General features: G+C 61.2%; 53 protein-coding genes (2 of these 53 running past the window's edge). 21 read left to right on the top strand and 32 right to left on the bottom strand.

Annotation, left to right across the window (positions count from 1 at the left end; translation table 11 throughout):
* The 3 genes from JWU58_RS02340 to JWU58_RS02330 all read left to right on the top strand — a co-directional run.
* A protein-coding gene (locus JWU58_RS02340) for a GMC family oxidoreductase (protein WP_206421435.1) crosses the window boundary here: on the top strand, positions 1–501 show its final stretch. Its footprint begins 1095 nt before the window's first position; 501 of the gene's 1596 nt are visible here — the last part of the coding sequence; its start codon lies off the left edge, out of view; its stop codon occupies positions 499–501.
* A gap of 115 nt (positions 502–616) precedes the next feature.
* On the top strand, positions 617–1096 hold the full coding sequence (gene coaD, locus JWU58_RS02335) for a pantetheine-phosphate adenylyltransferase (RefSeq protein WP_003229157.1): 480 nt from the start codon (positions 617–619) through the stop codon (positions 1094–1096).
* A 145-nt stretch (positions 1097–1241) separates the two neighbouring features.
* A complete protein-coding gene (locus JWU58_RS02330; RefSeq protein ID WP_003195146.1) occupies positions 1242–1493 on the top strand; it encodes a YfhL family 4Fe-4S dicluster ferredoxin in 252 nt (83 codons plus the stop codon).
* 151 nt (positions 1494–1644) lie between these two features.
* On the opposite strand, the gene JWU58_RS02325 is transcribed toward JWU58_RS02330, so the two are convergent.
* Genes JWU58_RS02325 through JWU58_RS02315 form a run of 3 tightly spaced genes read right to left on the bottom strand, consistent with a single transcriptional unit; the run spans position 1645 to position 3662 of the window.
* Entirely contained in the window at positions 1645–1968 is a 324-nt protein-coding gene (locus JWU58_RS02325; RefSeq protein WP_206421434.1) for a multidrug transporter, read from the bottom strand.
* Positions 1969–2024: 56 nt separating this feature from the next.
* Positions 2025–2837, bottom strand: a complete 813-nt coding sequence (gene mutM / locus JWU58_RS02320; protein WP_122698599.1) for a bifunctional DNA-formamidopyrimidine glycosylase/DNA-(apurinic or apyrimidinic site) lyase — start codon at positions 2835–2837, stop codon at positions 2025–2027.
* Between the two features lie 12 nt (positions 2838–2849).
* Entirely contained in the window at positions 2850–3662 is an 813-nt protein-coding gene (locus tag JWU58_RS02315; protein WP_161984078.1) for an HDOD domain-containing protein, read from the bottom strand.
* A 228-nt stretch (positions 3663–3890) separates the two neighbouring features.
* Here JWU58_RS02315 and JWU58_RS02310 point away from each other — a divergent pair, with 228 nt between their 5' ends.
* The 6 genes from JWU58_RS02310 to ilvD all read left to right on the top strand — a co-directional run bounded on the left by JWU58_RS02310 (position 3891) and on the right by ilvD (position 11613).
* A complete protein-coding gene (locus JWU58_RS02310; protein ID WP_125916698.1) occupies positions 3891–4430 on the top strand; it encodes a type 1 glutamine amidotransferase domain-containing protein in 540 nt (179 codons plus the stop codon).
* Positions 4431–4592: 162 nt separating this feature from the next.
* A complete protein-coding gene (locus JWU58_RS02305; protein ID WP_016772700.1) occupies positions 4593–5789 on the top strand; it encodes a class I SAM-dependent rRNA methyltransferase in 1197 nt (398 codons plus the stop codon).
* A 453-nt stretch (positions 5790–6242) separates the two neighbouring features.
* Positions 6243–7316 carry a SagB family peptide dehydrogenase gene (locus JWU58_RS02300; protein WP_206421433.1) on the top strand — a complete coding sequence of 358 codons (1074 nt, stop codon included), beginning with the start codon at positions 6243–6245 and terminating at the stop codon, positions 7314–7316.
* Positions 7313–8290, top strand: a complete 978-nt coding sequence (locus JWU58_RS02295; RefSeq protein ID WP_024014682.1) for a diiron oxygenase — start codon at positions 7313–7315, stop codon at positions 8288–8290. The genes JWU58_RS02300 and JWU58_RS02295 overlap by 4 nt, the downstream gene beginning before the upstream one ends.
* Positions 8283–9515: an MFS transporter gene (locus tag JWU58_RS02290; RefSeq protein ID WP_024014683.1), complete on the top strand. Its 1233-nt coding sequence runs from the start codon at positions 8283–8285 to the stop codon at positions 9513–9515. The genes JWU58_RS02295 and JWU58_RS02290 overlap by 8 nt, the downstream gene beginning before the upstream one ends.
* 256 nt (positions 9516–9771) lie before the next feature.
* Positions 9772–11613 carry a dihydroxy-acid dehydratase gene (gene ilvD, locus JWU58_RS02285; protein ID WP_206421432.1) on the top strand — a complete coding sequence of 614 codons (1842 nt, stop codon included), beginning with the start codon at positions 9772–9774 and terminating at the stop codon, positions 11611–11613.
* Between the two features lie 170 nt (positions 11614–11783).
* Here the strand turns inward: ilvD and JWU58_RS02280 are convergent, their stop codons facing one another.
* Positions 11784–12839 carry an HAD family hydrolase gene (locus JWU58_RS02280; RefSeq protein WP_024014685.1) on the bottom strand — a complete coding sequence of 352 codons (1056 nt, stop codon included), beginning with the start codon at positions 12837–12839 and terminating at the stop codon, positions 11784–11786.
* A gap of 239 nt (positions 12840–13078) precedes the next feature.
* Here JWU58_RS02280 and JWU58_RS02275 point away from each other — a divergent pair, with 239 nt between their 5' ends.
* Complete coding sequence (locus JWU58_RS02275) at positions 13079–14467, top strand: L-cystine transporter (protein WP_206421431.1); 1389 nt, start codon at positions 13079–13081, stop codon at positions 14465–14467.
* Between the two features lie 87 nt (positions 14468–14554).
* Here JWU58_RS02275 and JWU58_RS02270 read toward each other — a convergent pair whose 3' ends face one another.
* Positions 14555–15073, bottom strand: coding sequence for a dihydrofolate reductase (locus JWU58_RS02270; protein WP_206421430.1), 519 nt, complete (start codon positions 15071–15073; stop codon positions 14555–14557).
* A gap of 85 nt (positions 15074–15158) precedes the next feature.
* On the opposite strand from JWU58_RS02270, the gene JWU58_RS02265 reads away from it, so the two are divergent.
* Together JWU58_RS02265 and JWU58_RS02260 are read left to right on the top strand one after the other, a co-directional pair.
* A complete protein-coding gene (locus JWU58_RS02265; protein ID WP_206421429.1) occupies positions 15159–16532 on the top strand; it encodes a DUF2868 domain-containing protein in 1374 nt (457 codons plus the stop codon).
* Positions 16525–17901 (top strand): GTPase/DUF3482 domain-containing protein, encoded by a 1377-nt coding sequence (locus JWU58_RS02260; RefSeq protein ID WP_206421428.1) that lies wholly within the window; start codon positions 16525–16527, stop codon positions 17899–17901. Before JWU58_RS02265 ends, JWU58_RS02260 begins: the two co-directional genes overlap by 8 nt.
* A gap of 96 nt (positions 17902–17997) precedes the next feature.
* Here JWU58_RS02260 and JWU58_RS02255 read toward each other — a convergent pair whose 3' ends face one another.
* From JWU58_RS02255 to JWU58_RS02225, 7 genes are all read right to left on the bottom strand, one after another.
* Positions 17998–18552, bottom strand: a complete 555-nt coding sequence (locus JWU58_RS02255) for a phosphonate degradation HD-domain oxygenase (RefSeq protein ID WP_206421427.1) — start codon at positions 18550–18552, stop codon at positions 17998–18000.
* Positions 18549–19682, bottom strand: a complete 1134-nt coding sequence (locus JWU58_RS02250; RefSeq protein ID WP_206421426.1) for a TIGR03364 family FAD-dependent oxidoreductase — start codon at positions 19680–19682, stop codon at positions 18549–18551. The genes JWU58_RS02255 and JWU58_RS02250 overlap by 4 nt, the downstream gene beginning before the upstream one ends.
* Positions 19683–19808: 126 nt before the next feature.
* Positions 19809–20834, bottom strand: coding sequence for a putative 2-aminoethylphosphonate ABC transporter substrate-binding protein (locus JWU58_RS02245; RefSeq protein WP_024014691.1), 1026 nt, complete (start codon positions 20832–20834; stop codon positions 19809–19811).
* A 37-nt stretch (positions 20835–20871) separates the two neighbouring features.
* The gene (locus JWU58_RS02240; protein ID WP_206421425.1) at positions 20872–22596 is read right to left on the bottom strand and encodes a putative 2-aminoethylphosphonate ABC transporter permease subunit; all 1725 of its coding nucleotides are present in this window, start codon (positions 22594–22596) and stop codon (positions 20872–20874) included.
* The gene (locus JWU58_RS02235) at positions 22596–23672 is read right to left on the bottom strand and encodes a putative 2-aminoethylphosphonate ABC transporter ATP-binding protein (protein ID WP_206421424.1); all 1077 of its coding nucleotides are present in this window, start codon (positions 23670–23672) and stop codon (positions 22596–22598) included. Before JWU58_RS02235 ends, JWU58_RS02240 begins: the two co-directional genes overlap by 1 nt.
* A 221-nt stretch (positions 23673–23893) precedes the next feature.
* Positions 23894–24757, bottom strand: coding sequence for a LysR family transcriptional regulator (locus JWU58_RS02230; protein ID WP_038861192.1), 864 nt, complete (start codon positions 24755–24757; stop codon positions 23894–23896).
* Positions 24758–24772: 15 nt separating this feature from the next.
* Positions 24773–27028 carry a heavy metal translocating P-type ATPase gene (locus JWU58_RS02225; protein ID WP_206421423.1) on the bottom strand — a complete coding sequence of 752 codons (2256 nt, stop codon included), beginning with the start codon at positions 27026–27028 and terminating at the stop codon, positions 24773–24775.
* An 84-nt stretch (positions 27029–27112) separates the two neighbouring features.
* On the opposite strand from JWU58_RS02225, the gene cadR reads away from it, so the two are divergent.
* A complete protein-coding gene (gene cadR, locus JWU58_RS02220; protein ID WP_125916722.1) occupies positions 27113–27562 on the top strand; it encodes a Cd(II)/Pb(II)-responsive transcriptional regulator in 450 nt (149 codons plus the stop codon).
* Positions 27563–27682: 120 nt separating this feature from the next.
* On the opposite strand, the gene JWU58_RS02215 is transcribed toward cadR, so the two are convergent.
* From JWU58_RS02215 to JWU58_RS02205, 3 genes are all read right to left on the bottom strand, one after another.
* Complete coding sequence (locus JWU58_RS02215) at positions 27683–28654, bottom strand: thymidylate synthase (protein WP_041476852.1); 972 nt, start codon at positions 28652–28654, stop codon at positions 27683–27685.
* A gap of 50 nt (positions 28655–28704) precedes the next feature.
* Positions 28705–29520, bottom strand: coding sequence for a prolipoprotein diacylglyceryl transferase (gene lgt / locus JWU58_RS02210; RefSeq protein WP_016772683.1), 816 nt, complete (start codon positions 29518–29520; stop codon positions 28705–28707).
* A 79-nt stretch (positions 29521–29599) separates the two neighbouring features.
* Positions 29600–30382, bottom strand: a complete 783-nt coding sequence (locus tag JWU58_RS02205; RefSeq protein ID WP_016772682.1) for a sulfite exporter TauE/SafE family protein — start codon at positions 30380–30382, stop codon at positions 29600–29602.
* Between the two features lie 130 nt (positions 30383–30512).
* Between JWU58_RS02205 and JWU58_RS02200 the strand changes: the two genes are divergently transcribed.
* Positions 30513–31259 (top strand): NRDE family protein, encoded by a 747-nt coding sequence (locus tag JWU58_RS02200; RefSeq protein WP_206421422.1) that lies wholly within the window; start codon positions 30513–30515, stop codon positions 31257–31259.
* Between the two features lie 122 nt (positions 31260–31381).
* Here JWU58_RS02200 and ptsP read toward each other — a convergent pair whose 3' ends face one another.
* Together ptsP and JWU58_RS02190 are read right to left on the bottom strand one after the other, a co-directional pair.
* Positions 31382–33661, bottom strand: a complete 2280-nt coding sequence (gene ptsP / locus JWU58_RS02195) for a phosphoenolpyruvate--protein phosphotransferase (RefSeq protein WP_024014698.1) — start codon at positions 33659–33661, stop codon at positions 31382–31384.
* Positions 33662–33683: 22 nt separating this feature from the next.
* Complete coding sequence (locus JWU58_RS02190) at positions 33684–34163, bottom strand: RNA pyrophosphohydrolase (RefSeq protein WP_003229203.1); 480 nt, start codon at positions 34161–34163, stop codon at positions 33684–33686.
* Positions 34164–34306: 143 nt separating this feature from the next.
* Between JWU58_RS02190 and JWU58_RS02185 the strand changes: the two genes are divergently transcribed.
* Positions 34307–34963 (top strand): histidinol-phosphatase, encoded by a 657-nt coding sequence (locus JWU58_RS02185; RefSeq protein WP_073471005.1) that lies wholly within the window; start codon positions 34307–34309, stop codon positions 34961–34963.
* A 120-nt stretch (positions 34964–35083) separates the two neighbouring features.
* On the opposite strand, the gene JWU58_RS02180 is transcribed toward JWU58_RS02185, so the two are convergent.
* Both JWU58_RS02180 and ilvA read right to left on the bottom strand, forming a co-directional pair.
* Entirely contained in the window at positions 35084–35497 is a 414-nt protein-coding gene (locus JWU58_RS02180) for a DUF2269 family protein (protein ID WP_122698619.1), read from the bottom strand.
* 41 nt (positions 35498–35538) lie between these two features.
* Entirely contained in the window at positions 35539–37053 is a 1515-nt protein-coding gene (ilvA, locus tag JWU58_RS02175) for a threonine ammonia-lyase, biosynthetic (protein WP_071172186.1), read from the bottom strand.
* Positions 37054–37370: 317 nt separating this feature from the next.
* Here ilvA and rpiA point away from each other — a divergent pair, with 317 nt between their 5' ends.
* Positions 37371–38045, top strand: coding sequence for a ribose-5-phosphate isomerase RpiA (gene rpiA / locus JWU58_RS02170; RefSeq protein WP_007913886.1), 675 nt, complete (start codon positions 37371–37373; stop codon positions 38043–38045).
* Positions 38046–38186: 141 nt separating this feature from the next.
* Here rpiA and JWU58_RS02165 read toward each other — a convergent pair whose 3' ends face one another.
* From JWU58_RS02165 to JWU58_RS02150, 4 genes are all read right to left on the bottom strand, one after another.
* Positions 38187–39104, bottom strand: a complete 918-nt coding sequence (locus tag JWU58_RS02165) for an SdiA-regulated domain-containing protein (RefSeq protein WP_206421421.1) — start codon at positions 39102–39104, stop codon at positions 38187–38189.
* A 117-nt stretch (positions 39105–39221) separates the two neighbouring features.
* Positions 39222–40145, bottom strand: a complete 924-nt coding sequence (locus JWU58_RS02160) for an SdiA-regulated domain-containing protein (RefSeq protein ID WP_206421420.1) — start codon at positions 40143–40145, stop codon at positions 39222–39224.
* Positions 40146–40459: 314 nt separating this feature from the next.
* Positions 40460–41125, bottom strand: a complete 666-nt coding sequence (locus JWU58_RS02155) for a fumarylacetoacetate hydrolase family protein (RefSeq protein WP_024014705.1) — start codon at positions 41123–41125, stop codon at positions 40460–40462.
* Positions 41126–41166: 41 nt separating this feature from the next.
* On the bottom strand, positions 41167–42561 hold the full coding sequence (locus JWU58_RS02150; RefSeq protein ID WP_206422156.1) for an FAD-binding oxidoreductase: 1395 nt from the start codon (positions 42559–42561) through the stop codon (positions 41167–41169).
* Positions 42562–42766: 205 nt separating this feature from the next.
* On the opposite strand from JWU58_RS02150, the gene serA reads away from it, so the two are divergent.
* Complete coding sequence (serA, locus tag JWU58_RS02145) at positions 42767–43996, top strand: phosphoglycerate dehydrogenase (RefSeq protein ID WP_024014707.1); 1230 nt, start codon at positions 42767–42769, stop codon at positions 43994–43996.
* 126 nt (positions 43997–44122) lie between these two features.
* Here the strand turns inward: serA and JWU58_RS02140 are convergent, their stop codons facing one another.
* Positions 44123–44548 (bottom strand): DUF4399 domain-containing protein, encoded by a 426-nt coding sequence (locus JWU58_RS02140; RefSeq protein ID WP_024014708.1) that lies wholly within the window; start codon positions 44546–44548, stop codon positions 44123–44125.
* 135 nt (positions 44549–44683) lie between these two features.
* Between JWU58_RS02140 and JWU58_RS02135 the strand changes: the two genes are divergently transcribed.
* Positions 44684–45250, top strand: coding sequence for a transporter substrate-binding domain-containing protein (locus JWU58_RS02135; protein ID WP_122748329.1), 567 nt, complete (start codon positions 44684–44686; stop codon positions 45248–45250).
* A 102-nt stretch (positions 45251–45352) separates the two neighbouring features.
* On the opposite strand, the gene JWU58_RS02130 is transcribed toward JWU58_RS02135, so the two are convergent.
* Both JWU58_RS02130 and JWU58_RS02125 read right to left on the bottom strand, forming a co-directional pair.
* Positions 45353–45838 (bottom strand): 2-thiouracil desulfurase family protein, encoded by a 486-nt coding sequence (locus JWU58_RS02130; protein WP_041476864.1) that lies wholly within the window; start codon positions 45836–45838, stop codon positions 45353–45355.
* Between the two features lie 2 nt (positions 45839–45840).
* Positions 45841–46473 (bottom strand): 2OG-Fe(II) oxygenase, encoded by a 633-nt coding sequence (locus tag JWU58_RS02125; RefSeq protein ID WP_056786246.1) that lies wholly within the window; start codon positions 46471–46473, stop codon positions 45841–45843.
* Positions 46474–46581: 108 nt separating this feature from the next.
* On the opposite strand from JWU58_RS02125, the gene JWU58_RS02120 reads away from it, so the two are divergent.
* Entirely contained in the window at positions 46582–47313 is a 732-nt protein-coding gene (locus JWU58_RS02120; RefSeq protein ID WP_123441772.1) for a DUF2059 domain-containing protein, read from the top strand.
* A 104-nt stretch (positions 47314–47417) separates the two neighbouring features.
* Here the strand turns inward: JWU58_RS02120 and bipL are convergent, their stop codons facing one another.
* Complete coding sequence (gene bipL / locus JWU58_RS02115; RefSeq protein WP_206421419.1) at positions 47418–48365, bottom strand: phospholipase BipL; 948 nt, start codon at positions 48363–48365, stop codon at positions 47418–47420.
* A 99-nt stretch (positions 48366–48464) separates the two neighbouring features.
* Between bipL and JWU58_RS02110 the strand changes: the two genes are divergently transcribed.
* Positions 48465–49043: a DUF6436 domain-containing protein gene (locus tag JWU58_RS02110; RefSeq protein ID WP_206421418.1), complete on the top strand. Its 579-nt coding sequence runs from the start codon at positions 48465–48467 to the stop codon at positions 49041–49043.
* A gap of 102 nt (positions 49044–49145) precedes the next feature.
* Entirely contained in the window at positions 49146–51557 is a 2412-nt protein-coding gene (locus tag JWU58_RS02105) for a penicillin acylase family protein (RefSeq protein WP_206421417.1), read from the top strand.
* A gap of 200 nt (positions 51558–51757) precedes the next feature.
* Here the strand turns inward: JWU58_RS02105 and JWU58_RS02100 are convergent, their stop codons facing one another.
* The 5 genes from JWU58_RS02100 to JWU58_RS02080 form a co-directional block, all read right to left on the bottom strand.
* On the bottom strand, positions 51758–52648 hold the full coding sequence (locus tag JWU58_RS02100) for an ABC transporter permease subunit (protein ID WP_041476870.1): 891 nt from the start codon (positions 52646–52648) through the stop codon (positions 51758–51760).
* The gene (locus tag JWU58_RS02095) at positions 52645–53526 is read right to left on the bottom strand and encodes an ABC transporter permease subunit (protein ID WP_172834039.1); all 882 of its coding nucleotides are present in this window, start codon (positions 53524–53526) and stop codon (positions 52645–52647) included. The genes JWU58_RS02100 and JWU58_RS02095 overlap by 4 nt, the downstream gene beginning before the upstream one ends.
* Positions 53527–53561: 35 nt before the next feature.
* On the bottom strand, positions 53562–54704 hold the full coding sequence (locus tag JWU58_RS02090; RefSeq protein ID WP_016772662.1) for an ABC transporter ATP-binding protein: 1143 nt from the start codon (positions 54702–54704) through the stop codon (positions 53562–53564).
* A gap of 63 nt (positions 54705–54767) precedes the next feature.
* Positions 54768–55865, bottom strand: coding sequence for a polyamine ABC transporter substrate-binding protein (locus tag JWU58_RS02085; protein ID WP_206421416.1), 1098 nt, complete (start codon positions 55863–55865; stop codon positions 54768–54770).
* A 186-nt stretch (positions 55866–56051) separates the two neighbouring features.
* Positions 56052–56421, bottom strand: the 3' end of a protein-coding gene (locus JWU58_RS02080; RefSeq protein ID WP_016772660.1) for a polyamine ABC transporter substrate-binding protein. Its footprint extends 743 nt past the window's final position; only the last 370 of its 1113 coding nucleotides appear in the window; the start codon falls outside the window, past its right edge; the stop codon is at positions 56052–56054.

The following is a 56421-nucleotide window of genomic DNA, read 5'->3' as shown; positions in this document are numbered from 1 at the left end:
CCGCACACCCACGCGATGCTGGCGCTGCTGCGCGATGGCTTCCACCCGGACAGCAGCGGTGGCTCGGTGGAGCTGCGCGGTGATGGCTCGCCGGTGCTCGACTATCAGGTTTCGCAATACGCATGGGACGGTTTGCGCCGGGCCTTTCACGTCATGGCCGAAATCCAGTTCGCCGGCGGCGCGCAATCGGTGATGCCGATGCACGCCGACGGCCGCTATGTGAAGACCCTGGCCGAGGCGCGCTCAATGATCGATGGATTGAGCCTGGAGCTGTACCGCACGCGACTCGGTAGCGCCCATGTGATGGGTGGTTGTGCGATGGGTGAAGATCCGCAAAGCGCGGTCGCTGACAGCCTCGGTCGCCATCATCAACTGCGCAATCTGTCGATTCACGACGGCTCGCTGTTCCCCACCAGCATCGGCGCCAACCCGCAGCTGTCGGTGTATGGCCTGACCGCGCAACTGGCGACAGCCTTGGCTGATCGGCTGAAAAATCCATGAAAAAGCAGAATATTCCTATCGTCTATAGTGCTTTCTTACCCAACAGGCGACTTGGCCGACCGGGAAGGCTGCGATACCATCCGACTCCCCAACGGACTCCCGCCAGGACGACGCGATGAACCGAGTGTTGTACCCAGGTACCTTCGACCCTATTACCAAGGGCCATGGCGATCTGGTCGAACGCGCCTCGCGCCTGTTCGATCACGTGATCATTGCGGTCGCCGCCAGCCCGAAAAAGAACCCGCTGTTCCCGCTGGAACAACGGGTCGAACTGGCTCGCGAGGTCACCAAACACCTGCCTAACGTGGAAGTGGTCGGTTTCTCGACGCTGCTCGCGCATTTCGCCAAAGAGCAGAACGCCAATGTGTTCCTGCGTGGTCTGCGTGCGGTGTCGGACTTCGAATACGAATTCCAGCTGGCCAACATGAACCGCCAACTGGCGCCGGATGTGGAGAGCCTGTTTCTCACGCCGTCGGAGCGTTATTCGTTCATTTCCTCGACGCTGGTGCGGGAGATTGCCGCGCTGGGCGGCGATATCAGCAAGTTCGTCCACCCGGCCGTGGCCGACGCGCTGACCCTGCGCTTTAAAAAGTAGGAGCTGCCGCAGGCTGCGATCTTTGCTTTTGAAGATTGCAGTCTCGTGCCCTTGATCGCCCCCGCGTGCACTGCGCTCGCCAATGCGGCACAATTGCGCGCATTGATTTATAGCGCCCGGGCCTGCCGCCCCGGCTGGAGTTAGCATGTCCCTGATCATCACCGACGATTGCATCAACTGCGACGTCTGCGAACCCGAGTGCCCGAACGCCGCCATTTCCCAAGGCGAAGAGATCTACGTGATCGACCCGAACCTGTGCACCCAGTGCGTCGGCCACTACGACGAGCCGCAGTGCCAGCAGGTCTGCCCGGTGGATTGCATTCCACTGGACGAAGCCCATCCGGAGACTGAAGAACAGTTGATGGAGAAGTACCGCAAGATCACCGGCAAGGCCTGATCACTTCAGCGCCTGTACCGAAGCCATCGCGGGCAAGCCCGCTCCCACAGAGTCTGTGGTGAAACACAAATTTGTGTGAACACCTAAACCCAAGTGGGAGCGAGCCTGCTCGCGAATGGGCCATCAGCCACACCACTGAAACCCGATCAGCTCACTCGCGCTGCTCAAACCCCTCCCCTATGCACCCCAGACACCGCACAAACGCCGCTTTCGCCGGGTCGACCACCAGCGCCTGTCCCGCATCGCCAACACCGCCGCCCAGTGCGGTAAACGGCAACGACACCACAAACGCTCCCGCACCGATCACCGTGACCACCACCAGCAAAGGCCGGGCAATCAGCAGGTCGCCAAGCATGGCGTAGGCCGGGGGATTCTGGATGGTGTAACGCGGATCACCGCTGCCGGTTTCCGAGGCCTGAACGGCCAGGCTGGAACACAACAGCAGCGTGACGAAGAAGACTTGCAGGACTTTCATGGCACGATCCTTCGGGCTGAGCAGTGAGACTTCTCACTATAGACCGAAGGATTTTTTCAGGTCTGGCAGCGCGGGCAAAACACGCTGGCGCGCTGGCCCAGCTTCACTTCGCGCAGGCCGCTACCGCAGACCTTGCAGTGCTGACCACCGCGGCCGTAGACAAACAGTTCCTGCTGGAAATAGCCCGGCTGACCATCTCCGCCAATGAAATCGCGCAGCGTCGTGCCGCCACGCTCGATGGCGGCGGCGAGGATGCGCTTGATCTCGATTGCCAGTTTCAAGTAACGCCCGCGGGAGATGCCCCCGGCTTCGCGGCGCGGATCGATGCCGGCGGCGAACAGCGCTTCGGTCGCGTAGATATTGCCGACCCCGACCACCACCGCGTTATCCATGATGAACGGCTTGACCGCCATCGAGCGCCCGCGTGACAGCTGAAACAGGCGCTCGCCATCGAACAGATCGGTCAGCGGCTCCGGCCCGAGGCGAATCAGCAGTTCGTGATTGAGCGGGTCGTTGCTCCACAGCATCGCACCGAAGCGTCGCGGGTCGGTGTAGCGCAGGGCCAGTCCCGACTCCAGTTCGATATCGACGTGCTCGTGCTTCAACGCCGGCAACCCGGCCTCGACCAGACGCAGATTGCCGGACATGCCCAAATGGCTGATCAGCGTGCCGATCTCGGCGTTGATCAACAGGTACTTGGCGCGCCGCTCGACCAGCACGATGCGCTGCCCGGACAGACGCACATCGAGGTCTTCGGGGATCGGCCAGCGCAGGCGCCGGTCGCGGACGATGACCCGGCTGACCCGCTGGCCTTCCAGGTGCGGGGCGATCCCGCGACGGGTGGTTTCGACTTCCGGCAGTTCAGGCATGGTGTCCTCGGATCAATGCGCGCCGAGGTCGCGAATCGTTTGTTTGAGTGTTTCGAAGTCGTAGTCCGACAGACCGACGTAATCGAGCACCAGCGGGCCGACCGCGTTCCACTCGAAATCTTCGCTCTGGTTGCCCAGCACCCGATACGAGGCGCAGATGTGCTCGGCCATTTTCAGTATCGCCAGCAAGTTTTTCAGCTGGCTGTTCTTCGACGATTCGTCGCTGAAAATCGCCAGCGCGTTGTGGTGGTTGGCGATGGCGGCGCTGACATGCTCCGGCAGGCGCCAGGACTTGGCCGTGTAGTAACCGACCACGGCGTGGTTGGTGTTGAACACACGGTTTTCCGTATCGACCACGCGGCATTCCGGGCTGGCGCTGGCGTAGGCCTCTTCCAGCACGGTCATGTAATTGGGGAAACGCTGCAGCATCAACGGTACGCCGCAATCGTGGAACAGCCCTAACGCATAGGCTTCGTCACCGGCCTGGGTGCCGATGCGCTTGGCCAGAGTCAGGCAGGTCATCGCCACATCCTGCGCGGTGTCCCAGAAACGGTTGAGGGTGACGATGGTGTCATCGTTCATCTCGCCCTTGATCGACTGCGCGTTGATCAGGTTGATGATCGAGCGGCTGCCCAACAGGTTCACCGCACGCTGGATCGAGGTGATCTTGTTGCTCAGGCCGTAATACGGCGAGTTGACGATTTTCAGCAGCGCGCCGGACAGACCGGGGTCCTGGGAGATCAGTTTGGCGATCACCTCCAGGTCCGGGTCGGGCATGTACTGCTCCATTTGCAGATCCACCATGATCTGCGGTTGCGCCGGCACACTGATGCCTTGCAGCGATTGTTGAATCTGTTCGGTGGTCAGCTCTTGGGACATAAGTACACACTCCGGGGCAGGCGGCGATTCTAACCGCTGAAACCGCAGGGCGACACACCGATGGGCACATCGCCGGAACTTTCATCTGTGCCCAGGCTTCGGAATCTGTAGGGCGCATCGGACCTCAACGGTCCGATGCGAAGGCAAAATCTCCACAGACTCAGGAGCTTACCGATGGCAACTTCCCTCAATGGCAAACGCGTCGCTATTTTGGTTACCGATGGTTTCGAACAGGTCGAAATGACCGGCCCCAAGGATGCCCTCGAGCAGGCCGGCGTGCAGGTCGATATCCTCTCGGCCGAGTCCGGCACCGTCAAAGGCTGGAACCATGACAAACCGGCCGACGACTTCCCCGTCACCAACACTTTCCAGGCTGTGAGCGTCGATCAATACGATGCCGTGCTGCTGCCGGGTGGTGTGCAAAATTCCGACACCATCCGTATCGATCAGGATGCTCAGCATCTGGTCAAGACTGCCGCTTCGGCGGGCAAGCCGATTGCCGTGATCTGCCACGGCAGCTGGTTGCTGATCTCGGCAGGACTGGTCAATGGCAAGACCATGACCAGCTACAAAACGGTCAAGGACGATCTGGTCAATGCCGGGGTCAACTGGGTCGACCAGGAAGTGGTCAAGGACGGCAACCTGATCAGCAGCCGCCAGCCGGATGATGTGCCGGCGTTCAGTCAGGCCCTGATTGACGCACTGGCTGCATAAGAGCTGAAATCGCTTTCGCGAGCAGGCTCGCTCCCACAGGTGAATGCATTCCAAGTGTGGGAGCGAGCCTGCTCGCGAAGGGGCCCTCCGCTTTTCATCGCAGGCCAGACCGGAGCACGCGTCAACACGCTATACTCCCGCTCTTTTTTCCGGAGCGACGTCATGTCCCTGCCTAGCCTGCGCCTCAAAGCCAACGCCGACCGTCGCCTGCGCAACGGCCACTTGTGGGTCTACAGCAACGAAATCGACGTGGCCGCCACGCCTCTGCACGGCTTCAAGGCCGGCGATCAGGCGGTGCTCGAAGCCGCTGGCGGCAAGCCGCTGGGCATCGTCGCCATGAGCCCGAACAACCTGATCTGCGCGCGCCTGCTGTCGCGCGACATCAAACTGGCCCTCGACAAGTCGCTGCTGGTGCATCGCCTGAACGTCGCCCTGTCGTTGCGCGAGCGTCTGTTCGACAAGCCGTTCTATCGTCTGGTCTACGGCGACTCCGACCTGCTGCCGGGTCTGGTGGTCGATCGTTTCGGCGACATCCTCGTGGTGCAGATCGCCTCGGCGACCATGGAAGCGCACAAAGACGACGTGATCGCCGCGTTGACCCAGGTGCTCAAGCCAAGCGGCATCCTGTTCAAGAACGATTCCGCCGCCCGCGACGCCGAAGGCCTCAACCGCTACGTCGAAACCGTATTCGGTCTGGTGCCGGAATGGGTCGCGCTGGAAGAAAACGGCGTCAAGTTCGAAGCGCCGGTCATTCAAGGGCAGAAAACCGGCTGGTTCTACGATCACCGCATGAACCGCGCGCGCCTGGCACCTTACGCCAAGGGCAAACGCGTACTTGATCTCTATAGCTACATCGGTGGCTGGGGCGTGCAGGCCGCTGCGTTCGGCGCCAGCGAAGTGTTCTGCGTCGACGCCTCTGCATTCGCCCTCGACGGTGTCGAGCGCAACGCTGCACTGAACGGCTTCGCTGACAAGATGACCTGCATCGAAGGCGACGTCTTTGAAGCGCTGAAGGAACTGAAAGCCAGCGAAGAGCGCTTCGACGTGATCGTTGCCGATCCGCCGGCCTTCATCAAACGCAAGAAAGACATGAAGAACGGCGAAGGCGCCTACCGTCGTCTCAACGAGCAAGCCATGCGCCTGCTGACCAAGGACGGCATTCTGGTCAGTGCTTCGTGCTCCATGCACCTGCCGGAAGACGATCTGCAGAACATCCTGCTGACCAGCGCCCGTCATCTGGACCGCAACATCCAGATGCTCGAACGTGGCGGTCAGGGTCCGGATCATCCGGTGCATCCGGCCATCGCTGAAACCCGCTACATCAAAAGCATCACCTGCCGTCTGCTGCCCAACAGCTGATTGCGCTTGAACACCGGGGAGCCACTGAGCTCCCCGTTTTTTTTTGCGCCTCCTCCGCCCGTTTTTTTCACACTCGACATGAGTGCCCTGCTCTCTTCCTACAACTTATTTCTCGCTGCCTTGCAGGAAGTTTCGTCATGCCTGTAAATCATGGAAATTAAACCTACACAGTAAGCCTCCTGCAAAAGATCACTCCGACAAAATTACTGGAATATTCCTACTTAATATCCGCTTGCCAATATTCGATTACAAACTAATATGAAGTTGTCGCAACGAAGCGACTCCAACTACCAACGAACAAGGAGTTCACATCATGAAAACCATTTATCTCGAAACAGACAAACTCGCCAACCTGGCCTTTCTGGTTGCAGCCACCGGCCGCTAAGTAGCCTGGACGCTGGAGAGTGCCGGCACTCTGGCGTCCATCAGACTTTTCCTGAGTGATCTGAACCCATGTATATCAATCCTTTTCTTTTTATATTGCCGCGCCCGCCCGGACAAGTAGTCTGGAACTACAAGAACCATACTCAACACGAACTTGATCTTGAATACTCCCACCGCCTCGCCAGCCTTATACACAACCCTGATATATTTGACCCGAACAACATAATAGACAGACAAATTCTGGACGCAGGCATTCTAACAACTTCAAAAATAGACAGCCCGGATTGGGGCTGGGATGAACTATCGAAGATTTATCACATCGGCACACAAAATATACCTTGCGCACATACGCCTCGGAATATTCACGAGTGGTCCAGGCAATATCTGGCGCACTGCAGCGAAGTGCTGGCAAAGCCGGAACCTGCGAACACCCCGGCGCCGCGATCAGTGCAGCCCTTGATTACCCTGCCCGTACCGGGCGCCATTAATGATGACAGCCTGACTCAGGCCCTGATGAGGCGCAAAACCTGTCGTTCCTACACCGGTGCGGCGGTGACACTGAACGAGGTCGGCACGCTGCTGTATCTGACCCTCGGCTATCTTCCCCCGCGCGATGATGCCCACGCCGATCCGGTCGCGCGGGGTCTCGAGGCCCGCCGGAGCTGCCCGTCCGGCGGCGGATTGAACGCCTGTGAGGGATTTGTCCTGGCGCAAAATGTCAGCGGGCTGGAACCCGGCATCTACGCCTACCACCCTGCCGAACACGCTCTGAGTCGGATCAATGCGCTGCCGGATCCGGAACTGGGCCAATTGCTCGGCGGCCAGCACTTCATCAACAACCTGCCGCTGGGCGTGTTCATCACCGCCAGGTTTGATCGTCTCTGGTGGAAGTACGAACACTCGCGCGCCTATCGCATGGCATTCATCGAGGCCGGTCATCTCTCGCAAACCTTTCAACTGGTAGCAACAACGCTGGGGCTGAACACCTGGCTGACCGGCGCATTTGCCGACGCACAGGTTGAAACCCTGCTCGGCATCGCGGGCAGCGCCGAGCAACCGTTGTTCTTTGTCGGTTGCGGCGAAAGCGATGGTTACACCATGTGCCAGGAAATGCGTGATCTGCTCAGCGGAGCACAGTCATGATTCCCACGGCGATGGACGAGAGCGAAGCCCCGGTGTCATGGTCGCTGAAATTCACGCTTCCAGACTGGGAGAGCCGTGCATCGGTACGCAGCAGTACCCATGACTACCGGTTACCGGGGGATGTCGAGCAGCAATTGCAAACCCGCTACTGGTTGCCCCCGGCCTTCGTGCCCTATCTGGCGCATCCGGCCATCCAGGCCAAGGGTCGCGAAACCCTGCACCGCCTTACCGCCAATCATCTGGTGTATTTCCTCGATTACACCACCCTGCTCGAACACCGCATCGTCAACCGCGCGGTGGAAGTCATCGCGCACCGCGAACTGCCCATCTACATACCGCTGCCGATGAAACATGCGGCACTGCAGCTGTATACCGACGAGGGCTACCACGCGCTGTTTTCCAACCAGATTGCCGAGCAGATCGCTGCGTATTACAGCATCACCCGGCGTCCGGTCATTCCGAAGCGGATCAGCCGCATGAACGCTTTGATCGCGCGCACGCCGGAGAAAAACCGCGCTCTGGCCTGGTTCCTGCTGGGATTTGTCTCGGAAACGATCATTGCCCGCGAGTTGCTGGAGGTCTGTCGCGACACGCTGGTGTCCAGCGTGAACGACATGCTGCGTGATCACCTTGCCGACGAAGCCCGGCACAGCCGTTATTTCGCCGAAGCCTTCCATTACTTCTGGATTGCGATGAACAGTCGTCAGCGCCTGTTCGCCAGCAAGACCCTCGTGGAGATCATTTCCATTTTCTTCGAAGCAGATGAAAGCTGGCTGCAACAAAGCCTGCGTTCGGCCGGTATTGCCGAGATCGACGTGATGGAGATTGTCGGCAGCACGGTAACGGTGCAGGCCAACCGCGCTCGTGCACGCGCTGGCTGCAAACCTACCGTGGAGGCCCTGCACAAGGCCGGCTTCTTTGCATTGCCCCATAACCAGACACTCTTCGCCAAAGCAGGATTGATCGATGGATAAACACAGCCGTGCAACCACCCGCCGACAACAGCGCGGAGCAATCAGCCTGCTGCTGGCGATGATCCTGCTAGGCGTGTTTCCGCTGGATGTGCTGCTGCCTTCCTTTCCGGCATTGGCAGCCCACTTTGGCCGATCGGCAAACGACATCGCGCTGTCGATCAGTCTGTTTGCCGTGGGCATCGCATTTGCTCAGTTATTGATCGGCCCGTTGTCCGATGTGATCGGGCGCAAAGGTCTGCTGCTCGCGGGCATGAGCGTGTCCCTGCTCGGCGCACTGGGCTGCGTGCTGAGCAATGACTACACGCTGTTCCTGGTATTCCGGGTGATGCAGGCGCTGGGATGCGGTTGCTTCGTGCTGTCCCAGGCACTGGTGCAGGATCTGTTCGAAGGCAACGAGCGTGATCGCCTGCGGATCCTGATGGTCACCGCCACGGGCATCTTCATTTCGGTATCACCATTGGCGGGCACGTTTCTGCAGGCCACGCTCGGCTGGCGCGGCAGCTTCTGGGTCTTCATCGCCCTGGCCGCAGCAGTTCTGATCAAGACCTGGCGATTGCTCGATAACAGCCGTCCTCCTCATGATCCCAGCCGCCTTGGCTTCATCCAGTCCTATCAGCGCGTCCTGGGCAATTTCGAATTTGTCGGCTGCTGGCTGATTTCCGCATTCGCTTTCGCCTGCCACTTTTCCTTCATCGTCATTTCCCCGCTGATCTTCATGGAGCAGCTGCAGATGGCACCTTACGATTTTGCCTTGATCCTGCTGATCTACGGCGCCGCCTATGTCTTTGGCGGCCTGTTCGCCAGCGTGATGAATCGGCATATCAATGCGCAACAGCAGATTTTCACCGGGCTGAGTCTGATCCTGCTCTCGGGGCTGGTGATGCTCTATCTGGCGGCCAATCATGATCTGTCAGCGGCGACGGTGCTGATTCCGATGCTGATCTGCACGGTGGGCACGACCATTTCAAGACCACCGGCCACCTCACGTGCCATGAGCCTGTTCGCCGAAAATGCCGGCGCATCGGCGTCCGCCGGCAGCACCATCATCTTTATCTGTGGCGGGCTGGTCAGCGCCTTGATCAGCCTCGGCCCGGCCAACCTGCAAGCGACACTGGGTTACGGCTTCGTGGTGCTGAGCGGCGTATCGCTGTTGCTCAACAGCGTGATTGGCCGTCGCGTCAGCAACCTGCGCAGCAATCCGGTGATGCCGGGAGGCGACCACTGATCCTGCCAGTCGTCATCCCGCGTGCCTCTTCAACGGGGGAACAACGCTTTGCGCCATTCCCTCGCGACGCCAGCGGTGTAGAATCGCCTCATTCATCGCCATTCATCCCCGGCGGGTTTATGAGCTCAGGCTGAGACCAGCGGCGATCCCGCAACGTCATCGGCAGCTTCCGGACACACGGCCATTTTTCGGGTGTTTCAGAGGTCAACAGAAGCTCACTCCCCTTTAGTACGTGATTAGCCGCCCGGAGTGCTCCATGCCAGATTACCGCTCGAAAACATCCACCCACGGCCGCAACATGGCCGGCGCCCGCGCACTGTGGCGCGCCACCGGCATGAAAGATGACGACTTCAAGAAGCCGATCATTGCCATCGCCAACTCGTTCACCCAGTTCGTCCCGGGGCATGTGCACCTGAAGGACCTGGGTCAACTGGTCGCCCGCGAAATCGAACGCGCCGGTGGCGTGGCCAAGGAATTCAACACCATTGCTGTCGATGACGGCATCGCCATGGGCCACGACGGCATGCTGTATTCGCTGCCGAGCCGCGAGATCATCGCCGACTCCGTCGAGTACATGGTCAACGCCCACTGCGCCGACGCCATCGTGTGCATTTCCAACTGCGACAAGATCACCCCGGGCATGCTGATGGCCGCACTGCGCCTGAACATCCCGGTGATCTTCGTTTCCGGTGGCCCGATGGAAGCCGGCAAGACCAAACTCGCTTCCCACGGCCTCGACCTCGTCGACGCCATGGTGATCGCCGCCGACTCCAGCGCTTCTGACGAGAAAGTCGCCGAGTACGAGCGTAGCGCGTGCCCGACCTGCGGTTCGTGCTCCGGCATGTTCACCGCCAACTCGATGAACTGCCTGACCGAAGCACTGGGTCTGGCGTTGCCGGGCAACGGTTCTACTCTGGCCACCCACAGCGACCGCGAACAGCTGTTCCTCCAGGCCGGTCGCACCATCGTCGAGCTGTGCAAGCGTTACTACGGCGAGAACGATGACTCCGTGCTGCCGCGCAACATCGCCAACTTCAAGGCGTTCGAGAACGCGATGATGCTCGACATCGCCATGGGCGGTTCGACCAACACCATCCTGCACTTGCTCGCAGCTGCCCAGGAAGCCGAGATCGATTTCGACCTGCGCGACATCGACCGTCTCTCGCGCAGCGTGCCGCAGCTGTGCAAAGTCGCACCGAACATCCAGAAGTACCACATGGAAGACGTGCACCGCGCCGGCGGCATTTTCAGCATCCTCGGTTCGCTGGCCCGTGGCGGCCTGCTGCACACCGACCTGCCGACCGTGCACAGCCGCAGCATGGAAGAAGCCATCGCCAAGTGGGACATCACCCAGACCAGCGACGAAGCCGTGCATCACTTCTTCAAGGCAGGTCCTGCGGGCATTCCGACCCAGACCGCATTCAGCCAGTCGACCCGCTGGGAAACCCTCGACGACGACCGTGAAAACGGCTGCATCCGCAGCTTCGAGCACGCCTATTCGAAAGAAGGCGGCCTCGCCGTGCTGTACGGCAACATCGCGCAGGACGGTTGCGTGGTGAAAACCGCCGGGGTCGATGAGTCGATCCACGTCTTCGAAGGCAACGCGAAGATTTTCGAAAGCCAGGACAGCGCCGTGCGCGGCATCCTCGCTGACGAAGTGAAGGAAGGCGACATCGTCATCATTCGCTACGAAGGCCCGAAAGGCGGCCCGGGCATGCAGGAAATGCTCTACCCGACGTCCTACCTGAAATCCAAAGGTCTGGGCAAAGCCTGCGCGCTGCTCACCGACGGGCGTTTCTCCGGCGGCACTTCCGGCCTGTCGATCGGTCACGCTTCGCCAGAGGCTGCGGCCGGTGGCGCGATCGGTCTGGTGCAGGATGGCGACAAGGTGCTGATCGACATTCCGAACCGCTCGATCAATCTGTTGGTCAGCGACGAAGAACTGGCGGCACGCCGCGCCGAGCAGGACAGGAAAGGCTGGAAACCGGTTGAAGTGCGCCCACGCAAAGTAACCACCGCGCTCAAGGCCTACGCCCTGCTGGCGACCAGTGCCGACAAGGGCGCTGTGCGTAACAAAGCGATGCTCGACGGGATTTGAGGCAGCTACAGCTACAGCTGCAAGCTGCAAGCTGCAAGCTGCAAGCTGCAAGCAAAGGTGATCGTTCCCACGCTCTGCGTGGGAACGATCAAAAGCTTCAAGCTGCAAGCTTCAAGCAAGAGCCAAGTTGCTTTTTCTTGCCGCTTGTAGCTTGTAGCTTGCAGCTGCTTTTATTGAATTTCTTCCGGCTTGACGATCACCCAGTTCTTGTCCGCTGTCACCGGCAAGCCTTCCTTGGCCTGCGCCGCTGCGTGCTTGGCCATCATGCCGTTGATTTGCGTCATGTACTTGTCCTTGCGGTTGATCCACAAGTGAATGCCGCCCTTGGCCACGTCGACATCATGGAACAGCATGTAACCGTCGCTCGTCGGGGTATCGCCGCCGACCAGTACCGGTTTTTTCCATTCATCGATGTAGGTGAGGATCGCCGCGTGCTTGCCGGCCATCCACGTTGCCGGGGTCCACAGGTACGGCGTCAGCTCCAGGCCGAGGTTGGCCTTCTCGTCATATTTGCCGGCAGTGATCTGTTTGCGCGCGGTGGTCAGCTCGCCGGTCTTCTGATCCTTGAGCAGCAGTGAAACGCCAATGACGTTCTGCGGTTTGACGTTGTAGCCATACTTGGGATCCGCCGCGACCATACGCACCAGTTCCTCTGAAGCGGCGGTCATCACGTAGACCTCGATGCCGTTCTCCATCAGTTTGTTATAGAGCTCCTGCTGGCCGGTGAAGATCTTCGGCGGATTGACGTCGAGCTTCTTCACCACATCGCCTTCGTAATACGTCGCCGGCACCGGTTTGCCCGAAGCCATCAACTCATCAACGTAGCCCTTGAGCTCCTTGAGGGTGAAGCCGGAGAACACCTGCGCCACCCATGGGTAGCAGACCATGTCGTCGACTTCGCAGAGCCGGTAGTAATAACTGAACAGGCTTTCCTTGTGCTCGGCGGTGTCCTTGAAGGGCATCAGTTTCAGCGAGGGGTCGAGCTTGTCGCGGGTGATCAGGCCCTTGTTTTCCATGAACGGCAGCAAGGATTCTTCAAGGTCGTAGCGGTAACTGGTGTTGTCCATGTCGAACACCGCGTAATTACCCTTGTTGGCGTTGGCAGCGATCATCGCGTCCAGCGCCTTGGCCTGATCTGCCGGCCAATGCTTGAGATCCGTGGCCAATGCCTGGCCGGCGAGGCCAGCCGCCAGTGCTACAGCCAACAACGTGCGTGCAATTTTCATAGCGCTACTCCCCGATGCAAAGAGTTCGACGCTAACAAATCAGTGTGACAACCCTCGCCTGTCAGCGACCGCTTGCGTCCCCTGCGCGTCAGTTGCATTGCCGACAGCGACACGCGCTTATTCCAAAAACGACGGACGCCCTGCCATTTCGGTATTAAATCATTGCAAATCAAGCTGTTAGGCTTTCCGGTTCACAGCAGCCCCGGATGGCTGTTGGCACAGTCTTTACTGGAGTCCTCATGAATCTACCGCTGATTCTCAACCTGCTGGTGTTCCTCGCCTTGCTCTTCGGTCTGGCGCAAACCCGCCACACCACTTGGAGCCTGGCGAAAAAAGTCCTGCTTGCACTGGTCCTCGGCGTGGCGTTCGGCGTTGCCCTGCACACGATCTACGGTGCCGGCAATCCGGTGCTGAAAGCCTCGATCGGCTGGTTCGATCTGGTCGGCAACGGTTACGTGCAGTTGCTGCAGATGATCGTGATCCCGCTGGTGTTTGCTTCGATCCTCAGCGCCGTGGCACGCCTGCACAACGCTTCGTCGCTGGGCAAAATCAGTTTCCTGACCATCGGCACGCTGCTGTTCACCACCGCCATCGCGGCGTTGATCGGCATCGGCCTGACCAACCTGTTCGGCCTCAGCGCTGAAGGTCTGGTCGCCGGCACCCAGGAAATGGCGCGCCTGCAAACCATTCAGAACGACTACGCCGGCAAGGTTGCCGACCTGAATGTGCCGCAATTGCTGCTGTCGTTCATTCCGCAGAACCCGTTCGCCGACCTGGCCCGGGCCAAGCCGACCTCGATCATCAGCGTAGTGATCTTCGCCGCGTTCCTTGGGGTTGCTGCGTTGCAGTTGCTCAAGGATGACGTGCAAAAAGGTCAGAAAGTGATCAACGCCATCGACACCCTGCAAGCCTGGGTGATGCGTCTAGTGCGTCTGGTGATGAAGCTGACCCCCTACGGCGTGCTGGCGCTGATGACCAAAGTGGTCGCCGGTTCCAACCTGCAGGACATCATCAAGCTCGGCAGTTTCGTCGTGGTCTCGTATATCGGCCTGGGCCTGATGTTCGTTGTGCACGGCGTGCTGGTGTCGGCCGCCGGGATCAACCCGCTGCGCTTCTTCCGCAAGATCTGGCCGGTGCTGACGTTTGCCTTCACCAGCCGCTCCAGCGCGGCGACCATCCCGCTGAGCATTGAAGCGCAGACCCGTCGTCTGGGCATTCCGTCGTCGGTCGCCAGTTTCGCTGCCTCGTTCGGTGCGACCATCGGCCAGAACGGGTGTGCCGGCCTGTACCCGGCGATGTTGGCCGTGATGGTCGCACCAACGGTCGGCATCAACCCGCTGGATCCGTTGTGGATCGCGACGCTGGTGGCGATTGTCACGTTGAGTTCGGCCGGTGTCGCCGGAGTTGGCGGCGGCGCAACGTTCGCCGCCCTGATCGTGCTGCCGGCGATGGGCTTGCCGGTGTCACTGGTGGCGTTGCTGATTTCGGTCGAACCGCTGATCGATATGGGCCGCACCGCGTTGAACGTGAGTGGCTCGATTACCGCCGGGGCGATTACCAGTCAGGTCATGCAGCAGACGGATAAAGCGCTGCTGGATGCCGATGAACACGCCCAGCTAGTCAGCTGAAGCTGCAAGCTGCAAGCTGCAAGCTGCAAGCTGCAAGCTGCAAGCCAAGAGCCAATCAGCTTTTACTTGCAGCTTGCAGCTTGAAGCTTAAATCTGCTTTTTCTCCCAGACTTCGAAGTTGTACGCGGGTTTATCTTCAACCGCCGGGTTTTCAACATTCGACACCAGCTTCCATTCGCTCAGATCAAACTCCGGAAACCACGCATCCCCTTCCGGGCTCAGCGCCACGCGGGTCAGGTACAGCCGATCGGCATGCGCCAGTCCCTGCGCATACAACTGCGCGCCGCCAATCAGCATCAGCTCATCAACGCCCTGGGCTTTCGCCCATTCCTCGGCGCGGGCCACGGCGGCTTCCAGCGACGGATAGACCTCGGCGCCTTCGAGCTGCAGATCGGACTGACGGCTGACCACGATGTTCAAGCGCCCCGGCAACGGCCGGCCGAGCGAATCCCAGGTCTTTCGGCCCATGATGATCGGCTTGCCGAGCGTGGTCGCCTTGAAGTATTTGAAGTCCCCCGGCAGGTGCCAGGGCATGCTGTTGTCGACGCCGATCACGCGGTTTTCACCGAGGGCTGCGATCAGGCTTAGGGGCAGTGATTTAGTCATGCCGGCGAGGATACCAGAGCCGCGCTTACCCCGATAAGCGCCACAGCGGTTATGCTCAGCGCTCGATTTAGCGACGGGACGCCGCGTGACTGAACTGACTCCACTGCAAAACCTCTGGCTCACCGAAACCATCCGCCTGCGCGAAGAACACGCGGGGCCGCTGGATGACCTGGAAGCCAATCGTCTGGCCCGCGCCGCTGGCGGCGATCTGCCGAGCCGCATTGCGCGCCGGGCGCTATGGCTGGCCGAGCGCGACGGGCTGACAGCCGCGCTCAAGCACTGGCTGCAAGGCGCGCGCCTGGCGCTGGTGCTGTTGATGATTTTCGCCGTGCTCAGCGGCGCTGGTCTGGCATTCGCAGCACTCGGCCAGACGCCGGTGAATGTGTTCTGGGCGCTGGGCAGTCTGCTCGGGATCAATCTGATTTTGCTGCTGAGTTGGGCGCTGGGCTTGATTTTCGCTGGCGAACACGGCGCCACCCTCGGGCGCTTGTGGCTGTGGCTCAGCGAAAAATTCGCCCGCGACGCCAAAGCCGCGCAACTGGCGCCGGCCTTGCTGTTGCTGCTGCAACGCAAAAAACTCAATCGCTGGGCACTCGGCGCGTTGGTTAATGGCCTGTGGCTGCTGGCGATGCTCAGCGCGCTGATTCTGTTGCTGACGCTGATGGCCACGCGGCGCTACGGCTTTGTCTGGGAAACCACGATCCTCGGCGCCGACACTTTCATCCACGTCACCCAGGTTCTCGGCTATCTGCCGTCGCTGCTCGGCTTCAACGTGCCGACCGAGGAAATGATCCGCGCCAGCGGCGATGGCGCACTGGATATTGAAAGCGCGCGACTGACCTGGGCGACGTGGCTGGTCGGTGTGCTGGTGGTCTACGGCGTGCTGCCGCGCCTGCTGCTCGCGCTGTTCTGCCTGTGGCGCTGGAACCGCGGCAAAGCCGCGCTGCGCCTGGATCTGAATCTGCCCGGCTACGCGCAACTGCGCGAACGGTTGATGCCAACCAGCGAGCGCCTCGGCGTCAACGACCCGGAGCCGGCGCAACTGCATCGCGTCGAAAGCAACGTCGGCGAACTGGCCAGTGAAGGCGCGCTGCTGGTGGCGATCGAGTTGGACGAACAGCGTCCGTGGCCACCCGCGCTGCCGAAAAACGTCAGCAACGCGGGCATCCTCGATAGTCGCGAATCGCGGCACAAACTGCTCGAACAACTCAGTCGCTTCCCGCCGGCGCGGCTGGCCATCGCCTGCGATCCGCGACGCTCGCCGGATCGCGGCAGCCTCGCGCTGATCGCCGAACTCGCGCGCAACGCCGGCGCCACTCGCATCTGGCTGCTGCAAGCGCCGCCTGGCGAAGCGCTGGACGGGCAACGTCTGGGTGACTGGCACGCGGCGCTGCAACAACTGGACCTGCCGTTTGCCGATTGCGCGCCGATGAACTGGCTGGAGAGCGGACATGACTGATGCACGCAAGGCCCCGCTGAAACTCGCGGTGGTCGGCCACACCAACGTCGGCAAGACCTCGCTGCTGCGCACGCTGACCCGCGATGTCGGCTTCGGCGAAGTCTCGCATCGGCCGAGTACCACCCGGCATGTCGAAGGCGCGCGGTTGTCGGTGGACGGCGAGCCGTTGCTCGATCTGTACGACACGCCGGGGCTGGAAGATGCGATCGCCCTGCTGGATTTTCTCGAGCGTCTGGAACGCCCCGGCGAACGCCTCGACGGCCCGGCACGACTGGCGCGGTTTCTCGACGGCAGCGAGGCGCGCCAGCGTTTCGAGCAGGAGGCCAAGGTACTGCGGCAGTTGCTCGCCTCCGACGCTGGCCTGTATGTGATCGACGCCCGAGAACCGGTGCTGGCCAAGTATCGCGACGAGCTGGAAGTGCTCGCCAGTTGTGGCAAACCGCTGCTGCCGGTGCTGAATTTCGTCAGCAGCGCCAACCATCGCGAACCCGATTGGCGCGAAGCGCTGGCGCGGTTGGGGCTGCATGCGCTCGTACGTTTCGACAGCGTCGCACCGCCCGAGGATGGCGAGCGGCGCTTGTACGAGAGCCTCGCCCTGCTATTGGAAAACGCCCGGCCGCAACTGGAGCGGTTGATCGCCGACCAGCAGGCGCAGCGCCTCGCCCGTCAGCAAAGCGCCGCACGCCTGATTGCCGAATTGCTGATCGACTGCGCTGCGTGCCGGCGCAGTGTGGTCAGCGAAGCCGAGCAGGAACAGCAGGCGATCAGCGAGCTGCGCAAAGCCGTGCGCCAGCGTGAGCAGAAGTGCGTTGAGGCGTTGCTCAAGCTCTACGCGTTTCGCCCGCAGGACGCGGCGGCCAGTGACTTGCCGTTGCTCGACGGGCGCTGGGGCGATGATCTGTTCAACCCGGAAACCCTGAAACAACTCGGCGTGCGCGTCGGCGGCGGCATTGCTGCCGGTGCGGCGGCCGGGGCTGGCGTGGATTTGCTGGTCGGCGGGATTACCCTCGGCGCAGCAGCACTGGCCGGCGCGATTGCCGGTGGCGCAGTGCAAACGGCGCGCAGTTATGGCAGCCGCTTGCTCGGCAAGATCAAAGGCCAGCGGGAATTGACGGTGGATGACGCCGTGCTGCGCCTGTTGGCGTTGCGCCAGCGCCAGTTGTTGCTGGCGCTCGATCAGCGCGGGCATGCGGCGATGGACAGCATTCAGGTGGCCACGCCTGTGGATAAAACCTGGCGCGAAGGCAAGTTGCCGGAAGCGCTGAACAAGGCGCGCGCGCATCCGCAGTGGTCGTCGCTCAATCCGCAGGCGAAGTTGAATCAGGCGGAAAGGCAGGAGCAGGTTGAGGCGTTGGCTGAAAATTTGTAGCGCTGACTCATTCGCGAGCAGGCTCGCTCCCACCCTGGAATGCGGATCCCTGTGGGAGCGAGCCTGCTCGCGAATGGCGCGACTCGGTGACATGGGTTACGCCGCCAGCAGTCGCGCCGCTTTCGCTTTCAATCCAGCCAGATCCACCAGCGGCACCGCAACCTCCTTCGCCAACTCATCCCAGCGCCGCATGCGCAAACTCAGCGCACACAACGGATCAGCCTCGAACGCATCCGCCTCAGCCGCGCTCATCACACCGCCCTGATATTCCAGCGTCCTGCGACTCGCCTCACTCAACCGCGCGTAATAGCCCGGCTCGCGCAAGGTCAGATAGCGTTTGGCCTGGACGTGATATTCCACCAGTCGCGCCAGCCGTTCGCTGAAACCTGCCTCACGCAGATAATCCGCACCGAGCCGTTCATGGCTGACCACGCCATAACCGCCCATGTTTTCCGCGCCCTCGGCACACAAATGGCCGATGTCATGAAAAAACGCCGCCAGCACCACTTCATCGTCACAGCCTTCAGCCATGGCCAGTTCTGCGGCCTGGGACATGTGCTCGAGCTGCGACACCGGTTCGCCGATGTAATCGCTGGCGCCGAAGCGTTCATACAGGCCGAACACCCGGGCGATCACCTGTTCTTGATTCATGCTTGCTCCAGTAACTGCGCGATGTTGCGTTCGGCCAGCGCCGGGCCGACGCTCATGCCGACGCCGGTGTGCATCAGCGCCACGCTCAGGCCCGGTGCCGGGCGCAGGAATGAAAACGGCGCCGGCCCCCGAGAACCATAGACGCCCTGCCAGCGTTCGACCACTTGCACCTGGCAGCCCAGCGTCTGCTCGGCGAGTTCGAGCATCCAGTTGTCAATCTGCTCGGCATTGAACGGTGACGCATCGCTGCCGTAATGATGCGAATCGCCGATGATCAACTCACCATACGGCGTCGGGCTGATCAGCAGGTGAATGCCGTTGGCGTGCAGGTGCGGTTGCTCACGGAGGATCTGCGCCTGCACCGCTGCGGCTTGCGGCAAATCGGCGAAGGCGCCGTAGTGCACGCAGCTCAGGCCGGTGAGCACGGCGTGTTGCAGATTCAACTCGATGCTTGGTCTGGCCCGCAGCATTTGCAAACGACAGATCTGCGGCTCGAGCGCAGCAATCGGCTCGGCCAGCAGGGTCTGATAATCGTGGCCGGAGCAGACGATGATCTGCTTGCCGGTAAAACTGCCGGCGGTGCTGTGCAGACGCCCCGGTTCGACGTCGCGCACCAGCGTGGAAAAGTGAAACTCGACGCCGAGGTCACGGCGCAAGTAGTCGATCAGCGCGGGAATCGCTTCGCGTGAGTACAACTGCTGATCATCGATACCGTGCAGCGCGGCGCGGTGATGGCTGAACTGGCTGCCATACAAATCACGCAACGCCGCGCCGCGCAGCAGCTCGACGTTGTAGCCATGCTCGACCGCGCGGCCGGCGCAGAAGGCTTCGAGCAGGTGTTCTTCGGCCTCGTTACGGGCGAACAGGTATGAGCCGTTGCGCTTGATCTGCAGGCCGGCAAGTTGCGCCCAGTCGCCCCAGATCTCGCGGCTGGCCTTGGCCAGTTCGAGCATGATGCCGGGCGGCTGACCGGTAACCAGCGCCTGGCCGAAGTTGCGCACCGAAGCGCCGAGGGGCGTGGCGGTGCGTTCGAATACCGCGACTTTCAGGCCGCGTTTGGCGGCGGCATAGGCGTGGGACAGACCGAGGATGCCGGCGCCGATGATGAGCAGGTCTTTGGGTTGTGTCATGAAGCCACCTCAATGATTGTTCCCACGCGGAGCAAAGGAATGCAGCCAGGAACGCTCCGCGTCCTTTGTGACGCAGAGCGTCACCGGATTCATTCCCACGCAGAGCGTGGGAACGATCGGCACCGGTTACTTGGCGACAACTTTCTCGGACTTGCCGTCATACCGCTTGCGCCATTCAGCCAGGATCTCGTCGCGATTCTTCGAGGCCCAGGCAAAGTCGTTCTTGATCAGACGCTGCTCATAGTCGGCTGGCAATTCGGTCTGCGGCTTGGCGATCCCCGGCTGGGCGAGCACGGCGAAGTTCTCTTTGTACAGATCCATCGCCTCGGCGCTGGCGGAGAAGTCGGCGAGTTTCTTCGCTGCCTCTTCATGCGGCGTGCCCTTGATCACCGCCGTCGCTTCGATCTCCCAGCCCAGACCTTCCTTCGGCAGGATGATATCCAGCGGCGCGCCCTGGCGTTTCAACTGTACGGCTGGATATTCAAAGGAAATCCCGATCGGAAACTCCCCCGCCGCCGCCAGCTTGCAAGGCTTGGAACCGGAGTGGACGTACTGGCCGATGTTCTGGTGCAGGCCGTCCATATACGCCCAGCCCTGCTTCTCGCCGAAGGTTTGCAGCCAGGCGCTGACGTCGAGGAAACCAGTGCCGGACGACGCCGGGTTGGGCATGACGATCTTGCCCTTGTACTCAGGCTTGGTCAGGTCCTGCCAGCTCACGGGCTTGGTCAGACCCTGCTTCTCGGCCTCGACAGTGTTGAAGCAAATGGTCGCGGCCCACACGTCCATGCCGACCCAGGCTGGCGGGTTGGCGGCGTCGCGGTAGTTCGCGCCGATCTTGCCCAGATCTTCCGGTGCATAGCTTTGCAGCATGCCTTGCTGATCGAGAATCGCCAGGCTCGACGCGGCAAGGCCCCACACCGCGTCGGCCTGCGGGCGGGCTTTTTCGGCGAGCAGTTTGGCGGTGATGATCCCGGTCGAATCGCGCACCCACTTGATTTCGACGTCCGGGTTGGCCTTCTCAAAGGCCTCCTTGTAGGACTTCAGTTGTTCGGCTTCGAGGGCGGTGTACACCGTCAACTCGGTTTTTGCCGCGAAGGCATTCAGGCTGAAAGTCGCGAGCACAGCAGCGGCCAGGGCCATAGGCTTGAACATGAGCGTTTTCCTGTAGATGAGTTGATCGGGTTTGCAATCAGTGACCGGGCGCGGTTTGCCGCCAGGCCTGGGAGCGGCGCAACAGGCCGCGCGAAGCCCACGCCAGCAGCAGCGACACGCCGGCCGAGGTGAACAGAATCAGGGTCGACATCGCCGCCGCGCCGCCCACGTTGCCGGCATCGTCCATGTTCAGCACCGCCACCGCCGCGAGGATGGTGTCGGGGCTGTAGAGGAAGATCGCGGCGGAAACCGTGGTCATCGCCGAGACGAACAGGTAGCGCACGATGTCCAGCAGCGCCGGCAGGCAGATCGGCACGGTAACGCGCAGGTAATGCCGGTACAGCGGCGCCTTCAGCGACAGCGCTGCGGCTTCAAACTCGGCGTCGAGCTGGCGCAGCGCGGTGGTCGCGGTCATTTGTGCGGTGGTCAGATAGTGCGCAATGGTGCAGACGATCAGCAGCGTCATCGTCCCGTACAGCATGTGCAGCGGATTGCCGCTGAGGTTGAAGAAGAAGACGTAACCCAGGCCCAGCACCAGCCCCGGCACCGCCATCGGCACGAAGCTGAGCATGCGCAAAGCCAGGTTCAAGCCGCGCTGGGTGCGGGTTTTCTCCATCAGATAGGCGCCAGTGAAAATCAGCACGCTGCCAATCAGCGCCGTGCCCAGCGCCATTTTCAGACTGTTGCCGTAGGCGAGCCAGCCACCGCCGGCGGTTTCGTTGAACTGATAGTGGTTGAGCGACAGCGACAGGTTGTACGGCCAGAATTTCACCAAGGACGAGAACACCGCCATGCCGAACACCAGCAGCAGCGCGGCGCAAATCAGCAAAACGATCGCCAGATAGCAGCCGTCACGCAGCCTGGACGGCAGCGGCTTGAACACCTGCGCGCGTCCGCTCATGGAGTCACCATGGCGGCGACGCAACCACGCATCGACACCGAAACTGAACAGCGCCGGCAGTAACAGCACCATGCCGATCAACGCGCCGCGACCGAATTGCTGCTGGCCGACCACGGCTTTGTAGGCTTCCAGCGCCAACACTTGATAGTCGCCACCGACCACCACCGGCACACCGAAATCGGTGATGGTCAGGGTGAACACCAGACAGAACGCAGCGAATACCGCCTGGCGGGTCGCCGGCCAGGTGATGCTGCGAAACGCCTTCGCCGGGCTGGCGCCCATGCTCGATGCGGCATCGAACAGCCGCGCATCCGCCAGCGACAATGCCGAGAGCAAAATCATCAGCGCATGGGGGAAGGTGTAGATCACCTCGCCCAGCACAATGCCCCAGAACCCATAGATATTGTCCGAGAGCAGCCCACGCAGCATGCCCTGGTTGCCGAACAGATAGACCAGCGCAATCCCCGGCAGCATTGACGGCGCCATCAGCGGCAGCAGCGAGATCCCGCGCCAGATGCCTTTGCCCGGAATCAGCGTGCGTTGCAGCGCGTAGGCAAACAGGTAGGCCAGCGGTACGACAATGGCCGCAACGCTGAGGGACACTTTCAGGCTGTTGCCGAGCAACCAGTGGAAATTGGCGCTGGTCACCAACTCTTTCGCCGCGAGCCAGCCACCGCCCTGCCCGGCGTCATTGCTGAAGCCACGCCAGAAGATCGCCAGCAACGGCAGCAGCACCGCGAGGCCGAGCAATACCAGCAGAACGACTTTGCCGCCGACCACGAACAGGCGATCGCCGATCTCGGCTTTCGAGGACTGTCGGACCTGCTTGTGCGGTAACGGCAGCGCGAGGTTGCTGTTCATCAGGCGAACACCTGCAAACTGCGCGGCGGCAAGGCGACCATGATCTGCTGGGCGCCGAGGCGCGGCATGGCTTCTGGCGCGAGCTCGGCGAGCAGCGCATGGCCTGGCAGTTGATCGAGTTCGAAGCTCATCCGGCAGCGGTTGCCGAGAAAAGTGATTTCGCGAACCTTGGCCGGGAACAGGTTCTCTTCGTGCACCAGCGGGTTGACGTTGATCGCCTCCGGGCGGCAGAACAGTCGACCCGAAGCGCCGTGTACGCTGCCCTCGGCCAAGCGCAGATTCATCCCGCCAACCTTGGCGTGACTGTCGCTGCTGCGCTGAAACGGCAGCCAGTTGCCCTGGCCGACAAACTCGGCCACGAACGGCGTGGCCGGGCGGTTGTAGATTTCCTGCGGCGTGGTGTACTGCTCGACGCGGCCGTTGTTCATCACCGCGATGCGATCGGCCATCAACATCGCTTCGTCCTGATTGTGCGTGACCATCAGCGTGGTGATGCCGAGGTTGCGTTGCAGCTGACGCAGCTCGGTGCACAAGTGCTCGCGCACCCGCGCGTCGAGAGCCGACATCGGTTCATCCAGCAACAGCAGCGACGGTGCCGGCGCCAATGCCCGAGCCAGCGCCACCCGCTGTTGCTGACCGCCGGACAATTGACCGGGGTACTTTTTCTCACTGCCGGTGAGACCGACCAGTTCCAGCATCTGACCGACACGCCGGCGCACTTCATCGCGCCCGCTGCCGGCGAGGCCGTAGGCAATGTTCGCCTCGACGGTCAGATTGGGAAACAACGCGTAGGACTGGAACAGAATCCCGTAATCCCGCGCTTGCGGGGCGAGGTGCGAGACATCGCGATCGCCCAGATACAGCTCGCCGCTGTCCTGCTGCTCCAGCCCGGCAATGCAGCGCAACAATGTGGTCTTGCCACAGCCCGACGGGCCGAGCAGGCACACCAGCTCGCCGGCGGCGACATCGAGGGAGACGTTATCCAGCGCAGTGAACGCACCGAAACGCTTGTGCACGCCGCGCACTTTCATCGGCGCGCCGGGGTTGGTCAGGGCTGTTGCGATGGCGGGATTCATGGACGGACCTCAGCAAACGGATGAGGCCAATCCTAGAGTTGTAATGCGTCCGTCATGTGGCAGCGAGGCAAAAACGGCTGATAGTGGTATTCGAGGATTTTGGTTCACTGCAGATCGTTCCCACGCTCCGCGTGGGAATGCCTCATCGGACGCTCCGCGTTCGGCTTTTGGGACGCAGAGCGTCCCGGGCTGCATTCCCACGCGGAGCGTGGGAACGATCATTACGCAGGAGACATCTCTTGGGCCAGGCCAAGAAACGCCGCCGGCAACCGCGCGCCCTTTCTTTCCTTCAGGCAATACAGATACTCCGGAATCTGCGGCGCATTCTCGATGGTCAGCACCCTCAGTTGCGGATCATGCGGCACCTCCTGCCGCGCAATGATGCTGATGCCGATATTGCGCAGCACCGCCTCACGAATCGACTCGCGGCTGCCGATCTCCAGCAACGGCCCGAAGCTGACCCCGGCGCTGGCCAGCAACTCTTCGGTCAAGCGCCGAGTAGTCGAACCCGGCTCGCGCATCAACAACGTATGCCCGGCCAGCGCGTTCAGCGTCACATGTTCCTGCGCCGCCAACGGATGATTGCGATGCACCGCCAGCACCAGCGGATCGGTGCCGAGTACCCGGCGAATCAACCGTGCATCGTCGAGCAACTGCGACGATGCCGCGACATCCACGCGGTAATCCTCCAGCGCTTCGAGCACTTGCTGCGAATTGCCGATCTCCACCGACACTTCCACCTGCGGCAAACGCTCGCGGAAGGTTTTTACCAGATCGAGGATGTAATACGGCGCCGTCGCGGCAATACGCAACGTGCCCTGCACCTGACCGCTGTTGCGCAGGAAGAACTCGATGTCGGCCTCTTGCTGCAACAGGGTCTTGACCATCGGCAGCAGCCGCGCGCCTTCGTCACTGACGCTTAAACGGCGCCCGCCACGGTAGAACAGTTCCACCGAATACTGACTCTCCAGATTGCGGATCTGCGTGGTCACGGTCGGTTGGCTGAGGCCGAGTTTTTTCGCCGCCAGCGTGATGCTGCCCAGGCGGGCGACCATGTAAAACGCTTTCAGCTCGGCACTCAGCACAACCATCCCTCACGTTTATTTGCGCAGCAGGCGCAACCCGTTGAACACCACCAGCAGGCTCACGCCCATATCGGCAAACACCGCCATCCACATGGTGGCGAGCCCGGCGAAGGTTACCGCAAGAAAGATCGCCTTGATCACCAGCGCCAGTGCGATGTTCTGTTTGAGGATGCTCGCGGTGTTGCGCGACAGGCTGATGAACGCAGGGATCTTGCGCAGATCGTCGTCCATCAGGGCGACATCGGCGGTTTCGATCGCCGTGTCGGTGCCAGCCGCGGCCATGGCGAAACCGATCTCGGCGCGGGCCAATGCCGGGGCATCGTTGATGCCGTCGCCGACCATGCCGACCCGGTGGCCGTGCTTGTACAGATCTTCGATGGCTTGCAGCTTGTCGGTCGGCAGTAAGTCGCCGCGCGCCTCGTCGATGCCGACCTGAGCGGCAATCGCCTGGGCGGTGTGGACGTTGTCGCCGGTCAGCATCAGGGTTTTCACCCCAAGCTCATGCAACTGACGAATCGCTTCGCGGCTGGTTTCCTTGACCGTGTCGGCGACGGCGAACAGTGCCAGTGGGCCTGAGCTGTCGAGCAGCAGCACCACGGATTTGCCCTGCTTTTCCAGCGCGAACAGCTTCTCTTCCAGTTGCGGTGAGCACAGGCCGAGCTCTTCGACCAGACGATGGTTGCCCAAGTGATAAGTCTGGCCGTTGATGTCACCTTTAACACCGCGCCCGCCCAGCGCGGCGAAGTTATCCACAGTTAGCGCGGCGAAGTTTTTATCCACAGCGGCATTGGCAATCGCCAGCGACACCGGGTGATCGGAGCGCCCGGCCAGCGCGGCGGCAATTGCCGGTGCGCTGGCATCGGCCGTCGGGTCGAGGGACAGGTAATCGGTCTGCACCGGTTTGCCGTGGGTGATCGTGCCGGTCTTGTCCAGCGCCAGATAGTCGAGCTTGAAGCCGCCTTCCAGATACACGCCGCCCTTGACCAGAATGCCCTTGCGCGCCGCCGCCGCGAGGCCGCTGACGATGGTCACCGGGGTGGAAATCACCAGTGCGCACGGGCAGGCAACCACCAGCAACACCAGCGCGCGGTAGATCCAGTCGAACCACGCCGCGCCCATGAACAACGGCGGGATGATCGCCACGGCCAAGGCGAAGACGAAGACCGCCGGGGTGTAGATTTTCGAGAATTGGTCAACGAAACGCTGCGTCGGTGCCCGCGCGCCTTGGGCCTGTTCGACGGCGTGAATGATTCGCGCCAGGGTCGAGTTGTTCGCCGCAGCGGTCACCGTGTATTCCAGCGAGCCGGCCTGATTGATGGTGCCAGCGAAGACTTTGTCGCCGACGGTTTTTTCCACCGGCAGGCTTTCACCGGTGATCGGCGCCTGGTCGATGGTCGAGCTGCCGCTGACCACCGCGCCGTCCAGGGCGATGCGCTCGCCGGGTTTTACCCGCACGCGCGCGCCGAGATCGACGCTTTTCACCTCTTTTTCGCGCCAGTTGCCGTCAGCCTGCAAGACCGTCGCCTGCTCCGGCGTCATCTGCATCAAGCCGCTGATTGCGTTGCGCGCTCGGTCCAGCGAGCGTGCTTCGATCAACTCGGCGACGGTGAAGAGGAACATCACCATCGCCGCTTCCGGCCACTGGCCGATGAGGATCGCGCCAGTCACCGCAATGCTCATCAGCGCATTGATGTTGAGGTTGCGGTTCTTCAGGGCGATCCAGCCCTTTTTATAGGTGCCGAGGCCGCCGCTGAGGATCGACACCAGCGCAACAATCGCCACCACCCAATCCGGTGCGGCGCTGGTGAAATGAATGACTTCGGCGCCCAGCGCGGTCAGGCCGGACAGCGTCAGTGGCCACCAGTGTTTTTTCACCGCAGCCGGGGTCGGCGCGTTGACACCCGCCTCGAGCGGCTCGGCGTGCATGCCGAGGGATTTGATCGCGTCGGTAATCGGCTCGGTGCCCGGCAGATTATGGGTCACTCCAAGCACGCGGTTGATCAGGTTGAATTCCAGCTGCTGCACGCCGGCCAGTTTGCCGAGCTTGTTCTGGATCAGCGTCTGCTCGGTCGGGCAGTCCATCGCCTCGATGCGGAAGCTGCTCAGGCGCGCGTCGGCGCTGGTCTTTTCGCTCAATTGCACCCGCGCAGGTGCGGCGGCTTTTGACGAGCAGCAGGCATCGCCGCCATGCGCATGTTTATGCACGGGCTGCAATTTATGACTGTGATCGTGACCGTCGCCGGGCTTGTGGGTGTGCAGGGAATCGCTCATTGGTCGCGTCCATGAAGGTGCCTGTTGCCAAGTAAAGACCCTGTAGCCACTATAGGGTCAAGCACCCTTTTGGAGATGGCCGTCATGAAGATCGGCGAACTGGCGAAACTCACCGACTGTGCGGTGGAAACCATCCGCTACTACGAGCGCGAAAACCTCCTGCCGGAACCGGCGCGCAGCGACGGTAACTATCGCGTCTACACCCAGGCCCACGCCGAGCGCCTGACCTTCATCCGTAACTGCCGCACACTCGACATGACCCTCGAAGAAATCCGCAGCCTCCTCGCCCTGCGCGACAGCCCGCAGGATCAGTGCGAGAGCGTCAACGCGCTGATCGACGAACATATTCAGCATGTGAAGGCGCGAATTGATGGCTTGCTGGCGTTGCAGAGACAACTGCTCGACCTGCGCCAACGCTGTGGCGAAGGGCCGGAGGCCGATCAATGCGGGATCTTGCAGCGGCTGGAAGTGAGTGGCGGGGTTGTTGCAACCGAAGTTGAGCATTCCCACGTCGGCCGTAGCCACGGCCACTGACGGGCGAAGCTCGTTCCCACGCTCCGCGTGGGAATGCCGCCATGGACGCTCCGCGTCCAAAGTGACGCAGAGCGTCACGGGATTCATTCCCACGCGGAGCGTGGGAACGATCAATGGTGACTAGACCGCCATCGGCGCGGTCATCGGCGGATGGTGCTCATAGCCTTCCAGCGAGAAGTCGCTCGGCTCGACCAATTCCAGCCACTCCGGCTGATACACACCAGTCTTGGCAAACTCCGGCACGCGGTCGGAGATTTTCAGTTTCGGCATGGCAAACGGCTCGCGCTTGAGCTGTTCGTTGAGCATGTCCAGGTGGTTTTCGTAGACGTGCGCATCGCCGATGAAATAGGTAAACCAGCGCGGCGTGTAACCGGTCAGGCGACCGATCAGGCTCAGCAGCGCGGCGCCTTCCGTGAGGTTGAACGGTGTGCCCAGGCCCAGATCGTTGGAGCGGATGTAGAGAGTCAGGGAGATTTCCTTGGTCTCGACGTTCGGGTGGAACTGGTACAGCAGATGGCATGGCGGCAGGGCCATTTCATCGAGCTGGGCGACGTTCCAGCCGTGGAACAGAATGCGGCGGCTGCCCGGATCCTTGATGATCGTGTCGACGCACTGGCGCACCTGATCGATCGCCTTGTACAGCACGACGTAGGCCTGGCCGTCTTCTTCGCCCTGAGCGATCTGCTTGTAGCCGTTGGCCAGGGTTTGTTCAATGGCGGCGGTGTTGCTCAGCGGGATCTGCTTGTACGCCGGCCATTTGCGCCATTGCACGCCGTAGATTTCACCGAGGTCGTCGTCGCCCTGACGGAACGGGTTGGCCAGCCATTGCGCGTTTTCGTTGGCGTTCTGGTCCCAGACCTTGCAGCCCAGCGCGCGGAATTCAGCGGCATTGTTCACGCCACGCAGAAAGCCGCACATCTCGCCGATGGCCGATTTGAAAGCCATTTTGCGCGTGGTGATCGCCGGGAAACCTTCCTGCAGATCGAAACGCAGCATCGCTCCCGGGAAACTGATGGTGTTGATACCGGTGCGGTTGGCCTGCTTGGTGCCGTTCTGAATGACGTGCGAGACCAGTTCGAGATATTGCTTCATGAGTTACCTGTGTCCTTGGAGCCCCGGCGTCGCGCGCCGGGGTTCGTAGTTTAAGCCGTCGGCGCGAGCGGCGCTGCCGGGGCGCGACGATAGGCCAGCCAGATCAGCAACAGCCCGCCGACAATCATCGGCACGCAGAGCACCTGGCCCATGGTCAGCCAGTTCCACGCCAGATAGCCCAGCTGTGCATCCGGCACGCGGACGAATTCGACGATGAAACGGAAGATGCCGTAGAACAGCGCGAACATGCCCGAGACCGCCATGGTCGGACGCGGTTTGCGCGAGAAGATCCACAGGATCAGGAACAGTGCCACGCCTTCGAGGGCGAACTGGTACAGCTGCGACGGGTGACGCGGCAACTGCGCCGGATCGCTGAACGGGGGGAACACCATCGCCCATGGCACGTCGGTGGCCTTGCCCCACAACTCGGCGTTGATGAAGTTGCCGATGCGCCCGGCGCCCAGACCGATCGGCACCATCGGCGCGACAAAGTCCATCAACTGGAAGAACGACTTGCCATTGCGCTTGCCGAACCACAAGGCCGCGAGCATCACGCCGATGAATCCGCCGTGGAACGACATGCCGCCCTTCCACACTTCGAAAATCAGCGTCGGGTTGGCCAGGTATGCGCTCAGATCATAGAACAGCACATAGCCCAGACGGCCGCCGACGATTACGCCCATCGATAGCCAGAACACCAGATCGGAGAGTTTCTCCTTGGTCCAGGTCGGGTCGAAGCGGTTGAGCCGGCGCGACGCCAACAGCCACGCGCCGCCGATGCCGATCAGGTACATCAGACCGTACCAGTGGATTTTCAGCGGACCGATGGCCAGGGCCACCGGGTCGATCTGCGGGTAAGGCAGCATTGCGACTCCTTGTTAGAGTTGAAAGCGAAATTCCCGGGCGACGCTGCCACCTCAGGATTAAGCCAGGATTGCCACGCGGTCAGAGCAGAAAGCTCAAACCCACGCAGAACAGCAAAGCGGCGAACAGCCTTTTCAGCAAGCGCGGCGACAACCTGTGTGCCAGACGCGCGCCGAGCCGGGCGAAGACCATGCTGGTCAGGGCGATGCCCAACAATGCCGGCAAATACACAAAACCGAGACTATGGGCTGGCAACAACGGATCGTGCCACCCCAGAATCATGAAACTTGCTGCACTGGCCAGAGCGATCGGCAAGCCACAGGCCGATGAGGTCGCCACAGCCTGCTGCATCGGCACGCTGCGCCAGGTCAGAAACGGCACGGTCAGCGAGCCGCCACCAATGCCGAAAATCGCCGAGGCCCAGCCAATCACCGTACCGGCAGCGGTCAGACCGAGTTTGCCCGGCACCGTTCGGCTGGCCTTGGGTTTGACATCCAGCGCCAGTTGCACGGCGATCACCAGAGCGAACACGCCGATAATCTTTTGCAGGTTCGGTCCGGAGATCGCTTCTGCGGTCAGCGCACCGAAACCGGCGCCGAGCAGAATGCCCACGGTCATCCAGCGAAAAATCGCCCAGCGCACCGCGCCACGGCGGTGATGTTCACGCACGGCGTTGACCGAGGTGAATATGATCGTCGCCAGCGACGTGCCCACCGCCAGGTGCGTGAGGATCGACTGATCGAAGCCCTGCAGGGTGAAGCTGAACACCAGCACCGGGACGATGATGATCCCGCCGCCGACGCCAAACAGCCCGGCGAGCACGCCCGCACAGGCGCCGAGCGCCAGGTAGAGCAGAAATTCCATGACCGTCTCCAGCACGCATCGGCAAAACAGGAGCGGCATGTTAACGGATGCGCAGCCTTCTGCTCCACTGGCGATGGATGCACGGACGCCGGATGCGTAGAGTGGGCAAAAAACACACAAGGACCACCTTATGTGCCTGATCGTTTTCGCCTGGCGCCGGGGCCATGCCCAGCCGCTGATCGTCGCGGCCAACCGCGACGAATTCTACGCCCGCCCCAGCCTGCCATTGGCGCCGTGGCCCGAGGCGCCGCATGTGCATGCCGGGCGTGATCTTGAAGCTGGCGGCACGTGGCTGGGGATCGGCGCCAACGGACGCTTCGCCGCGCTGACCAATATTCGCGATCCACAGCAGCCACCGGCGACCAAATCCCGGGGCGAGCTGGTGGCGCGGTTTCTTGCTGGTGATCTGTCGATTGACGATTATTTGAGCGATGTGGTGGCTCGTGCCGCCGAATATGCCGGGTTCAATCTGCTGCTGGGCAATGCCCATGAGTTGTGGCATTTCAATGCACGAGCGTCAGAGCCGGTGATGTTGCAGCCTGGACTTTATGGGTTATCCAACGCGGGGCTGGATACGCCGTGGCCGAAACTGCTCAAGGCCAGGGCGGCGTTGAGCGCGGTGCTGGACGATCCGCAGCCTGAGCGCTTGCTGGCCTTGCTGAGCGATGCGCAGACCGCACCCGAGGCGGAGTTGCCGGATACCGGGGTAGGCATGGCGACGGAGTCGTTGTTGTCGAGCGTGTTTATTGCCAGCCAGAGTTATGGCACGCGAGCGAGTACAGCGTTGATCGTACAAGCGGACGGCACGCGGCGGATGGTGGAGCGCAGTTTTGGGCCGTATGGCGGGCATTTGGGCGAGGTGGAGGTTGTGGTTTAGCGGTGCCTGAACTGGCGCCTTCGCGAGCAGGCTCGCTCCCACATGGCTTTCGTGATCGATACGAATCCCTGTGGGAGCGAGCCTGCTCCGGGCGGCGTTCCGACGAAGAGGGCATCAGCCTTTTAGAGAGCCTTGGTCACCACCGGCGAATTCATCTTCGCCAACCCGAGATTCTTCAGCGCCAGTTGCAGCGAGCTGTGGATAACCTGCGGGTTATCGATCTTCATCAGTTCCGCCAGCATCTCCTGCGCCTTGCTCAGGTTCACCTGACGCAACATCCACTTCACCTTCGGCAGGTTGGTGGCGTTCATCGACAGGCTGTCGAAACCCATCGCCATCAACAGCACCGCCGCCGCCGGATCACCAGCCATCTCGCCGCAGATACTCACCGGTTTGCCTTCGGCATGGGCGTCAGTGACGACGGTTTGCAGAGCTTGCAGCACCGCCGGGTGCAGATAGTCGTAGAGGTCGGCGACGCGCGGGTTGTTGCGGTCGACCGCCAGCAGGTACTGGGTCAGGTCGTTGGAGCCGACCGAAAGGAAGTCGACCATCCGCGCCAGTTCCTTGGTCTGGTACACCGCTGCCGGGATTTCGATCATCACGCCGATCGGCGGCATCGGCACGTCGGTGCCTTCGTCGCGCACTTCGCCCCAGGCCCGGTGGATCAGGTGCAGGGCTTCTTCGAGTTCGTGGGTGCCGGAGATCATCGGCAGCAGAATCCGCAGGTTGTTCAAGCCTTCGCTGGCCTTGAGCATCGCGCGGGTCTGCACGAGGAAGATTTCCGGGTGGTCGAGGGTCACGCGGATACCGCGCCAGCCGAGGAACGGGTTGTCTTCCTTGATCGGGAAGTACGACAGCGACTTGTCACCGCCGATGTCGAGGCTGCGCATGGTCACCGGTTGCGGGTGGAACGCGGCGAGCTGTTCGCGGTAGATCGCCAGCTGTTCCTTCTCGCTCGGGAAGCGCTGGTTGATCATGAACGGCACTTCTGTGCGGTACAGGCCGACCCCTTCGGCGCCACGCTTCTGCGCCCGCGCCACATCGGCGAGCAGGCCGGTATTGACCCACAGTGGCATGCGGTGGCCATCGAGGGTCACGCACGGCAGGTCGCGCAGGGTGTCGAGGCCCAGCGCCAGTTGTTTCTCTTCTTCGACGACTTCGGCGAACTGCTTGCGCAGTACTTCGCTGGGGTTGGTGTAGACCTCGCCACGGGTGCCGTCGACGATCATTTCGATGCCGTCGACCTTGGCGTACGGCAGATCGACCAGGCCCATCACCGTCGGAATGCCCATGGCCCTGGCCAGAATCGCAACGTGGGAGTTACCCGAACCGAGTACCGAGACCAGACCGACCAGCGTGCCTTCCGGCACCTCGCCGAGCATCGCCGGCGTCAGCTCTTCGCTGACCAGAATGGTTTTTTCCGGGTAGACCAGGTTCTGCTGGCGCTCTTCCTGCAGATAGGCGAGCAGGCGGCGGCCAAGGTCTTTGACGTCCGAGGCGCGCTCGCGCAGGTAGGCGTCGTCCATCAGTTCGAAACGGTTGACGTGCTCAGTGACCACCTGACGCAGCGCGCCCTGAGCCCACTGCCCCGTCTTGATCACGGTGGTGATTTCGCTGCCCAGCGAGGCATCGTCGAGCATCATCAGGTAGACGTCGAACAACGCGCGTTCTTCCGGGCGCAGCTGGGTCGCGAGTTTGGCGGACAAGGCGCGCATGTCGGCGCGCACGCCTTCGATGGCAGTCTTGAACAGCGCCAGCTCAGCGTTGATGTCGGTGATGGTCTTGTCCGGCACCACGTCCAGGTCCGCCGGCGGCAGCATGACCACGGCGGTACCGACGGCAGCACCCGGCGAACCCGGTACGCCGACGAACTTGGCTTCCTGAATGCCCTTGCCCTGCCGGCCCAGACCACGGATCGAACCGGTGGCCTCGGCGTGGGCGATTACGCCGGCGAGCTGCGCGCTCATGGTCACGAGGAAGGCTTCTTCACCTTCGTCGAACTGGCGGCGTTCTTTCTGCTGGATGACCAACACGCCGACGACGCGGCGGTGGTGGATGATCGGTGCACCGAGGAACGAGGCGTAACGCTCTTCACCGGTTTCGGCGAAGTAGCGATAGCGCGGGTGAACCGAAGCGTTCTCGAGGTTCAGGGGTTCTTCACGCGTGCCGACCAGACCGACCAGACCCTCGTTGGGGGCCATGCTGACCTTGCCGATCGAGCGCTTGTTCAAGCCCTCGGTGGCCATCAGGACGAAGCGGTTGGTTTCCGGATCAAGCAGGTAGACCGAGCAGACCTGGCTGCCCATGGCCTCTTTGACGCGCAACACAATAATCCCCAACGCCGCCTTGAGATCCTTGGCGGAGTTAACTTCCTGGACGATCTTGCGCAGCGTATTGAGCATGGCTCGGGGTCGAACTCCGTCGTCAGTCGCGCGCTAAAAGGCGCGGGGCAAGCTCTTTGAGAGCGCGTCGATAAACCTCGCGCTTGAATGTCACCACCTGGCCCAACGGATACCAATAGCTGACCCAGCGCCAGCCATCGAACTCCGGTTTACCGGTCAGATCCATCCGCACCCGCTGCTCGTTGGAGATCAGGCGCAGGAGAAACCATTTCTGTTTCTGGCCGATGCACAGCGGTTGGCTGTGGGTACGCACCAGGCGTTGCGGCAAACGATAGCGCAACCAGCCTCGGGTACAGGCCAGTATTTCAACATCTTCACGTTCCAGGCCAACTTCTTCGTTCAGCTCGCGGTACAAGGCGTCTTCCGGCGTCTCCTCGGGGTTGATCCCCCCTTGCGGAAACTGCCAGGCGTCCTGATTGATACGGCGAGCCCATAGCACCTGGCCGGCGTCATTCGTCAGAATGATCCCGACATTGGGGCGGAAACCATCGGGGTCGATCACGGCAACAACCTCGCAAACGCATGTCGCCGCATTGTTCCACAAAGCTTGATGAGGCGGCAACGAAGGTTCCTACCTTATGTGCACTCTTGTGAAAAGACCGTATTCTTGTCGCCTTTTTACTGACTTTTCAGCGGGTAACTGCAATGCGCCTGGCTTTATTCGATTTGGACAACACCCTTCTGGGCGGCGACAGCGATCACGCCTGGGGCGATTATCTGTGCGAGCGCGGCTTCCTCGACCCGATCGCCTACAAGGCGCGCAACGACGAGTTCTATCAGGATTACCTGGCCGGCAAGCTCGACAACGCTGCCTACCTGAACTTCTGCCTGGAAATTCTCGGCCGCACCGAAATGGCCGTGCTCGACGCCTGGCACAGCGATTACATGCGCGACTGCATCGAGCCGATCGTGCTGCCCAAGGCACTGGAGCTGCTGAAAAAGCACCGCGATGCCGGCGACAAACTGGTGATCATCACCGCCACCAACCGTTTCGTCACCGCGCCGATCGCCGTGCGCCTGGGCGTGGAAACCCTGATTGCCACCGAATGCGAAATGGTCGACGGCCGCTACAGCGGGCGCAGCACCGACATTCCGTGTTTCCGTGAAGGCAAGGTCACGCGCCTCAATCGTTGGCTGGAAGAGACCGGGCATTCGCTTGAGGACAGCTATTTCTATAGCGATTCGATGAATGATCTGCCGTTGCTGGAGCAGGTGGCGAATCCGGTGGCGGTGGATCCTGATCCGAATCTGCGGGCCGAAGCCGAGAAGCGTGGCTGGCCGGTGATTTCGTTGCGCGGCTGAGATTGCTATCGCTGGCAAGCCAGCTCCCACAGGGAGCTCAGTGTCCACTTAATCAGTGTTCACTGAATACCCCTGTGGGAGCTGGCTTGCCAGCGATGGGGGTCAACTCGGTCTCAAGCCTTAAACCGGCTTGGCCCCCATCAACGCCGCTATGGTGACAAATCCGACGCCGCTGACAATCGCCAGGGCCAGATTGAACGTGCGATTGCCCACCCCGCTTGTCCACAGCCGATCCAGCCGGACCAGCAGCCAGACCGCGCTGAGCGTGGCCACGGCATAGATCACGCTGGACCCCAGAATCCACAATTGGCCCAATGGCCAGCCCACCAGGTGTACCAGCCACCAGCCAGTGAAGGGCATGCTGAGCATACCGATCAGCATCAGACACCAGATGAACAGCCAGGGACGGCGCATCGTACTGGCCGGGCCTTCGCTGCGATTACGCCAGGTCAGGGCGGCGAGCACCAGCCCGCTCACGAGGATGACCACGGTCGCCGCGACGTGGAGGACTTTCAGGGTGGTCAGGGTTTCCATGTCGTTCTCTTCCGTAGATCCATGCCCATCAGCGTAGCCGCTCAGCCAAGAAACAGCTGATAGGCCGGGTTGTCGCTTTCATCCCAATACGGGTAGCCGATTTCCGCCAGTGCCGCCGGCACCAGATGACGCTCGTCATGGGGCACTTGCAGGCCGGCGACCACGCGGCCGTCCGCTGCGCCGTGGTTACGGTAGTGGAACATCGAGATGTTCCAGCGCCCGCCGAGCTTGTTGAGGAAGTTGAACAAGGCTCCCGGACGCTCCGGGAATTCGAAGCGCAGCACCACTTCATCGACCACCTGCGCCGCGCGGCCGCCGACCATGTGGCGGATGTGCAGCTTGGCCAGTTCGTTGTCGGTCAGGTCGATAACCGGAAAACCCTGCTCGGTCAGGCTCGCCAGTAAGGCGCTGCGCGGATCGTTGTCCGGGTGAGTCTGCACGCCAACGAAGATGTGCGCTTCGCTGCCGGTGTTGTAGCGGTAATTGAATTCAGTGATCTGGCGCTTGCCGATGGCTTCGCAGAACGCCTTGAAGCTGCCGGCCTTTTCCGGGATGGTCACGGCGATGATCGCCTCGCGACCTTCGCCCAGTTCGGCGCGTTCGGCGACGTGGCGCAAACGGTCGAAGTTGACGTTGGCACCGGAGTCGATGGCGACGAAAGTCTGGCCGCTGACGCCACGCTGCTCAACATACTTCTTGATCCCGGCCACGCCCAGCGCGCCGGCAGGCTCGGTGATCGAGCGGGTATCGTCGTAGATATCCTTGATTGCCGCGCAGATCTCATCCGTGCTGACGGTGATCACCTCATCAACGTAATCCTTGCAGATCTCAAAGGTGTACTGGCCGATCTGCGCCACCGCCACGCCGTCGGCGAAGATGCCGACAGTCGGCAGAACCACGCGCTCGCCCGCTGCCATCGCGGCTTGCAGGCAGTTGGAATCGTCCGGTTCGACGCCAATCACCTTGATGTCCGGACGCAGGTATTTCACGTAGGCCGCGATACCGGCGATCAGGCCGCCACCGCCGACCGGGACGAAAATCGCATCCAGCGGCTGCGGGTGCTGACGCAGGATTTCCATCGCCACTGTGCCCTGCCCGGCAATGGTGTGCGGATCGTCGTACGGGTGGATGTAGACGTAGCCTTTTTCATCGACCAGTTTCAGCGAATAGGCCAGCGCTTCCGGAAACGAGTCACCGTGCAGCACCACTTTGCCGCCGCGCGAACGCACGCCTTCCACTTTGATTTCCGGGGTGGTCTTGGGCATGACGATGGTGGCTTTGACGCCCAACACTTTCGCCGCCAGAGCCAGACCCTGCGCATGATTGCCCGCCGAGGCGGTGACCACGCCGCGGGCGCGCTCTTCGTCGCTCAGTTGCGTCAGCTTGTTGTAGGCGCCGCGAATCTTGAACGAGAACACTGGCTGCAAGTCTTCGCGCTTGAGCCAGATGTCATTGCCCAGCCGCTCGGAGAGCTGGCGGGCGTTCTGCAGCGGGGTTTCTACGGCAACGTCATAAACGCGCGAGGTGAGGATCTTCTTGACGTACTGTTCGAGCATCGGAAAGCATCACTGGCGATTGGGCGGGACCAGCGAGTCTAACCCGCCTTTTGCCGAGGCGACCACACTAAACAGGTGGTTTTAAGGTCTGGAAACCCATTCTTGAGTGAGCACTGTCGTGGCGAGGGGATTTATCCCCGCTGGAGTGCGAAGCGCTCCCCTGCATTTTTTCAGTTACACCGCGTTCCAGGGTCTTACGACGACTGCGTTGCCGAACGGGGATAAATCCCCTCGCCACAGCTTGTTTCCCCCTGTACCACCGCGAGGCCTATAATGCCGGCCTTTCTGCCCAACCCTTGCCTGCTTCCGGAGCCCGCATGACCCAGGATCAACTCAAACAGGCCGTGGCCCAGGCCGCTGTCGACTTCATCCTGCCGAAACTCGACGACAAGAGCATCGTCGGCGTCGGCACCGGCTCCACCGCCAACTGCTTCATCGATGCACTGGCCCAGCACAAGGGCGCGTTCGATGGCGCCGTTGCCAGCTCCGAAGCCACCGCCGCGCGCCTCAAGGGCCATGGGATTCCGGTGTATGAGCTGAATACCGTCAGCGATCTGGAGTTCTACGTCGACGGCGCCGATGAAAGCGATGCGCACCTGAACCTGATCAAGGGCGGCGGCGCAGCCCTGACCCGCGAGAAGATTGTCGCCGCCGTGGCCAAGACCTTCATCTGCATCGCCGACGCCAGCAAACTGGTGCCGGTGCTCGGCGAGTTCCCGCTGCCGGTGGAAGTCATCCCGATGGCCCGCAGCCACGTAGCCCGCCAACTGGTCAAACTCGGTGGCGACCCGGTGTACCGCGAAGGCGTGTTGACCGACAACGGCAACATCATCCTCGATGTGTTCAACCTGCAGATCACCAACCCGGTGGAGCTGGAAGCGCAGATCAATGCCATCGTCGGCGTGGTCACTAACGGCCTGTTCGCCGCGCGCCCGGCGGATCTGTTGTTGCTGGGCACCAGTGAAGGCGTGAAAACTCTGAAGGCTGAGTAACAGACTGCCCGAATCATGGGCAGACAAATAAACCTGTGGGAGCGAGCCTGCTCGCGAAAGCGTCGGGTCAGTCAACATATTCAGAGACTGATCCACCGCCTTCGCGAGCAGGCTAGCTCCCACAGTGTTTTGTGGTGTTGGTCAGTTTTGTGTGGGCTTCTTGAAGACGTAAAACAGATTCGGCTCGCTCACCAGGTACAACGTGCCGTCATCATCCATCGCAATCCCTTCCGCCTGCGGCACGGTTTTCTGCAAACCCTGACGCCCGCCACTGATCGACATGGTGCTCAAGGGGCGCCCGTCGACATCCAGCTCGATAATCAACCGCGACTCGTCCGACAGTGCCAGCAAGTGCCCGCTGCGTTCGTCGTACTGCAGACTCGACAGATCACGCACGAACATCCCGGCATCGCGCTTGGGGTTGTTGATCACGTGCACCGCGTAGGTCTTGTCCGGTTTGAAGTGCGGAAAACCATGGACCTCGTAGATCAGCATCGGGTCGCGTTCTTTCGCCACGAACAGCCGCTTGCCCACTGAATCGTAAGCCAGCCCTTCGAAACCCTTGTTGCCGGACATGTGCACGCCGAGGGTCATTTGCTCGGCATCTTCGGCATCGAGAAAAGTGGTGTCGGCCTCGAGGTGGATCTTGATCAGCCGTTGCTGGCGCTCGTCGGTGATCACGTAGGTGTCGGCGCTGATGTATTCGACCGCTTCCGGATCGCCAAACCCCACCAGAGCGATGCGCCGCAGAATCTTGCCTTCCAGGGACAATTCGACCAGTTCGGAATTCTTGTTGGTCACGGTGAACAGGCTTTTACGCACCGGATCGTAGGTCAGCGCCGAGACGTCATCGTCGAGCCCGTCGATCGGCCGCGCTTCGATGGTCACCCGATATTGATCCAGGCCGATCGCCTCGCTGCTCACCGGTTGCCACAGCGTGTGCAGATTGAACCAGGCGCGCTCGAACAGGCGCAAGTATTGACCGATCGCGAGCAACGCGATCAGGGCAATCATCAACAGGGCAAGAATCAGCGGTTTGGGACGGGCAAGTCGACGCATTCAGGCAGGCTCGGGTTCAAGGCAGGCGGATGAAATATCACGCCTGTCTGAACTGAAGCTTAATGGCCACTTGCCTGCCACGACAACCGCACAATTCCGCGATTGTCGTAGGGAAAATTACCGGGGTTTTTCGAAGCGGTAGAACAGGTTCGGTTCGCTGACCATGTACAACGTGCCGTCCTCGTCCATGGTCATGCCTTCGGCGCGGGGAATGGTGTCTTTCAGACCGTTGAAATTCCCAAGCAACGTCATGAAACTGACTTGCTCGCCCTTCTCGTCCAGTTCCAGCAAAAGGTGCGAATCGGCGGACAACACCAGCAGATGGCCAGTGCGTGGGTCGACCGCCAGCGCCGACAGGTTGCGAATATCGAGCTCGTCACTGGCCAGCTTCTGCTTGTCGCCGATCAGGGTCTGGCTGCCGTCGCTTTTCCAGGTGAACAGCGCCGGCGGGCGCTCTTCACCCAGCACAAGTTGACGGTTACGCGGATCCCAGGTGATGGCTTCGAAAGCTTTGTTCTGATCTTTCGACGGCCCGAGGTCGTATTTCGGGAAGCCGGCAATGTTCAGCTCACGGGTACCGGCTTCGACCTTGACGATCGACAGCGTGTGTTGACGTTCATCAACAATCGCCAGCAGACCGTTTTCCATGACCGTCAGGCCTTCCGGGTTGCTCCAGCCCACCAGCGGCATCTTGCGCAGCACGTCGCCTTGCAACGTCAGCTCAGCCAGGAACGGATTTTTGCCCATGACCGCGAACAGGGTCTTGGTCTGCGGGTTATAGGCCAGATCCGAAGCTTCGTCCTTTTCCATGCCCGGCAGCGGCTTGGCATCGATCACCACCTGATAGTCCGGCAGCCAGACACTCTCCTTCTGCTCTGCCTTGCTCTCGAAGCGCTCCAGCACCCACAGCACGCCGCGATCATCCCAATGCATGGCGAACGCCAGCCCATAGGCTGCGGCGATGACCAGCAACAGCCAGACATACCAGCGCAGGACGAAGCGCGAACGGGAGGGGGATTTCTGCTGAGTTGGAGATGCCATCAAGGGATGCGTTCCGTTAATTCAGGCCAAGGGTAATAGCACAAAGAGGCCGGCTGAGACGCCAGAATCGCGGGAATTATCCAGAGAGGATGTGAAAAAAACGGCAAATGGCGGGATTGCCGTGTGCATTTGCCAGCAGCAACACATTACAGATATGGAATGACCCTTGTGGCGAGGGGATTTATCCCCGTTGGACTGCGCAGCAGGCCCCTCTTTAAGATCAAGAGGGGCCCGCTTCGCGCGCCAACGGGGCGGTGCGACGTTTCGCTAAACCCCCTCACCACAAAGCTCACCCCCTACAAGGGGTTCTGCGGTTAGCGCACGCTGCTGCTGAAGCTGCTCGCCCCCGGCAGTTCGAGGACGATTTCATCGCCGACGTTCAGCGGGCCGACGCCCACTGGTGTGCCGGTGAGGATCACGTCGCCGGCCTGCAGCGAGAAGCAGCCGGCCATGTGCTGGATCATCGGCACGATCGGGTTGAGCATCGCGCTGCTGTTGCCGTCCTGGCGCACTTCGCCGTTGATGGTCAGGCGGATGCCGATGTCGGTCAGGTCAGCGAAGGTGCTGCCGACCACGAACGGGGCGATCACCGCCGCGCCGTCGAACGACTTGGCGATTTCCCACGGCAGGCCCTTGGCTTTCAGTTCAGCCTGCTTGTCGCGCAGGGTCAGGTCCAGCGCCGGGGCGAAGCCGGAGATCGCATCGAGGACTTCTTCACGGCTTGGTTTGGTCGACAGCGGCTTGCCGATCAACACGGCGATTTCCGCTTCGTAGTGCACCGAACCACGCTCGGTCGGAATGCTGAACCCGCCTTCCAGCGGCACCACGCAACTGCCCGGCTTGATGAACAGCAGCGGCTCGGTCGGCACCGGATTGTCCAGTTCCTTGGCGTGCTCGGCGTAATTGCGGCCAATGCACACGACTTTCCCGATCGGGAAGTGAATGCGCGTGCCGTCGACGTACTGGTGCTGATAGCTCATTTACCGACTCCTGCCTTTATTGATTCAACAGAGATTACCGATCAAACCGGGAAAATCTTGCCCGGGTTCATGATGCCGTTCGGGTCGAACACTGCCTTGACCGCTTTCATGTACTCGATCTCGGCCGGCGAGCGGCTGTAGGTCAGGTAATCACGCTTGGTCATACCGACGCCGTGCTCGGCCGAGATCGAGCCGTTGTACTTCTCGACGGTTTCGAACACCCACTTGTTGACGGTGGCGCACTTGGCGAAGAACTCGTCCTTGCTCAGATTTTCCGGCTTGAGGATGTTCAGGTGCAGATTGCCGTCGCCAATGTGGCCGAACCAGACGATTTCGAAATCCGGGTAGTGCTCGCCAACGATCGCGTCGATTTCGCGCAGGAACGCCGGCACTTTCGAGACGGTAACCGAGATGTCGTTCTTGTACGGCGTCCAGTGGGAAATGGTTTCGGAGATGTACTCGCGCAGCTTCCACAGATTGTGCAGCTGGGTTTCGCTCTGGCTCATCACGCCGTCGAGCACCCAGCCCTGTTCTACGCAGTGCTCGAAGGTTTCCAGGGCGCTGTTGGCCACTTCTTCAGTGGTCGCCTCGAATTCGAGCAGGGCGTAGAACGGGCAGTCGGTGTCGAACGGCGCGGGCACATCGCCACGGCCCATGACTTTGGCGAGGGCCTTGTCGGAGAAGAATTCGAACGCAGTCAGGTCGAGCTTGCCCTGGAAGGCATGCAGCACCGGCATGATCGAATCGAAATCGGCGGTGCCGAGGACCATGGCGGTGAGGTTTTTCGGTGCGCGATCCAGACGCATGGTCGCTTCGACGACGAAACCGAGCGTACCTTCGGCGCCGATGAACAGCTGACGCAGGTCGTAACCGGTGGCGTTCTTGATCAGGTCCTTGTTCAGCTCCAGCACGTCGCCCTTGCCGGTGACGACTTTCATGCCGGCCACCCAGTTGCGGGTCATGCCGTAGCGAATCACTTTGATCCCGCCGGCATTGGTGCCGATATTGCCGCCAATCTGGCTGGAACCCGCCGAGGCGAAGTCGACCGGATAGTACAGGCCGTTTTCCTCGGCGACGTTCTGCAGATGCTCAGTGACCACACCCGGCTGGCAGACGGCGGTGCGGTCGGTGAGGTTGACGTCGAGAATCTGGTTCATGTAATCGAACGAAACCACCACTTCGCCATTGGCCGCCACTGCTGCGGCGGACAACCCGGTGCGCCCGCCGGACGGCACCAGTGCGACCTTGTGGGTGTTGGCCCAACGTACCACGGCCTGCACTTGCTCGATGGTCTTGGGAAACACGATGGCGCTCGGCGCCGGCGCGAAATGCTTGGTCCAATCCTTGCCGTAAGTGTTCAGGGAGTCGGCGTCGGTGAGGACTTTGCCAGGCTCAACCAGGGTCTTCAGTTCATCAATCAGCGCAGGATTGGTCATCGACAGAACTCTCGAACAATTCATGGTCATCCTGAGAACGCTTCACGTCGCAGGAATGAGTGTTTAGCGGGGTGGCTATGCTAGCATACCGACCCCGCAGGACAGTGCCCAAGGCCAGATCCGCGGTGACGGCTTTGTTGCCGTGCGGGTCAGCTCCAGGCTGCTCCCTCCCTGCCATTTTTCTCCGGGATACAGGTTTACGCAGATGAGCAAGACTTCTCTCGATAAGAGCAAGATCAAGTTCCTTCTTCTCGAAGGCGTCCACCAATCGGCTGTCGACGTCCTCAAGGCGGCGGGCTACACCAGCATCGAATACCTGACTGGTTCCTTGCCGGAAGCCCAGCTCAAGGAAAAGATTGCTGACGCTCACTTCATCGGCATTCGCTCGCGCACGCAACTGACCGAAGAGATCTTCGATCACGCGAAGAAACTGGTCGCGGTCGGCTGTTTCTGCATCGGCACCAACCAGGTTGACCTCAGTGCGGCCCGCGAGCGCGGTATTGCCGTGTTCAACGCGCCGTACTCCAACACCCGTTCCGTAGCGGAACTGGTACTGGCCGAAGCGATCCTGCTGCTGCGCGGCATCCCTGAGAAGAATGCATCCTGCCACCGTGGCGGCTGGATCAAGTCCGCCGCCAACTCGTTCGAGATCCGTGGCAAGAAGCTGGGCATCGTCGGCTACGGCTCGATCGGCACGCAGCTTTCGGTGCTGGCTGAAGGCCTGGGCATGCAAGTGTTCTTCTATGACACCGTGACCAAGCTGCCACTGGGCAACGCTACGCAGGTCAACAACCTGCACGAGCTGCTGGGCATGTCCGACATCGTCACCCTGCACGTCCCGGAAACCGCCGCCACTCAGTGGATGATCGGCGAGAAGGAAATCCGCGCCATCAAGAAGGGCGGCATCCTGATCAACGCCGCGCGCGGGACCGTGGTCGAGCTCGACGCCCTGGCGGACGCGATCAAGGACAAGCACCTGATCGGCGCGGCCATCGACGTGTTCCCGGTGGAACCACGCTCCAACGACGAAGAGTTCGAAAGCCCGCTGCGCGGCCTCGACAACGTGATCCTGACCCCGCACATCGGTGGCTCGACCGCCGAAGCGCAAGCCAACATCGGTCTGGAAGTGGCAGAGAAACTGGTCAAGTACAGCGACAACGGTACTTCGGTGTCGTCGGTCAACTTCCCGGAAGTGGCCCTGCCGGCTCACCCTGGCAAGCACCGCCTGCTGCACATCCACGAGAACATCCCGGGTGTGATGAGCGAGATCAACAAGGTTTTCGCCGAAAACGGCATCAACATCTCCGGTCAGTTCCTGCAGACCAACGAGAAAGTCGGTTACGTGGTGATCGACGTCGACGCCGAATACTCGGAGCTGGCGCAAGAGAAGCTGCAACACGTCAACGGCACTATCCGTAGCCGTGTTCTCTTCTGAAGAAGCAGCAGCGGCAAGCTTCAAGCTACTAGCGGCAAGTGAACAGCGCTTTTGCTTTACCTTGCCGCTTGCAGCTAGCCACTTGAAGCTGAATTAAAAAAGGGAGCCCCGAAAGGCTCCCTTTTTTTATTTCACGTTGACCGTGATTTTTTCCGAAACGATCGATGGGTCGAACGGCATGTGGCCGCTGTCGCCGAGGATCAGTTGCAAGGTGTGTTTGCCCGGGGCCAGTTTGATCGTGGCTTCGGTCTGCGCCTTGCCGAAATGCATGTGGTGCGCGTCAGTCGGGATCGGCGCGCCTTCGGCCGGCAGGTCGTCGACGTCGATCAGCAGGTGATGGTGGCCGGTGTTCTTGGTGGTGTCACCCGCCGGGGCCAGCGCGATGTTCTTGACGCCGAACTTGACCTTGAATTCCTGCGAGACGGTGGCGCCGTCCTCGGGAGAAACGATGAACACTTCAGCATCCTTCGGCGCCGGTGTCGCCGCACTGGCCAGCACCGAAACACCCATCAGCACACCGGCCAACGCTGCACGTGACAAAAAGCTTTTCATTTTCTTCTCCAGTTTTTCCGTAAAATCCGCACGGTCATGACAACTTCATGACCATTCGTTGTCGAAGGCACTCGACAACCATAGCAAAGCGAGCCTGAATCAGAGCATCGCGATAATGATTTCAAAGGAGTGACCATGCGCCTGCTGCCTGGCCTGATCTGCCTGCTACCCCTTCTGAGCCCGCTGGCTCACGCCGAACTGATTGATGACGTCAACGACCGTGGCGAGCTGCGCATAGCCCTTGAGGCTAATACACCGCCCTTCAATTACAAGGAGGGCGACACCCTCACGGGGTTCGAGGTCGAACTTGGGCAACTTCTGGCCCAAGAGCTGGATGTACGCGCCGACTTCATCGTCACCGACGAGGGCGACCTGCTCCAGGGCGTTGAAAGCGGCAAGTACGACGTCGCGCTCAACCACATAGCACTGACACCCGAACTCAAGGATCGTTTCGACTTCAGCGAGCCGTACGGCGAGGTTGATGGGCAGTTGTTGGCGAAGAAGGACGAGACGCCGCGGCCGATGGTGCTGGTGCAGGCGTTGACCGAAGCGAAGCCGAAAGCGGCAGCGCCGGTGGAATTGGCGATACCGTTTCAGAAGGGTAATCCGGCGTTTCAGGCCAGCCTCAAGAGCGCGCTGGAACGGATCAAGGCGGATGGGCGGTTGGCGGCGTTGTCGAAGAAGTGGTTCACCGAACCGTAGGAGCTGCCGCAGGCTGCGATCTTTTGATGTTGATTCAAAAAATCAAAAGATCGCAGCCTCGTTTCACTCGTCAGCTCCTACAGTTGAATTGGTGCTGGCGCTTTAGTCGAGTCGGGCCAGGGCCTGCGCGGCTTGCGGCAGCTCAAGCTCACTGAAAACCCGAACCCCATGACGCTTGAGCAACGCCGCCGTCACCCCCTCGCCACTGACTTTGACCCCACTGAACGTGCCGTCATACGTCAGCAGATTCCCGCAAGAAGGACTGTTGGCCTTGAGCACGGCCACCCGAATGCCGTGCTTTTGCACCAGTTCCAGCGCTTGCCGTGCACCCTCGAGAAACTGCGCGCTGACATCCTCGCCATCGGTAGTGATCACAGCAGCAGTGCCATCCAGCACCTCACCGCCCTGCCCGCCGGGAATCTCCGCCGCCGCCCTCGGCGTCGGCAATCCACCGGCCACCTCCGGACACAACGGCACTACCCGCCCTTCTTCGATCCACTGCTCAAGCAGATCAAACGGCCCGCTCGCGCCACCGTCATAGCGCACGCGATGGCCCAGCAGGCAGCGACTGACCAGGATCTTTTCCATGTTCAGAACGGCTCGTTGCCACGGCGACGGAACCAGCCAGTCAGCGACAGGCGCTCGCGATGGGCCGGCAACACTTCGTGGGGCACTTCGCCGGAGAGAAACACCACCAGGCAGCCGCCGGTCGGCTGCACGTCGTGCACACGTTCCTCGCCCAGGTACATGCGCAATTGGCCACCGTCCTCCGGCAGCCAGGCGTCATTGAGATAGATCACCGCCGACACCATGCGCCGGTCATCATCGCGAAAGCGGTCGAGGTGCTTGAGGTAGAACGCGCCGGGCGGGTACAGGGCGAAATGGCATTCGAAATCTTCAAGCCCCAGAAACAAGCCACGATTGAGCGCCTCGCGCAGACTGTCCATCAGGCTCAGGTAACGGTCAGTGGCGTCGGCCTGACCCGGGTCGATCCACTGGATGTGATCGCCGCGAATACCCTCGCGAATCTCCGAAAACGGCCCGCGTCCGACCGCCGCCGGCGCCAGCTCACCCTCGGCTTCACGTTTACGGCACTCGGCCGCCAGCGCCCGGGTCAGATCGGCGGGCAGGAAGATGTTCTGCTGCGACCAGCCGTGTTCGGCCAGGTCGTCGACAATGCGTAACAGCAGCGGGTGTTCAGAGGATATCGGCATGGCGCGCATAGTATGCCGACGGCGATAAATCCGACAGAGCCACGCAGCGCCTTGCTACGAATTCTCGACAAGTACCGGCACCGCACGGACAATAGTCCGCTGCTGACAGGAGTCCCTATGCGCCGTTTGCTTTTTTCACTGTTGATGTTCTGCGTATTGCCCGCCTGGGCGGACGGCTTTGATCAGTTGTACAAGGTCGCCGGCTGGCCAGAACAACGCGCGCATTTCAACGATGCCCTGAGCGCCGCCCAGCAGCGCTATCAGAACAGCCTGCCGCCTGCGGTGTTTCAGGCGCTGGTCAACAACAGCAATCAACGCTTTGCCGCGCAGGCCATGGATCAGCGTGCCGAAGCGCAACTGCGGCAGAAACTCGCCGACCCGAAACCGGCGCTGACCTTCTTCCAGTCACCGCTGGGCAAGAAAATCGTCGCCGCCGAATTGCTCGCAACCCGTCGCGATCAACTGGCAAAAAATGCTCAGGGCCTGCCGAAGATGCAGGCAAGCGACAGTCGCTTGCTGATCATCGGCCATCTCGCCCAGGCCCTGCCAGCCCGTGAGGCGGGCGCCGAGGTCAGCCTGGCGATTGCCGGCGTAGCGGCGGACAGCTTGAGTTCGATGATCCCGGGACTGCTCGGCGGTGGACAGGCGCAGGGCATGTTGAACGGTCAGCGCCAGCGGCTGATGGATCAGATTGGCGCCGATCTGAACAACACGTTGCTTTACGTGTATCGCGACTTGTCGGATGAAGAGCTCGAAGAATTTGCGACGTTTGCCGAGTCGACCGAGGGCAAGGCTTACTACCAGGCGGCACTGGCGGCGATTCGGGCGGGGTTGGCGGTCGGCCAGTGATGTTCGTTACCTGAAAGATCGCATTCGCGAGCAGGCTCGCTCCCACAGTTGTAACGCATTCCCCTGTGGGAGCGAGCCTGCTCGCGAAGAGGCCCTCCCAGGCACTAGAGATTCCGCCCCCTGATCCGCTTGCTCAAGAATTCGAAATATTCCTCACGCATCTCCGCCGTTTCATTGGCCAGGTGATGCCGTGCCTCGGCCAACAGCAGAATCTGCGGCCGGTCGAACTTCCATTTCAACACCTGCAGATTGTGCTGCCAGTCGACAGTCATGTCCGCCTGCCCCTGAATGATCAGCGGCCGTCGCGGACTTTTTTTCGCGTGCTCGACGCGGATGATCCAGCGCGACAGCGCGCCCACCCATTTGGTCGGCAGGCGCCTTGGCTGTAACGGATCGGCCTGCAGAAACGGCAGAAAATCCGGATCGTTGGAGTTCTCGCTGAAGCGTCGCGCGACCCCCCGTACAAACGGCCGCAGCAGGTAATAACTCAACTGCGACCAGCCCCACGCCCTCGGTCGCACCAGCGGCGCCAGCAGAATCACCTGCCCCTGCGCCGGGCTGTTCTCGCCATGGTTGAGCAGATGATCGACGACAATCGCGCCACCGGTGCTTTGCCCGCACAAATGCCAAGGCTGCGGCAGCGCGATCGAGTTCGCTTCAGCAAACAGCGCCTGCAACATATCCTGGTATTCAGCGAAATCACGAATGCTCGCCCGTGGCCCGCTCGACAGACCATGGCCCGGCAAGTCGCAGGCGATCACGGCAAAATCCTGATCCAGCGCCCACTCGATCACATGCCGGTACAGACCGATGTGATCGTAGTAACCGTGCAGCAGAAACAACGTCGCCTTGACCTTCTCCGGCCACCAGCAATGGCTGACCAGCTCGTAGCCATCGACCTCGAAACGACCCATGCCGCGCCAGACATCGCGCTCGGCAAAGTCGGTCTTGTAGAAGCGCTGATAAGCCTTCGCCTCATCCGATAACGGCTGCCACTCGGCCAATGGCTTGAGGCTCGCGCGTAAATGATCGGGGTCGAAAGTATCAGGCATGCGGGTATTCCAGAGCGGTAAACGGACTTTATCGGCCTGCGATATTCATCTGTAGAGGCAGACATGGCAAGCTAGCCGGCCTTTCGAGGATCGAAAACCATGCGTTCGCCCTACCGCACCGCACTGTTCGCCAGCCTGCTCGCGCTGATCTGCGCCGGGGTGCTGTGGACGGCATATGACTGGTTTCAGGGCCGCTATCTGCGCGCGTTCAGCGAACATACGGCGGTATTTTCCGGCGACCCGCTGCGCCTGCCGGACAACCTCGCCGGGCCGGGCAATATTCGTCTTGTGCACTTCTGGGACCCCGCCTGTCCGTGCAATGTCGGCAATCAACAGCACCTGAGCGAGATGGTCGAACAGTTCGGCCCTCGCGGCGTGGAGTTCTTCGCCGTGCAAAAGCCCGGCAGCCACGGCCAGTTGCCCGTCACCCTCGCCAGCCTGAAAACCATCATCGTCCTGCCCGGCGCCGAACAGATCCCCGCCAGCCCCGCCGTGGCAATCTGGGATCGTAGCGGCAAACTCGCCTATTTCGGCCCGTACAGCGAAGGCCTGACCTGCAACTCCAGCAACAGCTTTATCGAACCGATCCTGCATGCCCTGACGGAAGATCGCCCGGTCAATGCCACGCATACGCTGGCGGTGGGTTGTTATTGCCCGTGGCCGGCGGACGCGAAGTAAGGCATTCCGGACTTTTCAAGGACAGCGCTGCACCGCACAGATGCTCTGTGCTAAATGTTTGCAGCCCGACGGGCGGCCTTTTCGCCTGCACAAGGAGTCACCATGAAGCGTGCGTTGATCCTCGTTGCCTTGCTCATCGTTGTCCTGCTCGGCGCCGCCGGCGGGTATATCTACAGCAAGCAGCCGACGCGCCAGGGCCAGGTCGAGTTGCGCAACCTGCAAGGCTCAGTGACCGTGCGCTATGACGAGCGCGGTGTGCCGCATATCCGCGCCGAGAACGAAACCGACCTCTATCGCGCCCTCGGTTATGTGCACGCGCAGGATCGTCTGTTCCAGATGGAAGCCATGCGCCGCCTCGCCCGGGGCGAGCTGGCCGAAGTGCTCGGGCCGAAACTGCTCGACACCGACAAACTGTTTCGCAGCCTGCGCATCCGCGAGCGTGCGGCCAGTTACGTCGCCAGCCTCGACAAGCAGTCACCGGCGTGGAAGGGCCTGCAAGCCTATCTGGACGGCATCAACCAATATCAGGACAGCCACGCCGCGCCGATCGAATTCGACGTGCTGGGCATCCCCAAGCGGCCGTTCACTGCCGAAGACAGCATCAGCGTCGCCGGTTACATGGCCTATAGCTTTGCCGCCGCATTTCGCACCGAGCCGCTGCTGACCTACGTGCGCGATCAGCTCGGCGCCGATTACCTCAATGTCTTCGATCTGGACTGGCAGGCCAAAGGCGTTCTGGCCACCGATCACACCCGCCACGCACCGGCCCTCGCCGCCGGCGACTGGCAGGACCTCACCGCCCTCGCCCGCCTCAGCGAACAGGCGCTGCTCGACAACGGCCTGCCGCAGTTTGAGGGCAGCAACGCCTGGGTGATTGCCGGCAGCCGCAGCCGGAGTGGCAAGCCGTTGCTGGCCGGCGATCCGCATATCCGCTTCTCGGTGCCGTCGGTGTGGTACGAGGCGCAGTTGTCGGCGCCGGGTTTCGAGTTGTACGGCCATCATCAGGCACTGGTGCCGTTCGCGTTTCTGGGGCACAACCTCGATTTCGGCTGGAGCCTGACCATGTTCCAGAACGACGATCTCGACCTGATCGCCGAAAAGGTCAACCCGGCCAACCCCAATCAGGTCTGGTATCGCGGCCAGTGGACCGAGATGCTCGTCAGCGAACAACAGATCAATGTAAAGGGTCAGGCGCCGGTGACTCTCACCTTGCGCCAGTCCCCGCATGGGCCAATCGTCAACGATGCTCTTGGCAGCGCCGCCGGAAAAACACCAATCGCGATGTGGTGGGCCTTCCTCGAAACACCCAACCCGATCCTCGACGGCTTCTACCAGCTCAACCGCGCCGACACCTTGGCCAAGGCCCGCGCGGCAGCGGCCAAGGTGCAGGCGCCGGGTCTGAATCTGGTGTACGCCAACGCCAAAGGCGATATCGCCTGGTGGGCCTCGGCCCTGCTGCCCAAACGTCCGGCCGGGGTGAAACCGGGCTTCATCCTCGACGGCAGCACGCCCGAGGCGGACAAGGACGGCTACTACCCGTTCAGCGCCAACCCGCAGGAAGAGAATCCGGCGCGCGGCTATATCGTCTCGGCCAACTTCCAGCCCGTGTCGCCGACCGGCATGGAGATTCCCGGTTACTACAACCTTGCCGATCGCGGTCAGCAGCTTGACCGTCAGCTCAGCGACAACCGGGTGAAGTGGAGCAACGAGGCCAACCAGAAACTGCAACTGGGCACGGCGACCGGTTACGGCCCGCGTCTGTTGGCGCCGCTGTTGCCGGTGTTGCGTGAGGTGGTCAGTGATCCGGCGCAGCTGAAACTGGTCGAGCAACTGGCGCAGTGGCCGGGCGACTATCCGCTGAATTCGATCAGCGCGACGGTGTTCAACCAGTTCCTCTACGACCTTGCCGATGCGGCGATGCGCGATGAGTTGGGCAATGACTTCTTCGAGACACTGCTGTCGACGCGGGTAATCGATTCGGCGTTGCCACGCTTGGCGGCCAAGGCGGATTCACCGTGGTGGGACAATCGCAGCACGCCGGCCAAAGAAACCCGCGCCGATGTCGTGCGCACGGCGTGGGCGGCAAGCATGGCGCATCTGAAACTGACCCTCGGCGATAACGTGGCCGGTTGGCAGTGGGGCGCGGCGCACACCCTGACCCACGGCCATCCGCTGGGGCAGCAGAAGCCGCTGGATCGCCTGTTCAACGTCGGCCCGTTCGCAGCGCCGGGCAGCCACGAAGTGCCGAACAACCTCTCGGCGAAGATCGGCCCGGCGCCATGGCCGGTGACCTATGGACCGTCGACGCGACGTCTGGTGGATTTCGCCGATCCGGTGCATGGCCTGACGATCAACCCGGTCGGCCAGAGTGGCGTGCCTTTGGACACTCACTATGACGACCAGGCCGAGGCGTATGTGGAGGGGATTTATGTGCAGGCGCATTTCAGCGAGGAAGAGGTGCTGGCGAATACGCGCAGTACGTTGAAGCTGCTGCCTGCGCGGGTTGCGCCATAAATCCCGGCTGGATTGACAGGCCCCTTCGCGAGCAGGCTCGCTCCCACAGGAGATTGCATTCCAAATGTGGGAGCGAGCCTGCTCGCGAAAGCGCTTTGTCAGCCGACATCCGAGTCGACTGACACTCCGTCTTCGCGAGCAGGCTCGCTCCCACATTTACAACCGGGTTGGCCGCAGGGTTGAGGCCAACCTGATATTGCTTAAGCCGATTGCGGTGCTGGCGCGCGACGTGCGTCCGGTTGCTTCCACGAATCAGCCGCGCTTTCTTCGATGGCTTGCTGGATGGCTTTCTTGCGGGCTTCTTCGGCGCGGCGGCTGAAGAACCAGACGAGGAAGGTCACCAGCGACACCGCCAGCAGAATCAGGCTGGCCACGGCGTTGATTTCCGGTTTCACACCCAGGCGCACGGCCGAGAACACTTCCATCGGCAGCGTCGTCGAACCCGGGCCGGAGACGAAGCTCGCCAGCACCAGGTCATCCAGCGACAGCGCGAACGACATCATCCCGCCCGCCGCCAGCGACGGCGCGATCATCGGGATGGTGATCAGGAAGAACACCTTCCACGGCCGCGCGCCCAGGTCCATCGCCGCCTCTTCGATCGACAGGTCCAGCTCACGCAAGCGCGCCGACACCACCACCGCCACATACGCCGCGCAGAACGTGGTGTGGGCGATCCAGATGGTGACGATGCCGCGCTCCTGCGGCCAGCCGATCATCTGCGCCATGGCCACGAACAGCAGCAACAGCGACAGACCGGTGATCACTTCCGGCATTACCAACGGCGCAGTCACCAGGCCACCGAACAGCGTACGGCCCTTGAAGCGGGTGATACGGGTCAGCACGAACGCTGCCAGGGTACCCAGTGCCACCGCCGCCACGGCGGTGTAGCAGGCGATTTCCAGCGAGCGCAACACCGAGCCCATCAATTGCGAGTTGTCGAGCAGGCCGACGTACCACTTGATCGACCAGCCGCCCCACACCGTCACCAGTTTCGAGGCGTTGAACGAGTAGATCACCAGGATCAGCATCGGCAGATAGATGAAGATCAGACCCAGTACCAGCATCAGGCTGGAGAAACGGAAGCGCTTCATTCTTTACCCTCCATTTCCTTGGCCTGACTGCGGTTGAACAGAATGATCGGCACAATCAGGATCGCCAGCATCACTACCGCCAGCGCGGACGCCACCGGCCAGTCGCGGTTGTTGAAGAATTCTTGCCACAGCACCTTACCGATCATCAGGGTTTCCGGGCCGCCGAGCAGTTCCGGGATCACGAACTCGCCGACCACAGGAATGAATACCAGCATGCAGCCGGCAATGATCCCGTTCTTGGACAGCGGAATGGTGATTTTCCAAAAGCTGTTGAAGGTGCTCGAACCCAGATCCGAGGCGGCTTCCAGCAGACTCTGATCGTGTTTGACCAGGTTGGCGTACAGCGGCAGGATCATGAACGGCAGGTACGAATAGACAATCCCGATGTACACCGCCAGGTTGGTATTGAGGATCTGCAGCGGCTCGTCGATCAGGCCCATGCTCATCAGGAAACCGTTGAGCAGGCCGTTGTTGCTGAGGATGCCCATCCACGCGTAGACGCGGATCAGGATCGCCGTCCAGGTCGGCATCATGATCAGCAGTACCAGCACCGTTTGCAGCTCTTTCCGGGCAGTGGCGATGGCATAGGCCATCGGGTAACCGATCAGCAGGCAGAGCACAGTGCTGATAAAGGCCATTTTCAGCGAACCGAGGTACGCCGCGATGTACAACTCGTCGCCGGCCAGCAACGCGTAGTTGCCCAGGTTCAACAGCAGCTGCAGCTTCTGCTCGGCGTAGGTGTAGATCTCGGTGTACGGCGGGATCGCCACGTCGGCTTCGGCGAAGCTGATCTTCAGAACGATGAAGAACGGCAGCATGAAGAACAGGAACAGCCAGATGAACGGCACCCCGATGACCAGCTGCCGGCCATTGGGGATGATTCGGTTTATACGGCGTTTGAATTTGCGCATGTTCATGAGCGAAGTACCACGCCGCTATCGTCTTCCCACCACACGTAGACCTGATCGCCCCAGGTCGGACGCGCGCCGCGACGTTCGGCGTTGGCGACGAACGACTGCACCAGTTTGCCGCTCGGCAATTCGACGTAGAACACCGAGTGCCCGCCCAGATAAGCGATGTCGTGGACCTTGCCGCTCGACCAGTTGTACTCGCAGGTCGGCATGTCGGCGGTGACCAGCAGTTTTTCCGGGCGAATCGCGTAGGTGACCGACTTGTCCTGCACCGAGGTGCTGATGCCGTGACCGACGTAGATCTGCCGGTCGAGGTCCTTGCAGGTGATGGTCGCGTGGCCTTCGGCGTCGTCGATCACTTCGCCTTCGAAGATGTTGACGTTGCCGATGAATTCGCAGACCAGACGGCTGGTCGGGGTTTCGTAGATGTCGATCGGACTGCCGATTTGCGCGATCCAGCCCAAGTGCATGATCGCGATGCGCTCGGCCATGGTCATGGCCTCTTCCTGGTCGTGGGTCACCATCACGCAGGTCACGCCGACGCGCTCGATGATTTCCACCAGTTCCAGTTGCATCTGCGAACGCAGTTTCTTGTCCAGTGCGCCCATCGGTTCGTCTAGCAGCAACAGCTTCGGCCGCTTGGCCAGCGAACGGGCCAGGGCCACGCGCTGACGCTGACCGCCGGACAGTTGATGCGGCTTGCGCTTGGCGTACTGGCTCATCTGCACCAGCTTGAGCATCTCGGCCACGCGGGCGTCGATTTCAGCCTTGGGAATCTTGTCCTGCTGCAGGCCGAAGGCAATGTTCTGCGCCACGGTCATGTGCGGGAACAAGGCGTAGGACTGAAACATCATGTTGATCGGACGGTCGTACGGCGGCATGTCGGTGATGTCGACGCCGTCGAGGAAAATCCGCCCTTCCGTGGGCCGTTCGAAGCCTGCAAGCATCCGTAGCAAGGTGGATTTGCCCGATCCCGAACCGCCGAGCAGAGCAAAAATTTCGCCCTTCTTGATTTCCAGGGACACGTCGTCCACGGCAATTGTCTCGTCGAACTTCTTCGTGACCCGGTCGATTTTGACCAGCACCTGTTTTGGTGTCTGGTCGCCCTCGAGGGCTTTCTTGTAGGCGCCGGAGGCAACTGCCATTTACGAAACTCCCAACAGAAGCAGCAGTTCGCCCCGCAAGACGAACCCTGGATAGTTTGTGCGTTATTTGCCCGACTTGACCTTGGTCCAGCTACGGGTCATCAAACGCTGAATATTGGCTGGCAACTCGGTCGACACGTAGGTCTTGTCGAGGACTGCTTGCGGCGGGTAAACCGCTTCATCGGTGCGAATGGATTGTTCCATCAGCTTGTCCGAACCCGGGTTGGGGTTGGCGTAACCGACGTAATCACTGACCTGGGCGATCACCTCAGGTTTCAGCAAATAATTGATGAAGGCGTGGGCCTCTTTGACGTTGGACGAATCCTTGGGGATCGCCAGCATGTCGAACCACAGCGCACCGCCCTCTTTCGGGATCGAATAGGCGATGTTGACGCCCTTCTTGGCTTCCTCGGCACGGTTCTTCGCCTGGAAGATGTCGCCGGAGAAACCGATGGCCACGCAGATGTCGCCGTTGGCCAGATCGCCGATGTACTTCGAGGAATGGAAATAGGTCACGTAGGGACGCACCGCGAGCAACTTGGCGGTGGCCTTTTCGTAGTCTTTTGTGTTGGTGCTGTTGGCGTTCAGGCCCAGGTAATTGAGCATGGTCGGCATCATTTCATCAGCCGAATCGAGGAATGCGACACCGCAGCTGTGCAGCTTCTTGATGTTTTCCGGCTCGAACAGCACGGCCCAGGAATCGATCTTGTCGATGCCCAGCACAGCCTTGACCTTGTCGACGTTGTAGCCGATGCCGTTGGTGCCCCACAGATACGGCACGGCGTAGAGGTTGCCGGGGTCGTTCTGTTCCAGGCGCTTGAGCAGCACCGGGTCGAGGTTGGAATAATTCGGCAGCTGCGCCTTGTCGAGCTTCTGGAACGCGCCCGCCTTGATCTGCTTGCCAAGGAAGTGGTTCGACGGCACGACCACGTCGTAACCGGTGCGCCCGGCGAGCAGCTTGCCTTCCAGAGTTTCGTTGGAGTCGAAAACGTCGTAGACCGGTTTGATCCCGGTCTCTTTCTCGAAGTCGGCCAGGGTCGATTCGCCGATGTAATCGGACCAGTTATAAATATGCACCGTACCGGCGGCCTGGGCTCCGACAGCGACTGTCAGGCCGGCAGCGGCCAGCAGGGCTTTGCGCAAAGAAGAAAATACAGGCAAGTGGAGGTCCTCTAAATGGATTGGGCCCAAGTTGCCCCGCGCTGCATGACAGCCATGGCTGCCCGACAACAAAACCGGCGCGCAACTTACCCTCGAAAAACCGATCCAGCAAAACTTTCTGTCATTTAATTATCCGCTGGCCGCCGCCGCGACTACGACGGCCAGTGGTTGTGGCGACAAACCGGCTTATTTGCCCGATTTGATCTTGGTCCAGCTGCGGGTGATCAGACGCAATGTGGCGGCGTCCAGATCGCTGATCGCATAGAGCTGTTTCTTCACTTCAGCCGAAGGATAGATGCTCGGGTCGCTGGTGATGTCCTTGTCCACCATAGGCGTCGCCGCCTTGTTGCCGTTCGGGAAACGCACGGCGTTGGTGATGCCGGCCATCACTTGCGGCTCCATCAGGTAGTTCATGAACTTGTAGGCGGCTTCGACGTTTTCGGCATCCTTGGGAATGGCGACCATGTCATAGAAAGTACCGGCGCCTTCTTTCGGAATGGTGTAGGCCAGTTTGACCTTGTCACCGGCTTCCTGAGCGCGGGTCTTGGATTGCTCC

Source organism: Pseudomonas atacamensis (assembly GCF_017167965.1).
Lineage (GTDB): Bacteria > Pseudomonadota > Gammaproteobacteria > Pseudomonadales > Pseudomonadaceae > Aquipseudomonas > Aquipseudomonas atacamensis.
Note: the sequence above shows the minus strand (reverse complement) of the source record. Positions and strands in the feature narration are given on the sequence as shown.

Bases quoted from the DNA above. Each gene is read 5' to 3' on its own strand.
- coaD (WP_003229157.1), top strand. From the start codon at position 617: ATGAACCGAGTGTTGTACCCAGGTACCTTCGACCCTATTACCAAGGGC.
- JWU58_RS02330 (WP_003195146.1), top strand. From the start codon at position 1,242: ATGTCCCTGATCATCACCGACGATTGCATCAACTGCGACGTCTGCGAA.
- JWU58_RS02325 (WP_206421434.1), bottom strand. From the start codon at position 1,968: ATGAAAGTCCTGCAAGTCTTCTTCGTCACGCTGCTGTTGTGTTCCAGC.
- mutM (WP_122698599.1), bottom strand. From the start codon at position 2,837: ATGCCTGAACTGCCGGAAGTCGAAACCACCCGTCGCGGGATCGCCCCG.
- JWU58_RS02310 (WP_125916698.1), top strand. From the start codon at position 3,891: ATGGCAACTTCCCTCAATGGCAAACGCGTCGCTATTTTGGTTACCGAT.
- JWU58_RS02305 (WP_016772700.1), top strand. From the start codon at position 4,593: ATGTCCCTGCCTAGCCTGCGCCTCAAAGCCAACGCCGACCGTCGCCTG.
- JWU58_RS02300 (WP_206421433.1), top strand. From the start codon at position 6,243: ATGTATATCAATCCTTTTCTTTTTATATTGCCGCGCCCGCCCGGACAA.
- JWU58_RS02295 (WP_024014682.1), top strand. From the start codon at position 7,313: ATGATTCCCACGGCGATGGACGAGAGCGAAGCCCCGGTGTCATGGTCG.
- JWU58_RS02290 (WP_024014683.1), top strand. From the start codon at position 8,283: ATGGATAAACACAGCCGTGCAACCACCCGCCGACAACAGCGCGGAGCA.
- ilvD (WP_206421432.1), top strand. From the start codon at position 9,772: ATGCCAGATTACCGCTCGAAAACATCCACCCACGGCCGCAACATGGCC.
- JWU58_RS02280 (WP_024014685.1), bottom strand. From the start codon at position 12,839: ATGAAAATTGCACGCACGTTGTTGGCTGTAGCACTGGCGGCTGGCCTC.
- JWU58_RS02275 (WP_206421431.1), top strand. From the start codon at position 13,079: ATGAATCTACCGCTGATTCTCAACCTGCTGGTGTTCCTCGCCTTGCTC.
- JWU58_RS02270 (WP_206421430.1), bottom strand. From the start codon at position 15,073: ATGACTAAATCACTGCCCCTAAGCCTGATCGCAGCCCTCGGTGAAAAC.
- JWU58_RS02260 (WP_206421428.1), top strand. From the start codon at position 16,525: ATGACTGATGCACGCAAGGCCCCGCTGAAACTCGCGGTGGTCGGCCAC.
- JWU58_RS02255 (WP_206421427.1), bottom strand. From the start codon at position 18,552: ATGAATCAAGAACAGGTGATCGCCCGGGTGTTCGGCCTGTATGAACGC.
- JWU58_RS02250 (WP_206421426.1), bottom strand. From the start codon at position 19,682: ATGACACAACCCAAAGACCTGCTCATCATCGGCGCCGGCATCCTCGGT.
- JWU58_RS02245 (WP_024014691.1), bottom strand. From the start codon at position 20,834: ATGTTCAAGCCTATGGCCCTGGCCGCTGCTGTGCTCGCGACTTTCAGC.
- JWU58_RS02240 (WP_206421425.1), bottom strand. From the start codon at position 22,596: ATGAACAGCAACCTCGCGCTGCCGTTACCGCACAAGCAGGTCCGACAG.
- JWU58_RS02235 (WP_206421424.1), bottom strand. From the start codon at position 23,672: ATGAATCCCGCCATCGCAACAGCCCTGACCAACCCCGGCGCGCCGATG.
- JWU58_RS02225 (WP_206421423.1), bottom strand. From the start codon at position 27,028: ATGAGCGATTCCCTGCACACCCACAAGCCCGGCGACGGTCACGATCAC.
- cadR (WP_125916722.1), top strand. From the start codon at position 27,113: ATGAAGATCGGCGAACTGGCGAAACTCACCGACTGTGCGGTGGAAACC.
- JWU58_RS02215 (WP_041476852.1), bottom strand. From the start codon at position 28,654: ATGAAGCAATATCTCGAACTGGTCTCGCACGTCATTCAGAACGGCACC.
- lgt (WP_016772683.1), bottom strand. From the start codon at position 29,520: ATGCTGCCTTACCCGCAGATCGACCCGGTGGCCCTGGCCATCGGTCCG.
- JWU58_RS02205 (WP_016772682.1), bottom strand. From the start codon at position 30,382: ATGGAATTTCTGCTCTACCTGGCGCTCGGCGCCTGTGCGGGCGTGCTC.
- JWU58_RS02200 (WP_206421422.1), top strand. From the start codon at position 30,513: ATGTGCCTGATCGTTTTCGCCTGGCGCCGGGGCCATGCCCAGCCGCTG.
- ptsP (WP_024014698.1), bottom strand. From the start codon at position 33,661: ATGCTCAATACGCTGCGCAAGATCGTCCAGGAAGTTAACTCCGCCAAG.
- JWU58_RS02185 (WP_073471005.1), top strand. From the start codon at position 34,307: ATGCGCCTGGCTTTATTCGATTTGGACAACACCCTTCTGGGCGGCGAC.
- JWU58_RS02180 (WP_122698619.1), bottom strand. From the start codon at position 35,497: ATGGAAACCCTGACCACCCTGAAAGTCCTCCACGTCGCGGCGACCGTG.
- ilvA (WP_071172186.1), bottom strand. From the start codon at position 37,053: ATGCTCGAACAGTACGTCAAGAAGATCCTCACCTCGCGCGTTTATGAC.
- rpiA (WP_007913886.1), top strand. From the start codon at position 37,371: ATGACCCAGGATCAACTCAAACAGGCCGTGGCCCAGGCCGCTGTCGAC.
- JWU58_RS02165 (WP_206421421.1), bottom strand. From the start codon at position 39,104: ATGCGTCGACTTGCCCGTCCCAAACCGCTGATTCTTGCCCTGTTGATG.
- JWU58_RS02160 (WP_206421420.1), bottom strand. From the start codon at position 40,145: ATGGCATCTCCAACTCAGCAGAAATCCCCCTCCCGTTCGCGCTTCGTC.
- JWU58_RS02155 (WP_024014705.1), bottom strand. From the start codon at position 41,125: ATGAGCTATCAGCACCAGTACGTCGACGGCACGCGCATTCACTTCCCG.
- JWU58_RS02150 (WP_206422156.1), bottom strand. From the start codon at position 42,561: ATGACCAATCCTGCGCTGATTGATGAACTGAAGACCCTGGTTGAGCCT.
- serA (WP_024014707.1), top strand. From the start codon at position 42,767: ATGAGCAAGACTTCTCTCGATAAGAGCAAGATCAAGTTCCTTCTTCTC.
- JWU58_RS02140 (WP_024014708.1), bottom strand. From the start codon at position 44,548: ATGAAAAGCTTTTTGTCACGTGCAGCGTTGGCCGGTGTGCTGATGGGT.
- JWU58_RS02135 (WP_122748329.1), top strand. From the start codon at position 44,684: ATGCGCCTGCTGCCTGGCCTGATCTGCCTGCTACCCCTTCTGAGCCCG.
- JWU58_RS02130 (WP_041476864.1), bottom strand. From the start codon at position 45,838: ATGGAAAAGATCCTGGTCAGTCGCTGCCTGCTGGGCCATCGCGTGCGC.
- JWU58_RS02125 (WP_056786246.1), bottom strand. From the start codon at position 46,473: ATGCGCGCCATGCCGATATCCTCTGAACACCCGCTGCTGTTACGCATT.
- JWU58_RS02120 (WP_123441772.1), top strand. From the start codon at position 46,582: ATGCGCCGTTTGCTTTTTTCACTGTTGATGTTCTGCGTATTGCCCGCC.
- bipL (WP_206421419.1), bottom strand. From the start codon at position 48,365: ATGCCTGATACTTTCGACCCCGATCATTTACGCGCGAGCCTCAAGCCA.
- JWU58_RS02110 (WP_206421418.1), top strand. From the start codon at position 48,465: ATGCGTTCGCCCTACCGCACCGCACTGTTCGCCAGCCTGCTCGCGCTG.
- JWU58_RS02105 (WP_206421417.1), top strand. From the start codon at position 49,146: ATGAAGCGTGCGTTGATCCTCGTTGCCTTGCTCATCGTTGTCCTGCTC.
- JWU58_RS02100 (WP_041476870.1), bottom strand. From the start codon at position 52,648: ATGAAGCGCTTCCGTTTCTCCAGCCTGATGCTGGTACTGGGTCTGATC.
- JWU58_RS02090 (WP_016772662.1), bottom strand. From the start codon at position 54,704: ATGGCAGTTGCCTCCGGCGCCTACAAGAAAGCCCTCGAGGGCGACCAG.